Annotated in this window: 56 protein-coding genes (1 of these 56 only partly in view); 23 read left to right on the top strand and 33 right to left on the bottom strand. The window is 72.3% G+C overall.

Going from position 1 to position 54,808, the window contains the following annotated elements; translation table 11 throughout:
* Positions 1-40: the beginning of a LysR family transcriptional regulator gene (locus AB0C12_RS29725; RefSeq protein WP_360553140.1), read on the bottom strand. 827 nt of this gene lie to the left of the window's left edge; only the first 40 of its 867 coding nucleotides appear in the window; its start codon is at positions 38-40; its stop codon lies off the left edge, out of view.
* 68 nt (positions 41-108) lie between these two features.
* Between AB0C12_RS29725 and AB0C12_RS29720 the strand changes: the two genes are divergently transcribed.
* The gene (locus tag AB0C12_RS29720; RefSeq protein ID WP_360553139.1) at positions 109-606 is read left to right on the top strand and encodes a hypothetical protein; all 498 of its coding nucleotides are present in this window, start codon (positions 109-111) and stop codon (positions 604-606) included.
* Here AB0C12_RS29720 and AB0C12_RS29715 read toward each other — a convergent pair whose 3' ends face one another.
* Positions 607-1,200, bottom strand: coding sequence for a helix-turn-helix domain-containing protein (locus AB0C12_RS29715; RefSeq protein ID WP_360553138.1), 594 nt, complete (start codon positions 1,198-1,200; stop codon positions 607-609). It lies immediately after the preceding gene.
* A 68-nt stretch (positions 1,201-1,268) separates the two neighbouring features.
* Here AB0C12_RS29715 and AB0C12_RS29710 point away from each other — a divergent pair, with 68 nt between their 5' ends.
* Positions 1,269-1,889: an NAD(P)-binding oxidoreductase gene (locus AB0C12_RS29710; protein ID WP_360553137.1), complete on the top strand. Its 621-nt coding sequence runs from the start codon at positions 1,269-1,271 to the stop codon at positions 1,887-1,889.
* A gap of 518 nt (positions 1,890-2,407) precedes the next feature.
* Here AB0C12_RS29710 and AB0C12_RS29705 read toward each other — a convergent pair.
* The 5 genes from AB0C12_RS29705 to AB0C12_RS29685 form a co-directional block, all read right to left on the bottom strand.
* Entirely contained in the window at positions 2,408-3,667 is a 1,260-nt protein-coding gene (locus AB0C12_RS29705; protein ID WP_360553136.1) for an adenylosuccinate synthetase, read from the bottom strand.
* Positions 3,664-4,632, bottom strand: a complete 969-nt coding sequence (locus AB0C12_RS29700; protein WP_360553135.1) for a hypothetical protein — start codon at positions 4,630-4,632, stop codon at positions 3,664-3,666. The genes AB0C12_RS29705 and AB0C12_RS29700 overlap by 4 nt, the downstream gene beginning before the upstream one ends.
* A gap of 17 nt (positions 4,633-4,649) precedes the next feature.
* A complete protein-coding gene (locus tag AB0C12_RS29695) occupies positions 4,650-5,663 on the bottom strand; it encodes a molecular chaperone DnaJ (RefSeq protein WP_360553134.1) in 1,014 nt (337 codons plus the stop codon).
* A complete protein-coding gene (locus AB0C12_RS29690) occupies positions 5,660-6,412 on the bottom strand; it encodes an NUDIX domain-containing protein (RefSeq protein ID WP_360553133.1) in 753 nt (250 codons plus the stop codon). Before AB0C12_RS29690 ends, AB0C12_RS29695 begins: the two co-directional genes overlap by 4 nt.
* 254 nt (positions 6,413-6,666) lie before the next feature.
* Entirely contained in the window at positions 6,667-6,957 is a 291-nt protein-coding gene (locus AB0C12_RS29685) for a DUF1540 domain-containing protein (RefSeq protein WP_360553132.1), read from the bottom strand.
* Between the two features lie 215 nt (positions 6,958-7,172).
* Between AB0C12_RS29685 and AB0C12_RS29680 the strand changes: the two genes are divergently transcribed.
* Positions 7,173-8,300, top strand: coding sequence for a cellulase family glycosylhydrolase (locus tag AB0C12_RS29680; RefSeq protein ID WP_360553131.1), 1,128 nt, complete (start codon positions 7,173-7,175; stop codon positions 8,298-8,300).
* A 13-nt stretch (positions 8,301-8,313) separates the two neighbouring features.
* Positions 8,314-8,865 (top strand): hypothetical protein, encoded by a 552-nt coding sequence (locus tag AB0C12_RS29675; protein WP_360553130.1) that lies wholly within the window; start codon positions 8,314-8,316, stop codon positions 8,863-8,865.
* 76 nt (positions 8,866-8,941) lie between these two features.
* On the opposite strand, the gene AB0C12_RS29670 is transcribed toward AB0C12_RS29675, so the two are convergent.
* The 3 genes from AB0C12_RS29670 to AB0C12_RS29660 all read right to left on the bottom strand — a co-directional run bounded on the left by AB0C12_RS29670 (position 8,942) and on the right by AB0C12_RS29660 (position 12,341).
* Positions 8,942-10,885 (bottom strand): IPT/TIG domain-containing protein, encoded by a 1,944-nt coding sequence (locus AB0C12_RS29670; RefSeq protein ID WP_360553129.1) that lies wholly within the window; start codon positions 10,883-10,885, stop codon positions 8,942-8,944.
* A gap of 329 nt (positions 10,886-11,214) precedes the next feature.
* Positions 11,215-11,937, bottom strand: a complete 723-nt coding sequence (locus AB0C12_RS29665) for a hypothetical protein (RefSeq protein ID WP_360553128.1) — start codon at positions 11,935-11,937, stop codon at positions 11,215-11,217.
* 203 nt (positions 11,938-12,140) lie between these two features.
* Positions 12,141-12,341 carry a hypothetical protein gene (locus AB0C12_RS29660; RefSeq protein ID WP_360553127.1) on the bottom strand — a complete coding sequence of 67 codons (201 nt, stop codon included), beginning with the start codon at positions 12,339-12,341 and terminating at the stop codon, positions 12,141-12,143.
* Between AB0C12_RS29660 and AB0C12_RS29655 the strand changes: the two genes are divergently transcribed.
* On the top strand, positions 12,340-13,173 hold the full coding sequence (locus AB0C12_RS29655) for a patatin-like phospholipase family protein (protein ID WP_360553126.1): 834 nt from the start codon (positions 12,340-12,342) through the stop codon (positions 13,171-13,173). The genes AB0C12_RS29660 and AB0C12_RS29655 overlap by 2 nt on opposite strands.
* Here the strand turns inward: AB0C12_RS29655 and AB0C12_RS29650 are convergent.
* A complete protein-coding gene (locus tag AB0C12_RS29650) occupies positions 13,170-13,796 on the bottom strand; it encodes a hypothetical protein (RefSeq protein ID WP_360553125.1) in 627 nt (208 codons plus the stop codon). The two genes, AB0C12_RS29655 and AB0C12_RS29650, sit on opposite strands and share 4 nt — an antisense overlap.
* A gap of 114 nt (positions 13,797-13,910) precedes the next feature.
* On the opposite strand from AB0C12_RS29650, the gene AB0C12_RS29645 reads away from it, so the two are divergent.
* From AB0C12_RS29645 to AB0C12_RS29625, 5 genes are read left to right on the top strand one after another with little or no spacing between them, the layout of a single operon-like run.
* The gene (locus AB0C12_RS29645; protein ID WP_360553124.1) at positions 13,911-14,417 is read left to right on the top strand and encodes a SigE family RNA polymerase sigma factor; all 507 of its coding nucleotides are present in this window, start codon (positions 13,911-13,913) and stop codon (positions 14,415-14,417) included.
* Positions 14,414-15,184, top strand: a complete 771-nt coding sequence (locus AB0C12_RS29640; RefSeq protein WP_360553123.1) for a hypothetical protein — start codon at positions 14,414-14,416, stop codon at positions 15,182-15,184. The genes AB0C12_RS29645 and AB0C12_RS29640 overlap by 4 nt, the downstream gene beginning before the upstream one ends.
* A gap of 39 nt (positions 15,185-15,223) precedes the next feature.
* Entirely contained in the window at positions 15,224-15,823 is a 600-nt protein-coding gene (locus AB0C12_RS29635) for a sulfite oxidase-like oxidoreductase (protein ID WP_360553122.1), read from the top strand.
* Complete coding sequence (locus AB0C12_RS29630; RefSeq protein ID WP_360553121.1) at positions 15,793-16,542, top strand: ferredoxin reductase; 750 nt, start codon at positions 15,793-15,795, stop codon at positions 16,540-16,542. The genes AB0C12_RS29635 and AB0C12_RS29630 overlap by 31 nt, the downstream gene beginning before the upstream one ends.
* Complete coding sequence (locus AB0C12_RS29625) at positions 16,539-16,826, top strand: DUF6510 family protein (RefSeq protein WP_360553120.1); 288 nt, start codon at positions 16,539-16,541, stop codon at positions 16,824-16,826. Before AB0C12_RS29630 ends, AB0C12_RS29625 begins: the two co-directional genes overlap by 4 nt.
* A gap of 114 nt (positions 16,827-16,940) precedes the next feature.
* Here the strand turns inward: AB0C12_RS29625 and AB0C12_RS29620 are convergent, their stop codons facing one another.
* Positions 16,941-17,339, bottom strand: a complete 399-nt coding sequence (locus AB0C12_RS29620; RefSeq protein WP_360553119.1) for a hypothetical protein — start codon at positions 17,337-17,339, stop codon at positions 16,941-16,943.
* A gap of 239 nt (positions 17,340-17,578) precedes the next feature.
* Between AB0C12_RS29620 and AB0C12_RS29615 the strand changes: the two genes are divergently transcribed.
* Positions 17,579-18,382 carry an SGNH/GDSL hydrolase family protein gene (locus AB0C12_RS29615; protein ID WP_360553118.1) on the top strand — a complete coding sequence of 268 codons (804 nt, stop codon included), beginning with the start codon at positions 17,579-17,581 and terminating at the stop codon, positions 18,380-18,382.
* Between the two features lie 107 nt (positions 18,383-18,489).
* Here the strand turns inward: AB0C12_RS29615 and AB0C12_RS29610 are convergent, their stop codons facing one another.
* From AB0C12_RS29610 to AB0C12_RS29595, 4 genes are all read right to left on the bottom strand, one after another.
* On the bottom strand, positions 18,490-19,272 hold the full coding sequence (locus AB0C12_RS29610; RefSeq protein ID WP_360553117.1) for a DinB family protein: 783 nt from the start codon (positions 19,270-19,272) through the stop codon (positions 18,490-18,492).
* A gap of 76 nt (positions 19,273-19,348) precedes the next feature.
* Positions 19,349-20,536, bottom strand: a complete 1,188-nt coding sequence (tuf, locus tag AB0C12_RS29605; protein WP_360553116.1) for an elongation factor Tu — start codon at positions 20,534-20,536, stop codon at positions 19,349-19,351.
* A gap of 282 nt (positions 20,537-20,818) precedes the next feature.
* Positions 20,819-21,601, bottom strand: a complete 783-nt coding sequence (locus AB0C12_RS29600; protein ID WP_360553115.1) for a L,D-transpeptidase family protein — start codon at positions 21,599-21,601, stop codon at positions 20,819-20,821.
* 19 nt (positions 21,602-21,620) lie between these two features.
* Positions 21,621-23,492 (bottom strand): protein kinase, encoded by a 1,872-nt coding sequence (locus tag AB0C12_RS29595; protein ID WP_360553114.1) that lies wholly within the window; start codon positions 23,490-23,492, stop codon positions 21,621-21,623.
* A 342-nt stretch (positions 23,493-23,834) separates the two neighbouring features.
* On the opposite strand from AB0C12_RS29595, the gene AB0C12_RS29590 reads away from it, so the two are divergent.
* Positions 23,835-25,925 (top strand): response regulator, encoded by a 2,091-nt coding sequence (locus AB0C12_RS29590; RefSeq protein WP_360553113.1) that lies wholly within the window; start codon positions 23,835-23,837, stop codon positions 25,923-25,925.
* Here AB0C12_RS29590 and AB0C12_RS29585 read toward each other — a convergent pair.
* Genes AB0C12_RS29585 through AB0C12_RS29575 form a run of 3 tightly spaced genes read right to left on the bottom strand, consistent with a single transcriptional unit; the run spans position 25,910 to position 27,953 of the window.
* The gene (locus AB0C12_RS29585; protein ID WP_360553112.1) at positions 25,910-26,077 is read right to left on the bottom strand and encodes a hypothetical protein; all 168 of its coding nucleotides are present in this window, start codon (positions 26,075-26,077) and stop codon (positions 25,910-25,912) included. The genes AB0C12_RS29590 and AB0C12_RS29585 overlap by 16 nt on opposite strands.
* Positions 26,077-27,018, bottom strand: coding sequence for a glycoside hydrolase family 88 protein (locus tag AB0C12_RS29580; RefSeq protein ID WP_360553111.1), 942 nt, complete (start codon positions 27,016-27,018; stop codon positions 26,077-26,079). The genes AB0C12_RS29585 and AB0C12_RS29580 overlap by 1 nt, the downstream gene beginning before the upstream one ends.
* A complete protein-coding gene (locus tag AB0C12_RS29575; protein ID WP_360553110.1) occupies positions 27,015-27,953 on the bottom strand; it encodes a ribose-phosphate pyrophosphokinase in 939 nt (312 codons plus the stop codon). Before AB0C12_RS29575 ends, AB0C12_RS29580 begins: the two co-directional genes overlap by 4 nt.
* Before the next feature lie 99 nt (positions 27,954-28,052).
* Between AB0C12_RS29575 and AB0C12_RS29570 the strand changes: the two genes are divergently transcribed.
* Positions 28,053-28,880 carry an ATP-binding cassette domain-containing protein gene (locus AB0C12_RS29570; RefSeq protein ID WP_360553109.1) on the top strand — a complete coding sequence of 276 codons (828 nt, stop codon included), beginning with the start codon at positions 28,053-28,055 and terminating at the stop codon, positions 28,878-28,880.
* Here the strand turns inward: AB0C12_RS29570 and AB0C12_RS29565 are convergent.
* Both AB0C12_RS29565 and AB0C12_RS29560 read right to left on the bottom strand, forming a co-directional pair.
* Positions 28,877-29,350 (bottom strand): OsmC family protein, encoded by a 474-nt coding sequence (locus tag AB0C12_RS29565; protein WP_360553108.1) that lies wholly within the window; start codon positions 29,348-29,350, stop codon positions 28,877-28,879. The two genes, AB0C12_RS29570 and AB0C12_RS29565, sit on opposite strands and share 4 nt — an antisense overlap.
* A gap of 10 nt (positions 29,351-29,360) precedes the next feature.
* Positions 29,361-29,969: a hypothetical protein gene (locus AB0C12_RS29560; RefSeq protein WP_360553107.1), complete on the bottom strand. Its 609-nt coding sequence runs from the start codon at positions 29,967-29,969 to the stop codon at positions 29,361-29,363.
* A gap of 77 nt (positions 29,970-30,046) precedes the next feature.
* Here AB0C12_RS29560 and AB0C12_RS29555 point away from each other — a divergent pair, with 77 nt between their 5' ends.
* Together AB0C12_RS29555 and AB0C12_RS29550 are read left to right on the top strand one after the other, a co-directional pair.
* The gene (locus AB0C12_RS29555) at positions 30,047-30,766 is read left to right on the top strand and encodes an MBL fold metallo-hydrolase (protein WP_360553106.1); all 720 of its coding nucleotides are present in this window, start codon (positions 30,047-30,049) and stop codon (positions 30,764-30,766) included.
* A 204-nt stretch (positions 30,767-30,970) separates the two neighbouring features.
* The gene (locus AB0C12_RS29550) at positions 30,971-31,771 is read left to right on the top strand and encodes a DUF6082 family protein (protein WP_360553105.1); all 801 of its coding nucleotides are present in this window, start codon (positions 30,971-30,973) and stop codon (positions 31,769-31,771) included.
* A gap of 3 nt (positions 31,772-31,774) precedes the next feature.
* On the opposite strand, the gene AB0C12_RS29545 is transcribed toward AB0C12_RS29550, so the two are convergent.
* Positions 31,775-32,011, bottom strand: a complete 237-nt coding sequence (locus AB0C12_RS29545) for a hypothetical protein (RefSeq protein WP_360553104.1) — start codon at positions 32,009-32,011, stop codon at positions 31,775-31,777.
* Between the two features lie 335 nt (positions 32,012-32,346).
* Between AB0C12_RS29545 and AB0C12_RS29540 the strand changes: the two genes are divergently transcribed.
* Positions 32,347-33,003, top strand: a complete 657-nt coding sequence (locus AB0C12_RS29540) for a hypothetical protein (protein WP_360553103.1) — start codon at positions 32,347-32,349, stop codon at positions 33,001-33,003.
* 11 nt (positions 33,004-33,014) lie between these two features.
* On the opposite strand, the gene AB0C12_RS29535 is transcribed toward AB0C12_RS29540, so the two are convergent.
* Positions 33,015-33,392: a VOC family protein gene (locus tag AB0C12_RS29535; RefSeq protein WP_360553102.1), complete on the bottom strand. Its 378-nt coding sequence runs from the start codon at positions 33,390-33,392 to the stop codon at positions 33,015-33,017.
* 70 nt (positions 33,393-33,462) lie between these two features.
* Between AB0C12_RS29535 and nadE the strand changes: the two genes are divergently transcribed.
* Entirely contained in the window at positions 33,463-34,311 is an 849-nt protein-coding gene (nadE, locus tag AB0C12_RS29530; protein ID WP_360553101.1) for an ammonia-dependent NAD(+) synthetase, read from the top strand.
* Here the strand turns inward: nadE and AB0C12_RS29525 are convergent, their stop codons facing one another.
* Positions 34,312-36,549, bottom strand: a complete 2,238-nt coding sequence (locus AB0C12_RS29525) for a tetratricopeptide repeat protein (RefSeq protein WP_360553100.1) — start codon at positions 36,547-36,549, stop codon at positions 34,312-34,314.
* Between the two features lie 170 nt (positions 36,550-36,719).
* Here AB0C12_RS29525 and AB0C12_RS29520 point away from each other — a divergent pair, with 170 nt between their 5' ends.
* Together AB0C12_RS29520 and AB0C12_RS29515 are read left to right on the top strand one after the other, a co-directional pair.
* Positions 36,720-37,055 (top strand): carboxymuconolactone decarboxylase family protein, encoded by a 336-nt coding sequence (locus AB0C12_RS29520; protein ID WP_360553099.1) that lies wholly within the window; start codon positions 36,720-36,722, stop codon positions 37,053-37,055.
* A gap of 23 nt (positions 37,056-37,078) precedes the next feature.
* On the top strand, positions 37,079-37,516 hold the full coding sequence (locus tag AB0C12_RS29515) for a DUF1801 domain-containing protein (protein WP_360553098.1): 438 nt from the start codon (positions 37,079-37,081) through the stop codon (positions 37,514-37,516).
* Here the strand turns inward: AB0C12_RS29515 and AB0C12_RS29510 are convergent.
* Both AB0C12_RS29510 and AB0C12_RS29505 read right to left on the bottom strand, forming a co-directional pair.
* Positions 37,509-37,871 (bottom strand): VOC family protein, encoded by a 363-nt coding sequence (locus tag AB0C12_RS29510; RefSeq protein ID WP_360553097.1) that lies wholly within the window; start codon positions 37,869-37,871, stop codon positions 37,509-37,511. The genes AB0C12_RS29515 and AB0C12_RS29510 overlap by 8 nt on opposite strands.
* 7 nt (positions 37,872-37,878) lie before the next feature.
* On the bottom strand, positions 37,879-39,066 hold the full coding sequence (locus AB0C12_RS29505) for an erythromycin esterase family protein (protein WP_360553096.1): 1,188 nt from the start codon (positions 39,064-39,066) through the stop codon (positions 37,879-37,881).
* A gap of 45 nt (positions 39,067-39,111) precedes the next feature.
* Here AB0C12_RS29505 and AB0C12_RS29500 point away from each other — a divergent pair, with 45 nt between their 5' ends.
* A complete protein-coding gene (locus tag AB0C12_RS29500) occupies positions 39,112-39,804 on the top strand; it encodes a TioE family transcriptional regulator (protein ID WP_360553095.1) in 693 nt (230 codons plus the stop codon).
* Between the two features lie 6 nt (positions 39,805-39,810).
* On the opposite strand, the gene AB0C12_RS29495 is transcribed toward AB0C12_RS29500, so the two are convergent.
* From AB0C12_RS29495 to AB0C12_RS29475, 5 genes are read right to left on the bottom strand one after another with little or no spacing between them, the layout of a single operon-like run.
* Positions 39,811-40,461, bottom strand: a complete 651-nt coding sequence (locus AB0C12_RS29495; RefSeq protein WP_360553094.1) for an ATP-binding cassette domain-containing protein — start codon at positions 40,459-40,461, stop codon at positions 39,811-39,813.
* A complete protein-coding gene (locus AB0C12_RS29490) occupies positions 40,458-43,487 on the bottom strand; it encodes an FtsX-like permease family protein (protein WP_360553093.1) in 3,030 nt (1,009 codons plus the stop codon). Before AB0C12_RS29490 ends, AB0C12_RS29495 begins: the two co-directional genes overlap by 4 nt.
* Positions 43,484-46,498, bottom strand: coding sequence for an FtsX-like permease family protein (locus AB0C12_RS29485; RefSeq protein WP_360553092.1), 3,015 nt, complete (start codon positions 46,496-46,498; stop codon positions 43,484-43,486). The genes AB0C12_RS29490 and AB0C12_RS29485 overlap by 4 nt, the downstream gene beginning before the upstream one ends.
* Positions 46,499-46,541: 43 nt before the next feature.
* Positions 46,542-47,549: a magnesium transporter CorA family protein gene (locus AB0C12_RS29480; RefSeq protein WP_360553091.1), complete on the bottom strand. Its 1,008-nt coding sequence runs from the start codon at positions 47,547-47,549 to the stop codon at positions 46,542-46,544.
* 36 nt (positions 47,550-47,585) lie between these two features.
* Complete coding sequence (locus tag AB0C12_RS29475; RefSeq protein WP_360553090.1) at positions 47,586-48,374, bottom strand: polysaccharide lyase family 7 protein; 789 nt, start codon at positions 48,372-48,374, stop codon at positions 47,586-47,588.
* A 161-nt stretch (positions 48,375-48,535) separates the two neighbouring features.
* Between AB0C12_RS29475 and AB0C12_RS29470 the strand changes: the two genes are divergently transcribed.
* Both AB0C12_RS29470 and AB0C12_RS29465 read left to right on the top strand, forming a co-directional pair.
* Positions 48,536-49,552: an LLM class flavin-dependent oxidoreductase gene (locus AB0C12_RS29470; protein ID WP_360553089.1), complete on the top strand. Its 1,017-nt coding sequence runs from the start codon at positions 48,536-48,538 to the stop codon at positions 49,550-49,552.
* Complete coding sequence (locus AB0C12_RS29465; protein WP_360553088.1) at positions 49,549-50,640, top strand: helix-turn-helix domain-containing protein; 1,092 nt, start codon at positions 49,549-49,551, stop codon at positions 50,638-50,640. Before AB0C12_RS29470 ends, AB0C12_RS29465 begins: the two co-directional genes overlap by 4 nt.
* Here the strand turns inward: AB0C12_RS29465 and AB0C12_RS29460 are convergent.
* Together AB0C12_RS29460 and AB0C12_RS29455 are read right to left on the bottom strand one after the other, a co-directional pair.
* The gene (locus AB0C12_RS29460) at positions 50,619-52,187 is read right to left on the bottom strand and encodes a TROVE domain-containing protein (RefSeq protein ID WP_360553087.1); all 1,569 of its coding nucleotides are present in this window, start codon (positions 52,185-52,187) and stop codon (positions 50,619-50,621) included. The genes AB0C12_RS29465 and AB0C12_RS29460 overlap by 22 nt on opposite strands.
* Before the next feature lie 372 nt (positions 52,188-52,559).
* Positions 52,560-53,123 carry a CGNR zinc finger domain-containing protein gene (locus tag AB0C12_RS29455; RefSeq protein WP_360553086.1) on the bottom strand — a complete coding sequence of 188 codons (564 nt, stop codon included), beginning with the start codon at positions 53,121-53,123 and terminating at the stop codon, positions 52,560-52,562.
* An 85-nt stretch (positions 53,124-53,208) separates the two neighbouring features.
* Between AB0C12_RS29455 and AB0C12_RS29450 the strand changes: the two genes are divergently transcribed.
* Positions 53,209-54,198, top strand: coding sequence for a DMT family transporter (locus AB0C12_RS29450; RefSeq protein ID WP_360553085.1), 990 nt, complete (start codon positions 53,209-53,211; stop codon positions 54,196-54,198).
* Positions 54,199-54,808 lie beyond the last annotated feature (610 nt).

The following is a 54,808-nucleotide window of genomic DNA, read 5'->3' as shown; positions in this document are numbered from 1 at the left end:
AAGAGGCCAGGGCATCGCTCGACACCGCCCGCTCATTCATAACCGTGAACTATAGCTGCGCCGATATCGATAGTTCTACTCTAGCGTGCAGGCGCTCAGGCTGAGGTCATGACGACACATCATCTCCGGCTCGGCGTGGACATCGGCCGGGTCATCATCGGCGGCGGCGCCCCGGGCGGCCACGACACCCAGTTCTTCAGCGGAGACACCGCCCGGATGCTCGCGACGCCGGCCGTGCCCGCGGCGATCGACACGCTGGCCCGGCTGGCCCCGCTCTTCGAGCAGGTGTGGCTGGTCTCCAAGTGCGGCGAACGCGTCCAGCGCCACACCCGCCAGTGGCTCGACCACCACGACTTCGCCGCCCGCACCGGCATTCCCGGCGACCACCTGCGCTTCTGCCTGAAGCGGCCGGACAAGGCGGTCCACTGTGCCCGGCTGGGGATCACCCACTTCGTCGACGACAAGCTCGACGTGCACCAGGCGCTGCGCGTTGTCGTGCCGCACCGCTACCTCTTCGGGCCCCAGCGCACCCCGCCGCCCGACTGGGTCGAGCACACCCCGACCTGGGCGGCGGCCGAGGCGGCGATCCGGCGCAGCCTGGGATGACTACCCGCCGCGCAGACCCGCGATCACCGTACGGGCGAACGACCGCGCGGCTGCGTCGTCGTCACGGCGGTCCGCCCAGCCCATGTGCCCGAGGAAGGCGTGCTGCATGCAGGCTCCGGCCAGCAGGGCCGCGGCCGCGTACAGGTCGGCGTCGGCTCGGACGCGGCCCGCTTGCGCCTCCGCGCGCAGGTATCGCGCGATGGCCTCGTTGACCTTGTGCGGTCCCTGGCCGTGCTTGCGCAACCCGTCGGTGTGGGCGGCGAGGATGGTCCGATCGGAGAAGATCGACGCGAGCATCGGGAAGTTGTCGGTGTAGAACACGATCGCGGCGCCGGCCACCGCGGCCAGCCGGTCCTCGAGGTCGTCGGGACTGTCGCCGGCCGGCCGGTCCAGCGCCACGGACAGCTCGGTGTAGCCGGTGGAGCGTTCCTGCAGGACGGCGAGCATCAGCTCGATCTTGTCGGCGAAATGCTTGTAGAGCGTCGCCTCGGAGAAGCCGGCGGCCGCCGCGATCTGGCGGGTGGTCACGTTGGCCAGGCCACGCTCGCGCATCACGCCGGCCGCCGCGTCCAGGATGACGTCTCGGGTGCCCACCCTTGACAGGTTAGTGAACGCTCACCACCCTGGCCAGGTAGTGAGCGTTTACTAACCGAGGAGGCAGCATGAAGATCACTGTGTTCGGGGCAACCGGTGGCACCGGGGTCGAGCTGGTGCGCCAAGCGCTGGAGGCAGGACACACCGTCACGGCGGTGGTCCGCTCGGCCGCGGACTTCCCGGCCGGCGTGGAGGTCGTCCGGGCCGACGTCATGAACCCGGCGGCGATCGAGCCCGCCGTGGCCGGCCGCGACATCGTCATCTCCGCGCTCGGTCACCGGCCGGGCGCCGACGAACCCGTGTGCGCGCCGGCCGCGGAGTCGATCATTCAGGCGATGCGGGCGGCCGGGGTCCGGCGGCTGGTCATGGTGACCGCGGCGGGCCACATCAAGGACCCCCACGACGGCTTCGTCACGGCCCGGATCGTCAAGCCCCTCTTGTGGCGTTTCCTGCGCGCCGCGTGGACCGATTTCGTGGCCACCGACCGGATCGTCGCGGCGAGCGGTCTTGACTGGACAATCATGCGTCCGCCCCGGCTGACCGACGGCGGGTCGAAGCCGTACCGCACGGCGCTCGACCACACCGTGCGCGGCGGCAGCTCGATCTCGCGCCCGGACCTGGCGACGGCGACCCTGGCCGCGGCGACGGACCCGGCCACGGTCGGGCACGCCGTCGCGCTCGGCTACTGACCGCGGCCTCCAGGCCATACGGCACACGCCCGCGGTGACCGGCTCCCGGTGGGCGCGCCAGGCCGCGCGGACAGCTCAGGCCACCCGGACAGCTCGACCACGCGGGACAGCGCAAGCCACGCGGACAGCTCAAACCACACGACAGCGCAAGCCGCGCGGACAGCTCAAGCCAGGCTGACAGCTCAAGCCAGGCGGTCTGCCCATGCAGCGCGGACAGCTCAAACCACACGACAGCGCAAGCCACGCGGACAGCTCAAACCACACGACAGCGCAAGCCACGCGGACAGCTCAAACCACACGACAGCGCAACCCGCGCGGACAGCTCAAGCCACGCGGACAGCTCAGCCACGCGGACAGCTCAAGCTAGGCGGTCTGCCCATGCAGCGCGGACAGCTCAACCACACGACAGCTCAAGCCACGCGGACAGCGCAAGCCGCGCGGACAGCGCAAGCCGCGCGGACAGGGCAAGCCACGCGGACAGCGCAAGCCATGCGGACAGCTCAAGCCGCGCGGACAGCTCAAGCCGCGCGGGCCGCGCGCCCGAGGCGACCCGCGAACGGCCAGCGCTTGTCCGTGCTCCTGGGGCCGTGTGACTCCAAGGTCACCGGCGCGCCCAGGAGGTCAGCGATCGCGGCCGGCCAGTCCGTGGGGCGGTGCAGGTCGCCGGGGCGGGCCCGGTCCAGCAACGCGGTCAGCGCCGCCTGGTGGCCCAGATCGCGGGCCGGGCCGGGCGCGATCCGCTCCCAGCGGGCGCCGTCCAGGTCGTACGACGTGCAGATGCGCAGGCCGGGGGCCCGGGGCGGCGCGTCGAGGTGGGTGACGGCGAGCGAGTCGACGCCGCCGGCCACCTCGACCGCGTACCGGTGGGCGACCGCGTCGAAGTGGCCGACCCGGAACGCGCCCTGCCACTCTCCCACGCCGTTGTGCGCCTCGGGCAGGTCGAGCGGCGCCTCGGTCACGAACGGCCCGGCGCCGTGCCGGGTCGTGTACGTCCGCACCACCCCCAGCCGCTCGAACGACGGACACAGCGCCGCCACGTTGTCGAACGTCGTGGTGGACCACGTCGTGTACGGGTGCCAGCCCCGCCACTCGTCCAGCAGCACCCCCTGCGCCCCCTCGAAGACGCACCGCCCCCGGGCCAGCAGCCGGTCGAGGTGCTCGGAGTCCACGATGGACACAGCACGACCGAAGGCCAGGAAGGCGTCCATGACGTCCTCCAACGGCGGCACGTCGTCGAAGGCGCCCCGCTCGTCGCGGACTGCGGCCAGCTCGTCGCGGACGGCGGCCAGTCGGGTGCGCAGCCGTGCGGGCGACAACACGTCCGCTACCCGTGGGGCGTCCGGGTGGCTGAGGGCGTACTCCATGGTCTGTCCGATGCCCATGCCGCACGAACCGTGCCGGGCCCGGCCGCGGCGCCTCTCGCGGGCCTGGTTGGCCGCCCGGTGCCACGGCGTCGCGAGCAGCGCGTCGCCGTCGACGGTGAGCAGGTGGAACGGGTTGCCCAGCGCGGCCGCCTCGGCGGCCAGCGCCAGCGGGTCGACGACCACGAAACGCGACAGGTGGGTGGGCACGCCGTGCAGCGTGCCCGCCCCGAACTGCGCGAACGTGTGGTGCCGCCCGGCGGGGGTGACCACGTTGTGGGCGGCCTGCGCTCCCCCGTTGAACCTGATCACCGCGGTGACCGGGCCCGAAGCGCAGAGCGCGTCCACCACCGTGCCCTTGCCCGCGTCGCCGTAGCCGAGATCGACCACGGCGACGTGGCCCGCCGGGCCGTTCACAGCCGTTCGTTCCCGCCCGGCGTTGCCGCGCCGCCCGTCTCCAGCGGGGAACGAACGACCGTGCCGCGGCCCGCGCCCAGCGGGGCCAGGGCCTTACCCACCGACGGGCCGGCCGGCGAGCCCACCTCGACCAGGTCGGCCAGACCGGCGTCGAGGTCGATGGACTCCTCGCCGAGGCCGACGGTCAGCGCGATCGTCTCGCAGACCGCGTCGAGGTCGTCGAGCTCGATGACGTGCTGGCCGAGCAGCTTGCGCCAGTAGCCGAGGATCTCCGCGTCGCCGCCCCAGCCGGCCGCGGTCGGCATGATGTAGTAGACGTCGAAGCTGCGCCGCAGTTCGGCGAGCATCGCCTCGGTGCTGATCGGCTCGCGCAGCTTGTCGCCGATGAAGCGCTGCACCTCCTTGGGCTTGATCTGCGGGTAGGCCATCTCGTCGCCGATGATGAACAGGTAGCCGCGGCGGCCCCGCTTGGCGACCGAGTCCAGGTCGGTGTGCCGGGCCATGAAGTACATGGCCAGCTCGTACGACTCGCGTCGCTGGCCGCCGCCGCCGCCCTCGAGCACGATGCGGGCCAGGTCCTCGTCCATCCGGTTGTCCGACTCGAACTGCCCGATCTGCAACGGCACCCGGTCGCAGGTGGCGTCGCCGATGGCCCCGAACATGACGTGCGGGTCGGTGGCGTACCCCTTGCGGGTCAGCAGGCCGAGCAGCTGCGGCAGCTTGGTCTGCAGCACCCGCGGCACGGTGCCCATCGAGCCGGTCACGTCGAACAGGACGGCGATGGGCGTGCTGTGTGGGTGTTCGTCGCTGTCGCGGCTCTCCCGCTTGCCGACGTTCATCGGGTCCAGCGCCGGGTGGGCCTTGCGGGCCCCGCTGTCGCTGTAGGCGAAGGCGCTCGTGCCGGTCGCGGCCCGGTAGCCGGCGGCGGCGGAGTAGACATCGGTGGACCAGCGTCCGCTTCCCATTTTGTTCCTCCTGTGAGTCAGGCCGGCATCGCGAAGGGGCGAAAACGGCGGGGGCCGTACAGGTCGTCGAGGAGCTCGTCGAACTCCCGGAGCAGGCGCCAGGCGTCCTGGGGGCGCATGCGGGGCTTGTCGTAGCGGCAGCCGCGGGCGAAGCGCCGCAGCGCGACCGGCGGGTCGTGGATGAGCCGCAGCATCAGGCCGGTCGCCATGAAGATGTCGGTGGCGGCGGTGGCCGGCTGCTTGCCGGTCACCTCGGGTGGATAGGCGGCGCGGTGCTTCGCCACCAGCGCCGGGACCGTCGTGCCGGCCGGCACCGAGTAGCACCAGTCGACCAGGACCAGGCCGTGCTCGGCCGGGTGGATGAGCACGTGCTCCGGCAGGACCGCGCCGTGCACCAGGCCGGCGCGGTGGGCCCAGCCGAGGCCGGTGAGCAGCCGCCGCCACATCCAGGCGACGTCCCGCGGGTCGAGGCCGGCCGGGTAGGCGGCGTGCACCTCGGACAGCGGGACGAAGCCGCGCTGCCGGGCGATGACGTTGGCGGTGCGGCGGACGCGCGCCGCGTCCTCGTGGGTGAAACTCTCCAGCAGCCGCGGCGCGTAGGCGCGGAACTTCGGATCGCCGTCGGCCGCCAGCGTGGTCAGCGCGGCCGCCTCGGCCCGCATCAGGTCGTTGTCACCGGGCCGGTGCGGCAGCTTGAGCAGCGCGGCGTCACCGTCGACCGCGTGCAGCCGCGCGATGTCCCCGGTCGCGACCACCCCGCCGACCCGGTAGGTGGCGCGCTTCGTGGTCAGCGGCCGGCCGTCGCGCTCACTCCACAAAGTGGTCAACCGGGCGAGGGCCGCCGTCGCGGCCGGGCTGCGACCCGCGGGTGCGACATCGGGATGCACAACCTTGACCAGGATCCGGTACGCGTGCCCGGCATCAACAACCGCAGCACCGGGGCCGGAGTCCGCCGGTCGGGCACAGGCGGCGACGAGATCGGCGAACGTCCCCGCCCGGCCGATGGCCGCCACCGCCTCGTCGAACGTCACCGCACACCGTCCTCACGGGTCGGCCGCAGCAGCGCCGGGTGCAGCAGGTGCGCGTCGCCGGCCCGGTACAGGCGCGGCTTGGGACCGCCACGCTCCCCGGCCCGGCCGGCCGTCTCGCCGGTGCTCTCCACGAACCCGGGCACCGACAGGACCTTGCGGTGGAAGTTGCCGGCGTGCAGCTCCTCGCCCCAGACCGCCGCGTAGACCGCGCGCAGCTCGGCGATGGTGAACTCGTCACCGACGAAGGCGGTGGCCAGCGGGGTGTACTCCAGCTTGGCGCGGGCCCGGTCGAGCCCGTCGGCCAGGATCGCCGCGTGGTCGAAGGCCAGCTCCCCGGCCTCGTCGACCGGCACCCAGAACGCGCCCGCGGCGTCACCGCCGGCCCGTGGATCGGGCAGGCTCGGCGCGAAAGCCAGGTAGGCCACCGAAACGACCCGCATGCGGGGGTCGCGACCCGGGTCGCCGTAGCTGCGCAGCTGCTCGAGATGCACCCGGTCGAGCACGCCCTCGCCGGGACGCAGCCCGGTCTCCTCGGCGAGCTCGCGCAGCGCAGCCGCATCGAGCGTCTCCTCCTGCACGAAGCCACCGGGTAGCGCCCGCCAACCGGCGAACGGATGCCCGCCCCGCTCGACGAGCAGCACGTGCAGCCGCCCGTCCCGGATGGTCAGCGCGACGACATCAACTGTGACCGCGACCGGCGCGAACGCGCCCGGGTCGTAGCTGTCGAGAAAATCCCGCTCGTCGCTCATCGTCACCCTCGTTGTTCTCAGACTGAGTAAGACTCGATCTGAGAACAACCTAGCGCAGCACCATGCCCGGGGTCAACCACTCACGCAGAATGAAGGGTGTGCGGATCCGTTCAGGTGCCGCCAGGCACCTGGATCCGCGCGCCCGGCCTCGGCGGGAGCGACGGTCAGCACCATGCACGAACCTACGACCGGAATTGCTTTTGCCCGCAAAAAGGCCGCCACCGACGAAACGGTGACGGCCTTGGGTGGCTCAATTACCGTGCTTCGAATGTCAGGCAGTCGGCACGGTCCACGCCGGCCCCCACCATGATCGACGGCGCGTGGCACTCGAGCTCGGTGTTGTGCACGCACTCGCTGCGCTTACATGCGCCGACCTGGGCTTCCGCCTGGCCCATGCCGCCCTTGTCGGCGGTGTCGATGAACGTGTCGCACTCCGAACTGGCCCGGCCGATGGTGATCGCGAAGGCCGTGCAGCCGTCGTGGTTGTATCCGCATCCGCTGACCGTGCAGGTCTGCACGCGCGGCATGGCCATCATCTGAGTCATGTGAGGCCTCCCTTTCTCCCTGCCGACCATAAACCATCGGATGCCATTCCGCCGGTCGGCGACAAAGGTATTCGTGGGGATTTCACAAATAAGGACGACCATTCTTTAGGTAAGGCAATCCTGGCTCACCGCGGGTTGGGCGACTCGGCCCCGGCCGCCCACCGGGCCTGTCAGAATAGGGCAAAACGCCCCGACCGTCCCGGAGGTCCGCGCCGATGGCCGACGAACGACCGCCCCGCAAGCGGCTGTGGCTGGGGGCCGGGGCAGCGGCGATCGCGCTCGCGGCCACCGCCGTGGGCCTGGCCCAGGATCCCCGGGACCCGGTCCCGTCGGCATCGACCGGGCCGTCCGTCTCCGCACCGCCCGTCTCCGCACCGTCCGCTTCCGCGGCCCCCGGCGCCCGATCGGCCCGGGCGCTGATCGCGCTGCCGCGCGCGGACGGCACCTGGCCGGGCGCGAACGGGATGTCCGGCGTCAACGGCGACCCACTGTTCGACACGGCGCACGTCAACGCGTTCTGCATCGCGCGGGGCCGGGCGTGCCGGGTCGCGCAGACCTACACGGACCGGACCTCGTGGGCGGCGATGACCGCGGGCTCGGGCTGGACGTTCGACCTGTTCTCCGACTTCGACGGCATGCTGGTGGTGTCCCAGGGTCTGGTGCCGATCGGCGCGAGCGCCGACCTGGCGGCCTGCGCGGCCGGCGAGCACGACCAGGACTGGAAGAACTTCGGCTCGCTGATGACCCGGTACGGCCGCGGCGACTCCGTGGTGCGCCTCGGCTGGGAGTTCAACGAGAAGACGTCGCCGTGGCGCGCCGACGACCCGAAGACCTGGATCGCCTGTTACCGCCGGGCCGCGACGAACATCCGCGCGACGAACCCGGACGTGCTGCTGGACTGGACGATCAACGCGCACGGCACCCCGGCGGGGACGTGCGGCGGGGTGAGCACCAACTGCTACCCGGGTGACGAGTACGTGGACATCATCGGCATCGACAACTACGACCACTACCCGTGGTCGCCCACCAAGGCGGTGTTCGACCAGGCCGCGACGGACCCGGAGGGGCTGACCTGGCTGTACGACTTCGCCCGGCAGCACGGCAAGCCGTTCTCGGTGGGCGAGTGGGGTGTGGTGCCGACCGGTGACGCCGGCCAGGAGAACCCGTCGTTCGTGACCTGGATGCACGAGTGGTTCGCGGCACACGCGTCGAACCTGGCGTACGAGGCGTACTTCTCGGACTGCGGGGACGGCGGTGTGCAGTCGAGCCTGTTCCGTACGGACGCGGCCTGCGTGAAGAACCCGAAGTCAGCGGCGGTCTACCGATCGCTGTTCCGGAGCTAGACAGGACACTCTCATGCGCATCACCCGTCGCAAGGCCGTGATCGGCGCGGCCGGACTGCTGTCACTCGTGGGCCTGGGCGCGGTGATCGCCGCGCAGACCGACGAGGATCCCGGAGCCACCACCGTGACCGGCCCGGCTCCCACCACGACGCGACCCTCGGAAGGGGTCAACGAGCGGGTGGCGGCCATCAGATCCGCGGCGGCCAAGAAGGGTCCCGGCGTCCTGCGACCGTTGCCGTCGGTGAGCGCACCGGGCGAGGTCACGACGACGACCTCGGAGCAGGACGGGGGCACGCTCAAGGTGGTGTCCGCGCGGGGGGACCTCACCGGCTACCGGGAGCTGGGCTGGGTGGCCGATCCGGGCGAGCAGGTCGGCGCGGTCCGGTGCAGCGACACCATCAGGCTCAGCGTGGACGCCAAGCCCGTGCGGCATCCGACGCTGCTGATCTGCTGGCGGACCAGCGAGCGGAAGAGCGTCTACACGCTGGCCGTCAAGGCGAAGGGCAAACCGTCGGCGAAGGACAGCGCGGCCGCGGTCGACCGACAATGGCAGCGGCTGGGCTGAATGCCGACGATGGCCCGGAGCTTTCGCTCCGGGCCATCGCTTTGAGCACTGTCTGTTGAGGGTCAGGTGGTACGGATCAGTACGGAGCCACCGTGAAGGTGGAACCACTGGTCAGGATCGACGAGCTGATGGTCACCACCGGGTTCGCCGCGGCAGCCGCACTCGCGGTCAGACCACTGTTCACCACGGTGATGGTGTAGACGCCCTCCGGCACCTCGGCACCCACCGACTGCGCACCGGTCGCGGCAACCAGCTTGTCCTCCAGGTTGAGCGAGCAGAGCAGCGCGGTGTCACTGAGCACCAGGGCCGCCTCGCACTCCGCGATCGGCGGGTTGTCCTTCTCGGTCGGCGTCGTGTCGGTGGCGTCGTACACGCCGTCGACGAGGTAGACGTGCGCCTCGCTGTTGCCGGAGGGCTCGCCCGCCTCGGCGAAGTCCAGGTCCAGGAAGCCCGCACCGGTGACGTAGATGTCACGGGTGGTGTCGCTCGGGGCGGTGTTCGGCTGGACCGTGATGCCGTAGGAGTACACGAACGCGGCGGACCGGATGATGGTGCCCGCCGCGGTGGTCACGCTGAGCGCCACCGTTCCCGGAGCGTGCGCCGTGGTCACACCCGTGAAGGCGGTGCTGCTGGTCCGCTTGATGTTCTTCAGCGGGGAACCACCGAGGCTGGCCGTGATGGCGTCGGCTCCGGCCGGGAAACCCGTACCAGTGACGGTGATCAGCGTGCCACCCTGAGCCGGGCCGCCGTCCAGGGCGATCGGGTCGGCGTCCACCGTGAACTGCGCCGCGACCGTGTACGTGCCGGCGTTGGAGAGCAGGATGCTGTCAGCCGCCGTGCCGTTGTACACGCAGACGTTGTAGGCGGTGGTCGTTGCGCCACCGGCCAGCACCACGGAGGTCGGGACGACGACCGAGCCGATGGTGTCGGTGATCCGCTTCGGAGTGGTGCCCGCGAAGTTGCTGCCGGTCGCCGTGTAGGTCGAGGGGCAGGCCGCGACGGAGAACGTCACGCCGGGAGAGGTGACGCCGCTCAGGATCGGGCTGGCCGACGTGAGCGTGATCGTCTTGGCCGTGGCCGTGGCGCCCACGTTCGGGCTGGTGGTGACGTCCGGCAGGGTGACGGAGTACTTGCCCTTGCCGACGGCCAGCAGTGCGCTGGTCTCGTCCGTGGCTCCGTTGTAGAGGCAGACGTTGTACTCGGCCGGGGCCAGTACGCCGCTGGGCACCGTGAAGGTGACCGTGGTGCCACTGCGCGTCGCGGGTCCGGCCAGGGTGGCCGCGGCACCGGTGTCCTCGTAGGTCGTGTCGCAGGCGGTGGTGGAGAAGTTCACACCCAGCGCGGTCGCGCTGAGGTCACCGAAGGCAGCCGCCGTCGTCGTGAGGGTGTTACCACCGGCGTTCGGGCCGGTGGTCCCGCTCAGCGTCACCTCGGGAGCGCCCGGGGTGTAGGTGGTGGAGCTCCCGCCGATCAGCGCGCTGCTGCCGACCGTGTTGCCCTTGTAGACACACACGTAGTACGTGTTGGGGGCCACCGCGCCGGCGGGCACGGTGATCGACGCCACCGAGTCGGTCCGGGTGGTGGTCGCCAGGATCTTGGTGGCGTCCGGCGTCGCGTACGTCGCCGGGCAGGTGGCCGTCGAGAACAGCACGGCCGGCGTGGTGGTGCCGGTGAGGTACGGCGCCGTGCCCGTGGCGGTGATGACGTTGCCGCCACCGGCCGGGCCGGTGAGCGGGCTCAGCACCGGGACGTCGGCGATGACGGTGTAGTCCGCCTGGCCGATCGCCGTCGAGGTGCTCAGCAGCGTCCCGGACGCGAGGCCGTAGATGCAGATCCGGTAGGTGGTGCCGAGCACCACGCCGGACGGAATGACGACGCTGACGGTGTTGGCGTCCGACTTCGTGGCGGTCGCCGCGAGGTTGCTGGCGCTCGCCGTACCGTACGCCGCACAGGCGCCGGTGCCGGTCTGCAACCGGGCCCCGACGGTGGTCATCGTGCTGACGTAGCCGGTCAGGGCCACCGCTACCGTGTTACCGCCGCCGACAGGCCCTGAGCTCGGTGTGGCGGTAGCGGCCGGAGCCGCCGACGCTGCGTGGATGGTGCTCAACAGGAGGGCGGCAACCGCTCCTGTTACGAACCCGGCACGCGCCAGCCGGGGTCGTGTGGTGGATAGGGACTTGCTCATGCGAGGTCCTCCTACGGTCACGAGGGACCGCATCGCTGGATTGGGTGGGCCCGTGCGCTCGGATGAACCATCGTCGTCGGGCCGTCTCGCTGGGAAGCGTAGCGAAATGTAATCAATTGGATGCACAGAGTGATGAAGACCGTTGGATGCACGCTCCGGCCCGGTCATCCGAGGGCTTGCCACTCCCGATCGATGGCCGCCACGCTCTCCTGCTCGGACGGATCCCCGTCCAGGTCGACGGCCACCGTGTAGACGCTCTTCTCCGCGCTGACCCGCCAGCAGATCAGCAGGTTCTGCTTCGTCTCGGCCTTGGCCCCGGCGTGCACCTTGATGTTCTGACTGCAGGAGGCATTCCCGACCGGCCTGCCCACGTCGGCCACCAGGGACAGCTCGCGCTGACCGGTCAGATCCGCGCGGGCGGACACGATCCGCAGGGTCGCGCGGTCCTTGCTGAGCGATCCGGTGTTCACGACCTTCGCCTCGGCCGCGGCGACGCTGTCACCCTCCGCCCGCACCGGCTTCTTCAACGGCACACCGTCCTTGGCGGCCGCCGCCCGGGCCTCGGCGATCTCCTTGGCGACCGCCTTCGCGTCGGCAGAGGCCGAGGGAGAGGCCGATGCCGTTGAGGACGCAGGGGCCGCAGGGGAAGCAGGAGCCTCCGGCGAGACCGACTCCGCCGGCGTCCCAGCCGGCGTCACCGGCACCAGCGCCGCCGCGTCCCGGGTCGTCGCCTTGCCGTCGTCCACCACCTGGGCGGTCACCAGAGCCGACCCGGCACCGAGGACCGCCAGTCCGGCCACGGCGATGAGGACCTGCTTGCGGCGCCGGTTGCGCGACGCGGTCACCTCGTCGCGGCCGTGGTCCTGGTCGTCCCATTCGTTACGCATGCTGTCGTCCTCCGCAGGTCTCGACTGGGTCGGCCCACGGTCTCGCGGGCCAGGCCCCGAGCCCTCATCGTCCCATCCGAACGGACATACCGGTCTAAAACCAGCAACTTCGCCGAGCTTTCCGGGCGCGCTTGCGGTAGCGCGGCCGGGACCGCCGGATGTGCCGGTCGTACCCACCGCCGACACCATGAACGTGGCCAGCGTCAGCTGCTCAAGCACGCCGGGCCCCCGCCGCTGAGCCGCTTGGCCGCGATCACCGCGTCCAGCAACGCCGGCGGTACCGCGATCCAGCCCAGCCGCAGCCCCGGCGCGAGCGTCCTGCTCGCCGTTCCGACGTAGGTCACCAGGTCCGGCGCGAGGCCGGCGGTGGCACAAACCCGGTGCCGGTAGTAGAGAGGGCGCATGGAGAAACGCGCATTGGTGCTCGGCGGTGGTGGCGTCACCGGCGTCGCGTGGGAGATCGGACTACTGCACGGGCTGGCCGAGCAGGGCGTCGACCTCAGCTCCGCCGACCTGTTCGTCGGCACGTCCGCCGGCTCGGTCGTGGCGGCCCAGCTCACCAGCGGCACCGGTATCGACGCTCTGTACGAGCGCGAGCTGGCCGACACCACCGGTGACACCGACGCGGTCATCGGGTCCCGGGTGCTGCTCGGCTTCGTGTTGGCCGCGCTCTGGCCCGGTGACCGGGCCCGCGGCCGGGCGCGGCTGGGCCGGGCCGCCCTCAAGGCCCGCACGGTGCCCGAGTCGGCCCGGCGCACGGCCATCGCCGCGCGGGTCGAGCGCGACGACTGGCCGGCCGCCCGGTTGCTCATCCCCGCGGTCGAGGCGCGGACCGGCGCGGTCAAGGTCTTCGACAGCGCGAGCGGTGCCTCACTGATCGACGCGGTCGCCGCCAGTTGTGCCGTGCCGCTGGTGTGGCCGCCGATGACCGTCGGCGACCGCCGTTACGTCGACGGCGGCGTGCGGTCGGTCGCCAACGTCGACCTCGCCCGCGGCTACCAGCGGGTGGTGGTGATCGCCCCGCTCACGGCGGCCGCCCGGCGCGCGGACCGGCCCGCCGCGCAGGCCGCGGCCCTGGGACCGGGGGTGCGTACCGCGGTCGTCAGCCCGACCGACGCGGCGCTGACGGCGATCGGCCGCAACCCGCTCGACCCCTCGCGGCGCGCGCCCGCGGCGCGGGCCGGACGCGCGCAGGCCGCCGAGGTGATCGAGCGGGTCCGGGCCGCCTGGGACTAACCCACTCCGACGCTGTTGTGACCGGCCGGCAGGGCGCGGCCCTTGCTGTCGTACGCCTTCAGGTCGCTGACCATGCCCGCCGCCGGGTCGAACCAGAAGAACTTGACCGTGTTGTCCGCGCTCCACGCGGCCTGCCGGGCGGTGACGGTACGGCCACCGATCCGCGCGGTGATCTTCGCGGCGGCCCCCGCGTAGTAGCCGAACGACGGCGACGGCCGGCCGTCGACCTCCATGCCGCCCTGCACGGCGTGGAAGCCGGGCGCCCGGTCCGATCCGTCGGTCTCGTTGGCGACGACGATCCCGGTGACCTTGCCGTCACCGCGCCGCAGCCCGGCCATCACGCCGAACCGCGTACCGGGCAGGGCCTTCTCCTCGATCGCCACCGCGTAGATCACCCAGGCGCCGTCCTTCGCGCGGTATCCGGCGTCGACCACCTCACCGAGCTGCCGCTCGGCGGGCCGCGGCGCGGGGTCCGGAGCAGCAGCCGAGGCCGATGCGGCGGTGACCGGCCTCGGCGCGGGCTTGCGCTGCGAGGCACCGGCGGCCACGGCTCCGGTCACCACCAGGGCGGCGGCGGTGCCGGTGACGGCAACGGCGAGGATCGATCGGCGGGACAGTCCCATTGCGCGACTCCATCAGGATGTGCGGATGGTGCATGACGCAGACCGAGACGGCCCGCCGCGGGTAGAGGTTGCTGCAACCTTTCCGGGCCCTGACCCGTCTTGGCCGTCGTGGGAGTGAGAGGCGACGATGAATTCGTCGAGTTCGCGCAGGCGAACTCGGCCCGGCTGCAACGCGCCGCGTACCTGTTGACCGGTGACCGGCATCAGGCCGAGGACGCGGCCCAGGCCGCCCTGGTCCGGGTGTACGCGGCCTGGGGCCGGGTCCGCCGCAAGGACCCGTACGCGTACGCCCGCACGGTCCTGGCCAACCTCGTCACGGACCAGTGGCGCCGCCCGATCCGTGAGTACGCGACCGAGGAGCTCCCCGAACGACCGTTGCCGCGGGACCTGGCCGACGACGTGACCCGGCGCCGCTGGCTGATCGGTGCGTTGCAGACGCTGTCACCCCGCGAACGCACCGTGGTCGTGCTGCGGCACTTCTTCGACGCCACCGAGGTCGACGTGGCTCGCGAGCTCAACCTGTCCCTCGGCACGGTCAAAAGCCTCAACTCGCGGGCGCTGGCCAAGCTGCGGGTCTCCATCCCGGCCCCCCGGCGCGCGGAAAGCGGAGTACGCCCATGAACAACCTCGACGATCTGAGAGACGCCATGCACTCCACGCCGGACTTCGAACCCAAGTCGCTCGACCTCGCCGCCGTGATGACCGCCGGTGGCCGGTTGCGTCGCCGGCGCCGGGCCACGGTGGGCGCCGCCTCCGGGGTGGCGGTGCTGGTCCTGCTCGTGGGCGGTTTCCAGCTGGTCCGCCCGGAGGCGTCGCAGCCGGGGGTCGCCGCGGCCGGTCAGCCGTCGAGTGCCGCGCCGGCCAGGACCGCTGAGCCGTCGGCCACCGCGGTCCAGGAGGATCCGGACGAACCGATCACCGGGGAGGCGTTCGGCGACGTCGTCGACACCCGGATGAAGGTCGACGGGCTGGACCGGCTGCTGTGGATGCAACGGGTCGACGAGCCCGTCCTGCCCGACACCACCATCGGGATCGCCACCGGCTGGCGCACCACCGCGGGTCAGCTGGTCGTCGACGTCGTCAACAACGAGGTGGAGGGCTCGGACCGGGCACCGGGCTTCCACGCCCTGGAGATGGCCATGGTCGTCAACGACAAGCCGACTCCCGCCTTCGGCTACTACGTCGGTGATGCGGCGAAGATCACCGTGACCGCGGACGGCCGGACGGTCCGGGCAGAACAGACCACCTGGAGCGAGGACCGGTCGATCGTGCTGTTCTGGTTCCCCCTGAACAAGGTCAAACCGACCAGCAAGGTCGGTAAGGCGACCGCCTACGACGACAACGGCCGCAAGCTGCCGGCCGGCAACGCCACCTTCGGCGTGGGGTAAGCCTGTCCTCGTTCATGATCATCGGGTTTACTGCTGTACATGAGCATCATCTCCCCCGGGTTCGGCGGGCGGCGCCGCTCCTCGCAGCCCGACCTGCCGCCCGGGCAGTACCTCACCCATGACTTCCCGGTGCTCTCGGCCGGACCGACGCCTCGGATCCCGCTCGACCGCTGGCAGTTCACGGTCACCGACGAGACCGGCGCCAAGCACAGCTGGTCCTGGGCGGAGTTCCAGGCCCTGCCGGCCGAGGACGTCACGGTCGACATCCACTGCGTCACCAAGTGGTCCAAGCTCGGCACCACCTGGCGGGGCGTCTCGATCGACACTCTCTTCGAGAACATCGAGACCACCGCCGACTACACGATGGTGCACGGCTACGGCGGCTACACGACCAACGTGCCGCTGGAGGACCTGCTCGACGGCAAGGCCTGGGTGGCGTACCAGTTCGACGGCGAGCCGCTCGCGCCCGAGCACGGTGGCCCGGCCCGGCTGGTGGTCCCGCACCTGTACTTCTGGAAATCGGCCAAGTGGGTCAACGGCATCGAGATGCTCCAGCAGGACGAGCCGGGCTTCTGGGAAGAGGCCGGCTACCACATGTACGGAGACCCATGGCGCGAACAGCGTTACCAGGGCGACTGACCTGGCGAGCCGCCATCGTCGAGGCGGCTCGTCAGGAGACACCGTCCGCGCGGACTCTGGTGCTGCGGGTGCCGGACTGGCCGGGGCACCTGCCCGGCCAGCACGTCGACGTGCGGCTGACCGCCCCGGACGGCTACTCGGCCCAGCGCAGCTACTCCATCGCCTCGGCCTGGCCGGACGGCGGCACGGTCGAGCTGACCGTGCAGCGCGTGGAGGACGGCGAGGTCTCGTCCTATCTGGCCGAGGACCTGCAGGTGGGCCAGCCGCTGGAGCTGCGCGGCCCGGTCGGCGGCTGGTTCGTGTGGCGCAACGCTCCCCCGCCGGTGCTGCTGCTGGCCGGCGGCTCGGGCGTCGTACCGCTGATGGCGATGATCCGGGCCCGCGGCGACGTACGCGGCCGGCAACCGTTCCGGCTGATCTACTCGGTCCGCACCCCGCAGGACGCCCTGTACGCCGATGAGCTGGCCCGCCGGGTCCGCGACGATCCGGGGCTGGACGTCCGTTTTGTCTACACCCGCAAGACCCCCGACGGCTGGCCCGATCCACCGGGCCGGCTCACCGTGGCGACGATCAACACGTACGGCTGGCCGCCGGACTTCGCGCCGGACGTGTTCGTCTGCGGCCCGACGTCGTTCGTGGAGGCGGCGGCCGACATCCTCGTCGCGCTGGGGCACGACCCGAAGAAGATCCGCACGGAACGATTCGGAGGGACGTCATGACCGAGCACGAGCTGGACGGCAACGCGATGGCCGGGGATCTGCGCGAGGTCTTCGCGGTCGATGTGACCACGGCGGTGGCCACCTGCGGCGGGTGCGGGGAGCCGAGTGTCGTCGCGCGGCTGCGGGTGTGGGGGCCGGCGCCCGGCCTGGTGGCCCGCTGCCCGTCCTGCGACGACGTGGTGCTGCGGCTGGTCCGCGGCCCGGAGCGGGCCTGGCTGGACCTGCGTGGCGCGGTCAGCCTCCAGGTCCCGATGCCGCCGCTCGGCGCACCGGCCGAGCACTGACCGGCGCGCCCGGTCCCGATGCCCGGCCGGGCTGGCCGGCGCCGGCCGCGTTGTGGCCGACCAGGTGAACGGGCAGACCTTGCCCGGCCCACCGGCCGGAGGCTGATCCGGCGGTCAGTCCCGGAAGGTGCGGCGGAGGCGCTCGGCCAGTCCGAGGGGCCGGGGTGCGGTGGCGATCCGGTCGGTGCGCGGCGGTCCGCCGGACGGTGTCGTGGGGCGGGACCGGCCGATCGGCTGGTCGTAGTCGGCGGCGGCGATCGCGTCGATGATCTGCTCGTCGGTGAAGTTCTCCGAGCCGGGGATGGACGACACGAAGCCGACCAGGACGCCGTTGCGCATCACCTGGGCCTCGAGCCCGGCCGTGCCGTCGTTGTCCCAGACCGCCTCGCGCCCGTCGGGCAGGACGACCCGGATGCCGTACTGGGTGATGCCGGCGTGCGGCAGCTTCACATGGGCGAAGACGTTACGTCCGCGCAGTGTCTCGACGACCCTCCGGGCCCGTTGCTCATCCATGCGGCGACGCTAGCCCGGATAGCTGAGCGCACGCTGAAGACCGACTGTGGCACCGGTGAAAAATCATCGCTCTGCGCGCACGGACAATGACCGCCTGACATAGATGCAGGTCACATCGACGGATGTTACTACGAGGTAACAGGAAAGTCACTGTGTTTCTTTCCTCGGGACCTTGACTTACTGTTCGGTAACCGGAGCGCTCCGGCCCCCAGTCCCCCGCGGATCCGGAGGCCACCCCGATGAGCAGACGTACCACCGTCCTCGCCTGCCTCGTCATGTCCACCCTGCTGAGCATCGTCGCGGCGACACCCGCCGCGGCCGCCACACCCCGATCCGAGTGGGACTACGTCGCGCTCGGCGACTCCTACTCCTCCGGCGTCGGCGCGTCCGGCCAGACCGGACTCTGCCTGCGCAGCGCCAACGGTTACCCCGGCCTGTGGAACGCGGCCAACGACCCGAAGTCGTACCGCTCGGTCGCCTGCGGCGGGGCCACCACGCAGACCCTGCGGTCCACCCAGCTGTGGCCGCTGACCAGTGGCACCGACCTGGTGACGCTGACCATCGGCGGCAACGACGTCGGCTTCGCGTCGACCGTCATCACCTGCACCCTGTCCAGCGACAGCAAGTGCGCGGCGACAGTCGCGTCGGCGATGCAGGTCCTGCGCACCGAGATGACCGCCAAGCTCGACGGCACGTACGCCGACATCCGCCGCAAGGCCCCCAACGCCCGGGTGGTCGTCCTCGGCTACCCGATCCTGTTCGACGATACCGTGGCCAACTGCGGGATCGGCGGCATGAGCATCGCCAAGCGCAAGTCGATCAACGGCGGCGCCGCCGAGCTCAACAAGCTGATCGCCGACCGGGCCGCCGCAGCCGGCTTCACCTGGTCGGACGTGACCGACGAGTTCGCCGGCCACGGGATCTGCGCCCCCGCCCCGTGGCTGAACGGCCTCACGGTGATCCCCGCGACCAACTCGTTCCACCCGAACGCCGCGGGCTACCGCAGCGGCTATCTCCCGGCCCTCAACGCGGCCTTGAACTGACCCTCCCTGAACCGGCCCGCCGGAACCGGCCCGTCCTGACCTGACACGCTTTGAACCGACCCGCACCGCAAATGGACGGCCCGGCAGTCAACCTGCCGGGCCGTCGGCTATCGAGCTTCCAGCACAGCCAGATCCCTCGTGGCGAAGCGGTAGTGCTCGATCTCCTCTTCGAACACGACAGCCAGACATTCAGCCACCGCGCGGACCTCGTCGGGATAGCCCGGAGCCGGTGGCCGGGTGCAGGGCCGGCCCAGGTCGGCGTCGGTCAGGCCGTGCAGGATGCCGGCGAGCACGGCCAGCCGGTCCGCCCGCGCGGCCAGGACCTCGGCCCAGGTCGGCTCGGCCGTGAGGTCGATGCCCAGGGCGGCCGCGTCCGCCGCCGCGTAGGCGGTCTGCGGAAGACCGATCCGGTGGTACGGCAGCTCCTCGTCGAGAATCGTGCGGCCGGCCCAGGAGTCGGTGATGAAGACGAGGTGGCGCAGCGTCTCGGCGAAGGACCACTCGCCGTCCACCCGCTCGTCACGGACCGGCCCGGGCAGGGCCTCCGCCCGGGCGACGGCCGCCGACCACAGCCCGGTGACCGTGTCGGCCATGGCCCGGAAGCCGTCGGCGTCCTGGATCTCCCGCAGCTGCACCCGTTCCGGATGCCCGCGGTCGAGCTCGGCCGCCACGAAGCTGGTGACGTCGACGCCGTTGACGCGCAGACCGTCGACGTGACCTGACAGGTCGACGCCGACCAGCCAGGAGTCGACGACCTTGACGCCGGTGAGATCGCAGTCGACCACCGTGACGCCGGTCAGATCAGCGACCTCGACGCGGGTGCCACGGAACCGGGCGGTGTCCCGGTGCGCGCCGGCGGACCAGCGGTGGGGACCGAACTGTGCAGCCATCCCGCCATCCTGCCGCACCCGTCGACGGTCTGCGCACGCAGCGAACGGGGCCACCCGCGGGTGGCCCCGTCCCCGTTCAGTCCAGCAGTTCCTTGACCGTGCCCGCGGCGACGGTGTGGCCGCCTTCGCGGACCGCGAAGCCGAGACCGACGTCCATCGCCACCTCCTTGCCCAGGTGCACCGTCAGGTCGACCGTGTCACCCGGCATGACCATCGGCAGCTCGCCGAGGTCGATCGCGCCGGACACGTCCGTGGTGCGAAAGAAGAACTGCGGGCGGTAGTTCGCCACGAACGGCGTGTGCCGGCCACCCTCCTCCTTCGTCAGCGCGTACATGGTCGCCGTGAAGCTCTTGTGCGGCTTGACGCTGCCCGGCAGCGCCACGACCTGGCCGCGCTGCACCTGGTCGCGCTTGATCCCGCGGAGCAGGATCGCCGCGTTGTCACCGGCCTGCGCGGTCGGCAGGCTCTTGCCGAACGTCTCGAGCCCGGTCGCGACCGTGCTGAGCGTCTCACCGAGACCGACGACCTCGACCGGGTCGCCGACGCGCAGCGTGCCGCGCTCGATCTTGCCGGTGACCACGGTGCCGCGGCCGCTGATGGTGAGCACGTTCTCGATCGGCATCAGGAACGGCTCCCCCAGCTCCCGCTCGGGCACCGGCACGTACGCGTCCACGGCGTCGAGCAGCTCCACGATGGACCGGGTCCACCGCGGGTCGCCCTCGAGGGCCTTCAGCGCGCTCACGCGCACCACCGGGACCTCGTCGCCGGGGAAGCCGTACTCGCCGAGCAGCTCACGCACCTCCAGCTCGACCAGGTCGAGCAGCTCCTCGTCGGCGACCGCGTCGCTCTTGTTGAGCGCCACGACCAGGTACGGCACCCCGACCCGCTGGGCCAGCAGCACGTGCTCGCGGGTCTGCGGCATGGCGCCGTCCTGCGCCGAGACGACGAGGATCGCGCCGTCCACCTGCGCCGCCCCCGTGATCATGTTCTTCACGTAGTCGGCGTGCCCCGGCATGTCGACGTGGGCATAGTGCCGGGCCGCGGTCTCGTACTCGACGTGGGAGATGTTGATGGTGATGCCGCGCAGCGCCTCCTCCGGCGCCTTGTCGATGCCCTCGAAGGCGACGAACCGGTTGGCGGCCGGGTCGCGGTCGGCGAGGACCTTCGTGATGGCGGCGGTCAGGGTCGTCTTGCCGTGGTCGACGTGACCCATCGTGCCGATGTTCAGGTGTGGCTTGGTCCGGACGAACTGGCTCTTGGCCATGATGATGCTGTCCTCACTTGGCCTTTCGCATGGGTTTTCCGCTGCGGATCGGCTGAGTTGCGAGAAACGATCGGGTCGAAGGTGGAACGCGAGCCTTGCCCAGGGACGCGCGCCAGAACCGCGCAGCTACCCTTCCCCGGGTTCTGCTGCGGCTTGGGGAAGGGTCAGCTTCGCGTATCGCACGCGGGAGCGGCCAGCGGGGAGAACCCCGCGGGCAGCTGCAGACCGGGTGCGAACATGCGGATCACGGTAGGCGGTAACGCCGGAACCGGCGACCTTATTTCACACCTTGCCGAGGTCGGCCGTCGGCGCCATCACGATGCGCGGCAACTGGGCCGGATCGAGCCACTGGAGCACCCGGACCACGTCGCTGCGGCTCAGCGACACGCAACCGGCCGTCGAGCCGGCGCCCTTGACGTGCAGGAAGATCGCCGAGCCGCGCTTGACGTTGGCCGGCTTGCTGGTGACGTACTGGCCGTGGGTCGCGTCCCAGGTGATCGAGGTGGGCGCCGGGCGGTTGTAGTCGATGACGGCCGCGAACTCGTACTGCGTGGGGTACGCGGCCAGCCGTTCGGCCTCGCCCGTACGCCAGGTGCGCTGGGCCGACGCCGACGGCTGGAACATGTTGTAGGTCTTGGGGTCCTTGTTGTCGCCGACCCAGTAGTCGTTGGTGTCGGCCCGGGTCCACGGCATCTTGGTGCTGGGGCCGTTCTTCAACCCGAAGGTCTGGGTGATCCGGAAGGTGCCCATCGGTGTGGTGCCGGAGTCCTGGATCCGCTGCCCCGCCCAGGCCCAGCCGGCATAACCGTTGCGCGCCGCCATCGCCGGGAACTTCGCCGTCCAGGTCTTGCCGTCGGCGCCCAGCTGGTACGTGTACACCGTCGAGTACGAGGAGCCGCGCGACTTGCCGACCACGACGACCACCTGCCGGGAGTCGGCGACCTTGGCCAGCTTGGTCGGGTGGTACGGCGGGACCGCGGCGGCGTCGGCGGACATCGCCCGCACCACGCCGAGACCGGACACGACAGCGCCGAGCACGATCCCGGCCGCGAGCAACCTACGCATAGTTCACGGACGATACCGCTCACCAGTCGAAGGCGCTGCCCCTCGCGACCTTGGCCCCGCCGTACCGGCTCTCGCCGAAGGTCCACGACATGATCACCTGATAGCGGCGGCCCTTGACCGGCTCGATCGTCAGGGGCCCGCAGACCCGGGTCGGCTGGGCCTTGGTGAAGGTCAGGCCGGTGCAGACCTTCGGGGTGCCGACCGTACGGCCGGAGCTGAGGTCCTGCAGAGCGACGGCGATCCGGCCCTCGCCCGGGGTGGGGGCGGTCAGCAGCGCCTGGATCCGTACCCGGCTGCCCAGCGCGTGGCAGGGGCTGACCACCAGCGGGGTGAAACCGGCCATGCCGAACTCGCGCTTGCAGGTGTACGGGCCGTACGGCTGGGCCTCCTTGACCCGGGGTTTCGGCGTGGTCCTGCGGGTGGCCGCCGGCCGGGCCGGGGTCAGCGCCTGCGCGGCGACCGCGGCGCTGGTGGGCCGGCGCCGCTGGGCGACGGGCTCGTGGGAGGCGCTGGTCCGGGCGGCCGGGGCCGAGCGGGATGCGGCGACCGGGCCCGACGGCCGGCCCGCCGGCAGCATCGGCTCGGCCGTCGCGGCTCCGGCCTGCTGGCCCGGGGTACGGACGAGGTGCCAGGCCGTGGTGGCGACGCCGGAGGCCAGCATCGCGGCCGAGACCACCGCGATGGTCGCCCAGGGCCGGCCCCAGCGCCAGCTCGCCGGCTGGTTGCGGCGCCGCGGCACCGGCAGTCGCACGCCGGCCAGCGACGGGTGGACCGGCTTCGGCACCTCCGGGCCGGCGGCGCGCGGCTTTCGCTCCTCCCCGGCGCGCGGCTTCCGCTCATCCCCGCCGGGAGCGGGCCGGGGTGACGCAGATTCATCCCCGGCGCGGGCGAGCGCAGACTCGTCCGCGGCGCGGGCCGACCGGGACGACGCAGACTCGTCCGCGGCGAGGACGAGCCGGGACGAGACGGGCTCGGCGGCGGGCCGCTCGGGCCGCGGCAGCGCGGGAGCGTCCCCCGCCGCGCGGGCCACGGCACTCAGCTCGGCGATCAGCTCGCCGGCGGTCGGGCGGAGCCGGGGCTTCTGCTCCAGGCAACCGGTGATGATCTGCCAGAGCGGATCGGGGATGCCCGGCAACCGCTGCGGGTGGCCCTCCAGGTGCAGCCGCATCAGGTCGTGGACGGTGTCGCTGTCGTACGGCGGCCGCCCGCACACCATCTCGTAGAGCAGCACCCCGAGGGCGTAGATGTCGGCCGCGGGGCTGACCGTGGCGCTGTGGAACGCCTCCGGCGCCATGTAGTGCGGGGTGCCGACGACGGCGTGGGTGGTGGTGAGGCTCGGGGTGTTGAGGACCCGGGCGATGCCGAAGTCGGTGAGGCGGGTGTCGAGCTCGCCGTCCGTACGGTGCAGCAGGATGTTGTCGGGTTTGAGGTCGCGATGGATGATGCCGAGCTCGTGCGCCTCGGCCAGCGCGGCCGCCACCTGCGCGGCGAGGCGGGCCGCCTCGCCGGGCTTCAGGGTGTGCTGCTCGCGCAGGTATTCACGCAGGCTGCCGCCGGGGACCAGGTCCATCACCAGGCCCAGCGACTCGCCGACGCTGAACAGGTCCCGGACCCGCACCACGTTGCGGTGGCGCAGCATCAGCAGGATCGTGCGCTCCTGCACGAAGCGGGTGACCAGCTTGGGCTGCCGGAGCAGGCTCTCGTGCAGCAGCTTGACCGCGACCGGCTCGCCGGAGGCCCGGTCGACCCCCCGCCAGACCGTGCCCGTCGCGCCCTGCCCGATGGGACGGACGAGGATGTACGAACTGCCGACGCACCGCCCGCTGAGATCGAGGGTCGACGCGCCGTCCGAATCCGGGCGTACGCCGCTGCTCGTGGGATCCTGATCCACCTGTGGTCGTGTCCTTCCGCCGCTGCGGTGCTCTGCCAACCTTCGCTGTACCGAGGCCTTCGCTGACCAGGCGGAATGATGGTGTTTGTCCGGATCAAAAGGCAAATGCATGCGTCGGAGTTCGCATCCTGGGTAGTTGTGCGGGGTCGCCCGTCACCCCGGTGGCACCGCGTCGTTCCAGCCCATCGAGACCTCGTGAACAGCGAAAACTCCGCGGACGGCCGACGCTGGGACCCGCCGGGCGGGTGTGACGGGTGGGAACATCCTCGGCCGGACGGTTGCTTTGCCGGGAAACGACCACGACGCCCCGCGCTATTGCAGATAGTGAACGACATGGGTGTCATGGCTTATCCCCTCCGATACGCGCTGGCCGATCTGGCCCTGGCGCTCAGCCGCGCCTCCCAGGATGCGGCGACCGTGTGCGCGACCGCGGCCCAGGCCGCGGCCGACATGCTCGGCGACGGCGCCGGCGTCCAGCTGTTGCGCGACGACGGCCGGTACGACGCGATCACGTTCCACCATCCCGACGACGAGCTGAACGGGCCGTACGCCCGACTGCTCGACCGGGAGGGTGAACTGCCCGACGACGACTTCTCCACGGGGCTGGCCGCCAGCCGCCGGCCCGTGGTGCTGGCCGCCGAGGGCACCGAACCGCTGAGCGAGCTGCCCCGGCCCCGGCACCAGGCGTACGTGGACCCGGGCGGCCAGCCGCCGGCCGTGCACTCGGCCGTGCTGTGCCCGGTGATCGTGGACAACACCTACGCCGGCTACCTGGTGCTGGTCCGCGCCACCCCGGGCTCCGGCTACTCCGAGGCCGAGGTCGAGCTGGCCCGCGACATCGCCGGCGAGCTGTCCCTGGCGCTGTCGTCGGCCCGGGCCATGGAGCGGCTGCGGGCCAGCGAGGAACGCTACCGCCGGGTGCTGGAGACCATCCCCGAGGGCGTGCTCCAGCTCGACGCGGACGGCGTGGCCACGTACGCCAACGAGCCGATCGGCGTCGTCCTCGGCCTGCCCCGGGCCCAGCTGGTCGGGGTCTCGCTGCGCGGCTTCCTGGACGAACGCGGCCAGGCCGAGCTGATGCGCCGGCTGGCCGAGTGCCGGGCCGGGCGGTCCACGGTCGGCGGCGCCCGGCTGATGCGCGCCGACGGCTCACAGCGCAGTGTGCGGATGAGCATGATGCCGCTGACCGACGAGCACGGCCAGCACCTCGGCGTGCTGTGCATGATCACCGACACCACCGACCACATCGACACCAAGGGGCTCAAGCGCCAGCTCGACCACCTGCGCCGGCTGGACAGCATGAGCCAGCTCATCGGCGGCATCTCGCACGATTTCAACAACCTGATGACCGTCGTGCAGGGCTCCGCCGACATGATCGCGACGACCACGGCCGAGGGCTCGCCGCAGCACCAGATGGCCAAGGACATCATGGACGCGGTCAGCACCGGCCGGACGCTGACCCATCAGCTGCTGGCGTTCGGGCGCACCGAGGGCAACCGGCCCGAGGTCATCCCGATCCCCGACCTGCTGACCGACGTGCAGAGCCTGTTCAGCCGGACCCTGGGCGAGCGGATCGGCCTCGACCTGGCCTTCGGGCCGGACGTCTGGCCGGTCCGGGCCGAGCGCGGCCCGCTCGAGCAGGCGCTGGTCAACCTGGCCGCGAACGCCCGCGACGCGATGCTGCACGGCGGCATGCTGCGGGTGGCGGCGACCAACGAGGTGGTGGCGCCGGGGCAGCTCGCCGAGGGTGCGCCGACCGGCCGGCTGGTGCACATGGTCATCCAGGACACCGGTACGGGCATGTCCGACGAGACCCGCCGGCGGGCGCTGGAGCCGTTCTTCACCACCCGGCCCACCGCGGCCGGACTGGGCCTGGCCACCGCCGCGGGCGTCGTGCAGAGCATCGGCGGCCACATCTCGCTGGAGTCGCAGCCCCGAATGGGCACCACCGTGCACCTCTACCTGCCCGCGGCCGAGGAACGGCCCGCCCCGGCGGTGGACCGGCAGAGCACCCCGTCGGTGATCGGCCGGGTGCTGATCGTCGAGGACCAGCCCGAGGTGGCCCAGCTGGTGCAGCGGCTGATCGCGCCGGCCGGCTACGAGATCACCGTGGCCACCGACGCGCTGACGGCGGTGACCCAGGTGGCCGCGGGCGCGCACCCGGACCTGCTGATCACCGACGTGGTGATGCCGGCGATGACCGGGCCGGAGCTGGCCGCGGCGCTGCGGACGCACCACCCGGACCTGCCGGTGCTCTACATGTCCGGTTACACGGCGGCGTCGCTGGGCCCGCAGCTGCACCTGGACGCGAACAGCATGCTGGTGGAGAAGCCGTTCACCCGCTCGACGCTGCTGGGGGCGATCCGCTCGCTCTGCGGGCCGCAGCCGGTCCCGCAGGCGGCCGCACCGGCCGTCCCTCAGCCCGGGGCCTGACCACCGCGGCTGAGACCGAGCAGGACCGAGGCGAGCACGAGGACGCCCAGGCCGAGCCAGACCCAGGCGGGCGAGGCCCAGTGCTGGTTGGCCAGGTAGCCGGCGATCAGGCCGGCCCCGGCGCCGAGCAGCAGCAGACCCGCGCCACGCATCAGCTGCCCCCCGGCCGGGCCGGGCCGACCGCACAGGCGGCCAGCAGGTGGAACGCCTGCGCCTCGGCGGACCAGCCGGCCCGGTCGAACGACGGCGAACCGCACGCGCCGCGGACGATGCCGTACCGGTCGACCTCGCGGGTGGCCGCGGCCAGCAGGTCCCGGCCGGTCGCGGCGTAGGCCTCCGGCAGCCAGCCGTCGGCCGCGCCCACCGCCGCCGCGTAGGAGAACATCTGCGCCGCGTTGGTCTCCCGGAACGTCGCCGGGTCGTCCAGCACGTCGTGGAACAGCCCGTCCGGCCGGCGCAGCGCCAGGCAGGCGTCCAGCACCTCCCGGGCGTGCGCGGCCAGCTCGTCGCGTTGCGGCAGCCCGGGCACCAGCCGCAGGGTGCGCGCGATACCGGCGACCACCCAGCCGTTGCCGCCGCCCCAGTGGTCGGCGCGGCGGAGCGTTCCGGTCTCCTCCGACCAGATCGCCGCGTACAGCCCGTCCCGGCACAGCCGCCGGCGATGCCCCTCCAGCTGGGCCACGGCCAGGTCGCCCCGGCCGGAGAGCGCCAGGAAGGGCAGCACCATGTAGACCGTGTCGGCCCACATCTCGCGGGCGCCGAGCATGTGGAACAGCGTGCCGTCGGCGGCCCGCGGTGCGTCGTCGGTCAGCCAGGCGAGCTGGCGCCGGGCCGCGACGGCGAAAAGCTCTCCCCCGGTACGGCGGTGAGCGGCCAGCACGGCCTCCCCGCAGGCCGCCCCGTTGACCACCCCCGGCTCGTCCACGTCACCGAGCCGTCCGTCCGCCGCCTGCCGGGCCACCGCCGCCTCGGCCAGCAGCAGCGCGAGGTCGTCCCGCCCCAGGTCCAGGGCGGCCTGCGCGGCGACACCCTGCTCCCACGACTGGCGCTGCACGGCCAGCAACGCGGACAGCACCGCCTCCAGGCGACTCATGCGAACAAGGCGCTGACCGACTCGCCGTTGTGGATCCGGCGCATCGCCTCGGCCAGCGCCGGGGCCACGGACAGCACGGTCAGCTTGTCGGTGTGGTGGTCCTTGGGGATGGGCACCGTGTTGGTGCAGACGATCTCCTCGATGTCCTTCTCGGCCGACAGCCGGGCCACCGCGTCCGCGGCGAACAACCCGTGCGTGCAGGCCACCCGGACGCTGCGGACGTTGCGCTCGCGCAGCCGGGCCAGCAGCTCGAAGACGGTGCTGCCCTTGGCGATCTCGTCGTCCAGCACGATCACGTCCCGGTCGGCCACCTCGCCGATCACCGAGCTGATCACCACCTTGTCGTCGGCGAAACGCTGCTTGGCGCCGGCCGCGACCTCGATGCCGAGCAGCCGGGCGAACGCCGCGGCCTCCTTGGCGTTGCCGAGGTCCGGGGAGACCACGACGGTGTTGCTCAGGTCGTAGCCCCGGAAGTGGTGGGCCAGCTCGCGCAGGGCGTGCAGGTGGTCCACCGGGACGCTGAAGAAGCCGTGGACCTGCGGAGAGTGCAAGGTCATGGCCAGGATGCGGTGTGCGCCGGCGGTCTGCAACAGGTCCGCGACGAGCCGGCCACCGATCGAGATGCGCGGCGCGTCCTTCTTGTCGCTGCGGGCGTACGCGTAGTGCGGCAGCACCACGGTGATCCGCCCGGCGGAGGCCCCGCGGGCGGCGTCGAGCATGAAGAGCAGCTCGACCAGGTTCTCCTGGACGGGCGGCACGAGCGGCTGGATGAGGAAGACGTCCCGTTCCCGGCAGTTGCCCTGCAGTTGCACCTCTATGCAGTCGTTGGCGAACCGGGAGGTCTTGGTGGGTAGCAGCGGCACGCCCAGGTGATCACAGATCTCGGCTGCCAGCTCCGGGTGGGCACTCCCGGTGAAAACCGCGATGTCACGCACGGGCACCACCCTAAGCGCTGCGGCGCCGACACCACGGAGCGACCTGCTCGGCGCGCGCGTGGGTACCTCCGACGAGCGGATCTTCGCTAGCGTGGGCCCATGAACGGACTAGCCGTGGCCTGCCGCCGGGTGGTGCACATCTACCGTGCCGAGGCCGGTGACGTGGTCGCGCTGGCGGGCGTCGACCTGTCCATCGCGCCCGGTGAGACCCTCGCCCTGGTCGGGCCCTCGGGATCGGGCAAGTCGACGCTGATCGCCCTGCTCGCGGGGCTCATGCGCCCGTCGGCCGGCCGGATCAACATCGGCACGTACGACATGGGCAAGCTCTCCGACGCCGAGATCTCCCGGCTGCGCGGCACCGAGGTGGGGGTGGTGTTGCAGGGGGCGGCGCGCAACCTGCTGCCGTACGCGTCGCTGCACCGCAACATCTGGCTGGCCCAGCGCCGCGCCGCGCACACCCGCGGCATCGAGCTCGATGACCCGGACCGCATCCTCGACCTGGTCGGGCTGCCCGGGCAGGGCCGGGCGAGGATCGCCGAGCTGACCCCGGGCGCCCGGCAGCGGGCCGCCCTGGCGGTCGGCATCGCGGCCGGTCCGGGCCTGCTGCTGGTGGACGAGCCGACCAGCCGGCTGGACACGGCGGGCCGCAACGAGGTGCTGGCGGCGATGGAGACGGTCAACGCCGAACGGCAGACGACGATCGTGGTGGTCACCCACGACAACGAGGTGGGCGCGCGGCTGGGCCGGGCGGTGACGATCCGCGACGGCCGGGTCGGCGCGGAGGGCCGCGACGGCCAGGACTTCGCGGTGGTGGCCGGGGACGGCACGGTGCAGCTGCCCCCGGAGGTCCTGGGCAACTATCCGCCGGGCACGCTCTTCACGGTCGACCACGAGAACGGCACGGTCACGCTGGTCCCGGGCGGCTAGCTCCCGTCCTCCCGCTCCGGGACGGTCCGCACGGTCGGGTTGATCCTGATCGTGGAGTTCAGCGAGTTGGCGATGTAGCACTCGTGGTGGGCCTGCTCGACCAGCGCGAGCACCAGCTTCTCGTCGGTACCGGGGGCCACGTCGATCACCGGCGCGAGTTCGATGAGCTCGATCCGCGCCCGGCGCAGATCCTCGCTGAGATGCCCGACCGCCTCGTCGGTGTAGCTCACCACGTCCACGTGCCGGCGTGCGGCCAGCGACAGGAAGGACAGCAGCTGGCAGGAGCCGGCCGCCATGACGACAAGCTGCTCGGGATTCAGCAGGGCGGCGTCACCCCGGAAATGCGGATCAGCACTGAGCCGCAGGGAGTCATCGGCCGCGGCGGCGGTGTGGGCACGTGAGTAGAAACGGTAGCCCGCGCCGGTCGAGCCGTCCCACGCCAGCCGGGCGGTGTGCACCAACTTCTCCATGCACCCCAAGTTAGCGGGGAGAGCGCCGGCCGCCGTGCGAGGCGACCAGGGCGTCGGCCACGAGGGCGGCGTCCGCGTCGGCGATCTCTCCCGGATACTCCGGCAGGAGGTCGTCCCAGACGACCAGCCACGAGCCGTACAGCTGGGCCTGGCCCTCCGGCCGGGCGAAGAACCAGACGTGCAGGTGGGCGCCGCCGTCGCCGATGCGGTAGACGTGGGCCCGCGAGATGTGCGGCAGGGCCTGTACGTGGCGGACGATCCGGGTGGTCAGCAGCCCCAGCTCGGCGGCCATCTCGTCGGGCAGGTCGGCCATGTCGTAGTGGTCGCGGGGGTACAGCATCAGGACCAGCGGCACGCCGACCCCGGGGATCCGGGCCAGCCGCCAGTGCTCGTTGAACCAGATCCCCTCGTCCCGGTGGCGGCAGTCGTTGCAGTCCGACGGGTCCTCGCCGTGGCGTGGGGGCTCGGGCAGCACCGGCGGGCGCAGCGGGGAGACACGCAGCCCGTCCGGCTCGAACGGGCTGATGTCCCACCCCGTCATGCGGGCCAGCGGCAGCCGGCGCTCGGCGTCAGCGACGCTGACGGCGCGGTCGTAGAACTCATCGGGTCGCAAAGCCATGCCGCGAACCCTAGTGGGCCTGAGCGCCCGGCCGCCCGCCCCTGATCGACGATGTACGTTGTGGACGGAGGACGCGAATGGTGAACGCGCTGCGGCATCTCGCCGGCCGGGTGTGGCTGTACCCGCACGACCCGGATCCCGCCAAGGTGCAGGGTTGTGTGGCGGTGATCGCCGACGACGCGGGGAGCCTGCTGGTCGACGCCGGCAACAGCCCGGCCGTGGCCCGACGCGTGCGCGAGGCCGTCGCGACCGCCGGTCTCCCCCTCCCACGCCGGCTGATCTACACCCACCACCACTGGGATCATGTCTGGGGCGCCTGCGCGTGGCCCGAGGTCGAGGTCGTCGGCCACCGCGCCGGGGCACGCATGCTGCGGACCGACGCCGGCCGGCCGTGGAGCGAGGCGTACGTGCGGGAGCTGGCCGCCGCCGACAAGCGGATGATCCCGAGCTGCACGGCCCGCAGCGCGGCGATGTCGGGGCTCTGGGACGGCTTCAGCGTCATCCCGCCGCACGTCGAGTTCGATGACACGCTCACGCTGCCCGGCGGCGTCGAGGTGCGGCACGTCGGCGGCGGCCACGCCGAGGATTCCACCGTGGTGGCCGTGCCGGACTCCGGCGTGTTGTTGCTGGGCGACTCGTTCTATCCGCCGCCTCTGCACCTGCGGCAGCCGGAGGACGGGCTCGACGTCGCCTTGATCCGCCACCTACTCACCGACTACCCACCCACCCGCTACTCGTGGTACGTCGACAGCCATGACGATCCGAGACCGAGCACGACCTTGCATCGCATGCTGTGAGCGTCGGTATCGACGCGTGAGATCACCTTCACAACGTCCGGACCAATACTGCGAAAAGGCGCCTCGCAGGACCGGACAGCGGGTATTGGACTTGCTGTTGATGCCCTTTCAACTCGAGGTGGCGAATTCGTTTCACGTGCCGCATCATGTGAATGGAGAAACAGCGTCAGCCGCCTCGGATGCGAGGCGCCGGAGGACGAGATCATGGCAGAGGTCGATCGCTCAAGCGCCGGCGCCAGGCCACTCCGCGCGACTCGAATCATCAAGTGGTGTCTGGCCGTCACGGTTCTCACCGGCGTGACGCTCCTAGCCGGGGTCGGAGTGGCAGCACTGCTCGGCCAGCAGGGCGATGCGACCTTCTGGAACAAGCTCAGCAATGTCGGGCAGGCATTCGGCGTGCTGAGCTCGCTCATCAGCGGCCTGGCTCTTGCCTACCTGGTCGTCACGAGCCGCGTGCAATTCCGCGAACTGCGGGCCGGCCGCGACGACCTCGAGCGGCAGCATCAGCTGTTGTTGCGCAGTCACGCCGAGTTGCAGCGAACGGCTGAGGCCGGTCGCGGCCAACTCCATCTCGACATACTCAAGCTCGCCATCGACGATCCGCAGCTCGCCGAGGTGTGGCCGCCTTTCCAGCCGGGGCTGACCACGACACAGAACCGCCAGTACCTCTACGCCAACATCATCTATCAGTTCCAGCAGACCTGGATGAGGGTGGGCGGCCACAGCGATGAGGACGTGCTCGGCACGATGCGCTACCTCTTCACCAGCCCCATCATCCGGGACTACTGGCGAGCGTCCGCACGAGCGCGGATGTCCCTGGTACCCGGCACCGACGAGTACCGACTCGCGCAGAAGGTCGACGAGCTGTGGCACGAGTACGAGGCGGTCATAGCCGCACGCCGGGATCCAACCCACGGATCGGTGAAAGATCTGCGCCCGACCGGCGGGAACGGCGACGGCCGGGACCGAGCCGATGACGACCCGCACGCCCCTGAGGCCGCCTGAGCCTCAATTGAGTGGGATGTCCTTGCGGGCCGCGACCAGGGTGGCGCGACTCACCATCACGATGCGTTCGTATCCGGCGACCGCCGCGTCCGAGGGAAGCTCTCCCGCGAGCTCGGTGGTCATGTCCGTCCCGATGACCGCGAAATTGCCGTCACTCAGTTCGAAGATGTCCGGGCAAGTACCGTTGGTGGCACTGCCTCGTTCGCTCGGCGGTACGCCGAGCCGGCGAATGATTTCCACTTGCCTCGCCCTTTCCAGACACAGAATAAGAACTCCCGATTGCCGCGGCGACCAATTCCGGGAGTGACTTGCCGGCAACAGCGTGTGCTCAACGTGCCGTAGCGGAACGTCACGAGAACCAGGGCACGCTAGCACAATAGATCGATCTGGCCGAGATGCACGGCAGCGGCGAAAAGTTTGCTCGAAAGAGGCCTGCCTCTCGTAGTCGATAGCGCCCATCGGCAGCAATGTCCGCAGTAATGCCGCATCCGCATGACGGTCCACGACGTGCATTCCGCGCCACCGCGCGAGCCGTTCGCCACCGCCGCTTGCGCGCCTCGGGTTTGCTGGGACGTATGGACGAGGATCTCGCCCGGCTCGCCGCCGACCTCCGCGAACGTGAGCTGCTCGCCTCCCGCCGGGCCGGCATCACCGCCGCGATCACCCGGCTGACCTCGGACGTCGACGCCCTGCGCCGCCGGCACGCGATCGAGCAGCGGGACGTGGACCGCCTGGAGAACCTCTCGCTGACCCGGCTGCTGGCCGACCTGCGCGGCTCCCGCGAGCAGGCCCTGGACCGGGAAAGGGCCGAGGCAGAAGCCGCGTACTACCGGGTGGCCCAGGCCCAGGACCAGCTCGACACCCTCCGGACCCAGCTCGCCCAGATCGAGGCACGGCTGATGGCCACCTCGACGGCTCCCGGCACGTACGCGGCGCTGCTCGCCGAGAAGGAGCGACAGCTGCGGACGAGCGGCACCGGCCCGGCCGGCCGGCTGAACGAGCTGGCCGAGGAACGCGGCCGGCTGTGCGCCGAGCTCAAGGAGCTGACCGAGGCCGAGTCCGCGGCCCGGGCCGCCGCGCAGGCCCTGACCGAGGCGAACGAGCTGCTCGGGTCGGCCGACAGCTGGTCCACCGCCGACACGTTCCTCGGCGGGGGCGGGCTGACCAGCATCATGAAGCACAACCGGCTGGCGACCCTCGACCGCGAACGGGCCGCCCTGTTGCAGCCCTGATCCGGACGAGGTCAGCCGTTCGCCCGCGGCGCCACGGCCTGCAGCGCCCAGCTGTTGCCGTCGGGGTCCTTGAAGTGGACGAAGTTGCCCCACGGTTGCACGTCGACGTCACTGGCCTCGACGCCCGCGTCCAGCAGCTGCCGGCGGGCGGCGTCGGCGTCGGGCACCACCACCTGGATCTCCTGGGTGCCCGGCACCTTCTCGGTGATGCCGTCGCCGAGCGCGATCGAACACGCCGAGCCGGGCGGGGTGAGCTGCACGAACCGCAGGCCCTCGTGCACCCGGTGGTCGTGGTCGGCGTTGAAGCCGATCCGCTGGTAGAACGCTTTGGCCCGGTCGACGTCGGTCACCGGTACGGGAATGAGCTCGATCTTCCACGTTGATGTCATGAGGACATCCTGCCCACCATTGCGGTCACTTCCTGACCGCAGCGGATCTTCGGTTCAGTACAGTGCGGGCATGGCGAACCTACGGCAGCAGATCCTGGCCGAGCTCGGGGTCAGACCGGTGATCGAGCCCGCCCAGGAGATCCGGCAGCGGGTCGGCTTCCTCAAGGACTATCTGCGCTCGACTCCGGGCGAGGGCTTCGTGCTGGGGATCAGCGGCGGGCAGGACAGCACGCTCGCGGGCCGGTTGTGCCAGTTGGCCACCGAGCAGCTGCGGGCCGAGGGGCGGACGGCCACGTTCGTCGCGGTGCGGCTGCCGCACGGCGTGCAGGCCGACGAGCATGACGCGCTGATCGCCCTGGAGTTCATCCGGCCCGACCGGTCGGTCACGGTGAACGTGCGGCCCGGCGCGGAGGCCGTCGCGGCCGAGGCCGCGCTCGGGCTGAAGGAGCTGCCGGGTGCCGAGCCGCGGCTGCGGGACTTCGTCCGCGGCAACATCAAGGCCCGGGAACGGATGGTGATCCAGTACGCGATCGCCGGGCAGCTGAACCTGCTCGTCGTGGGCACCGACCACGCCGCGGAGGCGGTCACCGGTTTCTTCACCAAGTACGGCGACGGCGGCGTCGACATCACGCCGCTGACCGGCCTGAGCAAACGCCAGGGCGCGGCCCTGCTGCGGGAGCTCGGCGCCCCGGCCAGCGTCTGGGAGAAGGTGCCGACTGCCGACCTCGAGGACGACCGCCCGGCCCGGCCCGACGAGGAGGCGCTGGGCCTGACCTACCACCAGATCGACGACTACCTCGAGGGCGCCGACGTCGCTCCGGACGTGGCCGCGAGGATCGAGGCGATCTACCAGGCGACCCGCCACAAGCGGGCACTGCCCGTGACACCCCTCGACGACTGGTGGCGCCCGGCCGTCTGATCAGCGCAACGTTTCCCGGGCGGTACGGGCCAGCTCCTCGTCGTACGGGCGGCCCAGCTCACCGGCCAGCGCGATGATCCGGTCCAGCGCCGTCACGGCCTCCTCGACACGTCCCAGCGCCCGGCAGGTCTCCGCGTACGCATGAAGGCAGTCGATCTCCACCTGCACCTCGGCGAGCGGTTCGAGCAGCTCGAACGACCGCCGGTGATGGTCGAGCGCCTCCTCGGGCCGGCCCATGACCCGCAGCGCCACACCGAGAGCGTTGTGGCACCACGCCTGGTTGTGCCGGAGGTTGTGCTCCTCCGCGAGCCGCAGCGCGTCGTGCAGCGCCCGTAGTGACTCCGCCGGGTCGTGCCCGGCCGGCGCAATGCCGAGCGTGACCAGTCCGGTGATCCGGCCGGGTCCGTCCGCCAGGGCGACCGAGGCCCGCGCGAGCTCGACGGCTTCGCGGTGCCGCCCGAGCTTCGCGGCCACCCAGCCCTCGACGGCCATTGCCTGCGCCTGCCCGGCGCGGTGCCCGAGCTTCTCGAACAGCTCCCGGGCCCGCCGGAGTTGCGCCTGCGCCGCTTCGAGGTCCCCGGAGTCCCGGCGCGCGAACCCGATGCGCAGCGCCAGGCCGGCCGCGAGGTCGTCGTCCGGCCCGGACTGCTCCGCCAGCTCGTACGCGGCGAGCGCCTCGGTGAGGCGTCCGGCGGCGGCCCGCGCGTAGCCGAGGTCGGCCAGCAGAGCGGCCCGTTGCTGGTGGCGGCCGAGTCTCGCGGCGGCGGCCGCAGCGGCTTCGAGCATGCGTACCTGGTCGTCGGTCCCGCGGTGCCGGAAGAACCAGACCCGCAGGGCCTGTGGTAACTCAGCCACCACCTCGTCCAGGCCGAGCCGTACGGCCGCGTCGAAGGCGGCGACCAGGTTGACGTACTCGGCTTCGAACCAGGCCATCGCCTTGGCCGGGTCGCCCGGTGCCGGTTCGCGGCGGTGCGGCGCGGGCAGGGTCCGGTCGTGGGCGACCGCCTGGGCCAAATAGTGCCGCAGGACCCGGCGCTGGGCGGCCCCGGCCTGCGGCTCCTCCGCTGCCGCGAGGTCGGCCGCGTACTGCCGGATCAAGTCGTGCATCCGATACCGCCCGGGCGCGGGCTCCTGGATCAGGTGGGCGTCGATCAGCTCCTCCAGCACCGCGCCGACCCGGTCAGGTGGCAGGTCGGTGAGCGCGCCGGCCACCGCCGCGTCGAAGTCGGCGCCGGGCAGCAGGCCCAGCAGCCGGAACATCCGCCGCTGGACCGCGTCGAGCTGGTGCAACGACATGCCGAACGCGGAGTCGAAGCGGCCGGCGGTGTCGCGCAGCCGCTCGGCCAGCACCGACACTGTCCATCCGGGACGATGTCGTAGCCGCGCGCCCGCCATCCGCAGCGCCAGCGGGAGCCCGCCGCACTGCTGCAGAACCTGGTTGATCCCGGCCTCCTCCGTGAGCGCGAGCCCGGCCGCCCGGCCGAACAGCTCCGCCGCGTCACCAGCGGCCAGCGGTTCCAGTGACACCGGCGGCACCCCGTCCAGGTCGACCAGCCGGTGGCGGCTGGTGATCAACACCCTCGACCGGCCCGCGCCCGGCAGCAGCGGGCGTACCTGCTCGGCGTCGACCGCGTTGTCGAGCACGACCAGCGCCCGCCGGCGGGACAGCTCCGAGCGCCAGAGCGCCGCGCGTTCGGCGGCGCCCGCCGGCGGATGGCTGACGTCCAGCGCGTTCAGCAGCCGGCCCAGGGCGGCCGGCGGATCCAGCGGCTGCTGACCCGGGGTGAAACCCTGCAGGTCGAGGTAGAGACCGCCGTCCGGGTAGGTGGCGGCGAGCCGATGGGCCACGTGCACGGCCAGGCTGGTCTTGCCGACGCCGGCCATGCCGTCGACCACAACCGCACCCACGGTACGGAGCAGCTCCTCGACCAGGGCACACTCCGTCTCGCGCCCGGTGAAGTCGAACAGGTCGGCCGGCAGATCGTTGCGGCGTGGCACGGGCGCCGCACCCGCCTTCGCCGCCTCCGCCCACACCGCGCGCAGCGGCCGGGGATCGCGGCCCACGACCCGGCACAGCGCCACGACGGTGTCCCACGGCGGCACGAGACGGCCGGTCAGATACCGCGACAGGGACGAGCTGCTCAGCCCCGACCGGGCGGCCAGAGCGCGCAGGCTGAGCCCGCTCAGCTCCTTGATCCGGGCGAGCTGGACCACCAGTTGTTCCTGGGGGCTGGACACCTGAAACACCGTACCGTCCCGCCCCGCGGCCCCGGATCAGCGACGCGTTTCCGCAGCTCACGTCGCACCGGGGTGTCCCACGGTGTCCCACGCGCCGGGCGCTGCCCGGCCTGCCGATGCTCGGATGGCTCCTGTCGGGAACGCCGACGACGGAGACGGAAGGAGACCCGATGCCGACCGAGCGCATGCCGAACCCGGCGGTCCTGCTCCCCGCGGCGATGACGGCCCTGACGGCCGTCGACGCGGCCGTCGCCCGGGCCGGGCTGGACGGCAAGCTGCTGGCGCTGAGCCGGCTGCGGGCCAGCCAGATCAACGGCTGCGGCCCCGGCGTGGCCGAGGGAGTGCACCGGGCCCAGCGGTACGGGGCGAGCACAGCACAACTGCACGCAGTCGCCGCCTGGCGGGCGACCACCTGGTTCAGCGACGAGGAACGCGCCGCCCTGGCGCTGACCGAGGCGGTGACCCGGCTCACCGTGCCGACCCGCCAGCAGGCCGGCCCGCGATGACCGGACACCGAGAGGAAACTGACATGCCGACCACCACGAAGACCACCGGCGTTTTCACCGACGAGGAGCGCGGCGCGATGAAGGAGCGCGCCAAGGAGCTCCGGGCGAGCACCAAGCGGGGGGCCAAGGCCGACACCGAGGGCCCGGTGCTGGAGAAGATCGCCGAGATGGCGGAGTCCGACCGCGCCCTCGCCGAGCGGTTGCACGTGCTGATCAAGGCCGCCGCGCCGGCCCTCACCGCGAAGCTCTGGTACGGGATGCCGGCCTACGCCCGCGACGGCAAGGTGGTCTGCTTCTTCCAGAGCGCGGCGAAGTTCAAGACCCGGTACGCGGTGCTCGGCTTCAGCGACGAGGCCCGGCTCGACGACGGCACACTGTGGCCGACCTACTTCGCCCTGACCGAGCTGACGCCCGACACCGAGGCCCGGGTCGACGCCCTCGTGCGCCAGGCCGTCAGCTGAGAGCGGGTCGCGGCCCCTTGCTCATGTCCAGCAGGCACAGCGTGTTCCCGAACGGGTCCTCCAGCACGGCGCACCAGCCGATGGCCACCTCGAACGGCGGCTCCCGCACGGTGCACCCGGCCTGCCGGCCCGTCAGCACGGCCTGGGCCACGTCGTCCACCAGGTAGTGCACGCCGCGGTCGTCCGGCAGCTCCATCGTGTGCAGGACGACCTCGGCGTCGGTCTCCGGCAGGCCCATCCCGACCGACGTCTCGTCGCGCCACAGCGGCGTCAGGCCCCACACGCGGGTGTAGAACTCCACCGCCGGAGTCAGCTCGGGCACCCGCACCATCACGCAGTCAATCTTCCGCAGCATGGGTCCATCATCCGATGCTGCTGAGGAAGACGATGGCGTCGATCTGGTCGATCGTCGCCGGGTCCAGGGAGAGGTACGTGTGGTCGCGCGGCACCCGCGGCGTCAGTTCGCGGTCCAGGGCCGCGGCGAGACGGCCGGGATCGATGACGGCGCGGGCGTACGGCAGGGTCGACAGCACACCTTCGAGAGTGTCGGGCGGCGGGACGTCGGAGCCGCGGGTGCCGAAGGTCGTGGCGGCGAAGGCGTACTCGCCGTCGAGGCGGGTGGCGGCGATGGCCCCCGCGCTCCACCATCGCAGGGGCAGGCCGGCGAAGTGCAGGAAGCTCTGGTCGCGTTGCAGGTGCCGGAGGCCGGCGAAGGCCAGCGTGGGCCCGCGCCGCCGTTCCCGGCAGACGACGGCCGCCAGGTTGCCGGCCATGATCGTGTCGCGCAGGCCCATCAGCGTGTTGACTCGGGTGGGTGCGGGGTCGGCCATCCCGGCGTGGTAGCGCAACAGTCCGGCCGCCGTACGGCCGTGCAGGTCAGCCCTCCACCAGTCGTCGGCCGACGTGGCGGCTGTCAGGTGAGGAGCGTGGGTGCTGAGCAGCACGCGCAGGTCGTCGACGATCAGGCGCAGCTCCCGGGCCTCGGGGCTGCGGCCGACCGACCGGGCCGGGTCCATGGTGGCGGCCGGGTCGGACCAGCGCCCGTCCGCCCCCAGCAGGCCGTCCAGGTGCTCGCGGCTCCAGGGCAGGTCGAGATGGCCCGCGAGGTAGTCGTAGAGGGCGGTCACGGCGGGACCGGGGCCGGCCGGTCCGGTGACCTCCAGGGGACCGTCGAAGCCGTAGAAGCGCAGCCGCTCGGGCCGGGACCGCTCCTTGTTGTAGGCGCGCATCCAGCGCAGGAGCTCGCGGTTGGCCGGTGAGGCACCGAAGCCGTGGCTGAAACCCCGGCTCAGCGCCGTGTCCAGGGAGCCGGTGCCGTCCGTGACGTACGCGTCGGCGGCCAGGCCGGCCAGGCAGTCGCTCTCGATGGTGATCGAGCGGTAGCCCTCGTGGGTGACCAGGTGGCGGAAGAGCTCGTTGCGCAGCTCCGGGAAGGCTTCGACGCCGTGGGTGGGCTCACCGAGGGCGAGCAGGCGGGTGCCGGGACGCACCAGCGCGGTGAGAGCTTCAGCGGTGAAGGGCCGGGCGGCGTCCCGGATCGAGGTCGTCATGCCCATCAACAGTATCGTTGAACTTTTTGTGTAAACTTCGCCGGAATGCGGCTTCGACCCATCGACCTGGCCCGGGAGCACGGCCTGTCCACCCAGGCGGTGCGCAACTACGAGGAAGCGGGCATCCTCCCGCCGGCCGGGCGCTCACCGTCGGGTTACCGCGTCTACGTCCCACGCCACGCCGCGGCGTTGCGGACCTTCCTCGCTCTGATCCCCGCCCACGGCCACGCGACCGCCACCGCGATCATGCGGGCGGTGAACGAGAGCGCGGTCGAGGAAGCGCTGCGCCTGATCGACGGCAGCCACGCGCAGCTGGCCGAGGACCGCCGCACGCTGGAAGCGGTGGACCTCGCCTTGAGCGGCCTGGCCCCACCGGCCGCACCGGCGCCGGGTGAGACGTTCATCGGTCCGCTCGCGCACCGGCTCGGCATCCGGCCGGCCACGTTACGCAAGTGGCAGCGCGCCGGCCTGATCACGCCCCGCCGCGATCCGCACACCGGCTACCGCGTCTACACCGCCGCCGACGTACGGGACGTGCTGCTGGCCCACCAGCTGCGCCGCGGCGGGCACGGGCTGGCCCGGATCGCCCAGGTGCTGGAGCAGGTACGGACGGCGGGCGGACCCGAGCCCCTGCAAGCGACGATGAGCGAGTGGCGGGCACGGCTGACGGCCCGCGGCAGAGCGATGCTGTCCGGCGCGGCCGCGCTCGACGCGTACCTGAGGACACCCGGCAGCTGAGCCGGCTCAGCGCACCAAGGTCGCCTCGCCGTCGGCCAGGTGCAGTTCGTGGTCGCAGGCGGCGGCCGCCTCCGGGTCGTGGGTGGCGAAGACCACCGCCGCGCCCCGCACCGCCTCAGCGCGCAGCAGCTCGATCACCTTCTGCCGGTTGGCCGCGTCCAGCTCGCTGGTCACCTCGTCGGCCAGCAGCACGTCGCCGCGCAGGGCCAGCCCGCGGGCGATCGCGGCGCGCTGCTGCTGGCCCCCGGACAGCTCGTCGACGAGCTGGTCGGCCTGCCCGGCCAGGCCGACGCGTTCGAGGGACTCCGCCGTGCCGCGCCGCGCGTCGGCCGGGGTGCCACCGGTCGCGATCACGGCGACCGCGATGTTCTCGGCCGCGGTGAGGATCGCGGCCAGCCCGTTCTCCTGTGGGATCAGCACCACGCCGAGCGCGACGCCCTGATCACGGTCCTTGAGCTCACCGCCGTCGACCAGCACCCGGCCGGCGGCCGGCGGCAGCAGGCCGGCCATCGCCGCCAGCAGCGTGGTCTTGCCCGCCCCGGACGGACCGGTCACGGCCAGGATCTCGCCGGGGCGCACCGTCACGGTCACGTCCCGCAGCACCGGCACCCCGTCGCCGTACGCGACCTGCGCCGCGTCCACCGTCAGCGTCCTCATCGGCCCTCTCCCTCGTTCACCCCGGCGGCACGCACCCGGCGCCGCAGGTCCCGGCCGGTCAGCAGGGCCACCCCGGCCAGCACGATCAGCATCGCCAGCCCGGCCGCGGCCAGCACCAGCGGCCGGGGCCAGTCGGCGAACGGCAACGGCGCCGGCTTGATCCCGGCCAACGGCAGGGTCCAGCCGGTCAGTCCCCAGCCGGCCAGGGCGATGCCCAGGCCGGCGAGCACGGCGATGACTGCCAGGATCGGGTACGTCCACAGTGTCGCCTGCCCCGCCGCCCGCCGGTTGAGCCCCTGGGCACGCAACGCGGACAGGTCCTGCACCCGCCGCGCCCGGTCCACGGCCGCGGCCAGGATCAGGGCCCCGGCCCCCAGCAGGGTCGCCAGGCACCCGGCGAGCACGTAGAACCACAGCGCCAGCGCGGGTCCCTGCTCATCGAGCTGGGCGCGCACCACTGACGCCCGGGTGTCGGCGGTGACGACCAGACCCTGCGCGGCCAGCCGGTCGAGGGTGTCGGCCGGCGCGGCCGCGGACAGCCAGACCTCGGGCAGCGTCGTGGTGGTCGCGGCGGTGGCGTAGCGGTCCAGGTATTCCAGGTCGGACACCGTCGCGCGCCGGCCGAGCCGGGGCACGGCGGGCAGGTCGGCGATCCGGGTGACCGGCACCAGCTGCCCGTCCAGGCCGGTGATCGTGTCGTCGGTGCTGCGCCCGGCCCCGGCCACCGGCAGCGGCGAGGGCGTGTCCGCCGGCTGGATCCAGGCGCCGTCGGGCAGCCCGCCCGGCGCGTCGAGATCGACCTGGAGGCCCGCGGGGACAGCGGTGAGCGTCCCGAACCGCGGCATCCGCCAGCGCTTCACGTCGGCGAGCTCGGCGGCCGGCAACGCCGCCCGGACCGGGTTGATGCTGCCCAGTCCGGTCAGGATCAGCCGGCACCGGACCCCGTTCGTCCCGCCGATGACGGTGATCTGGAGGCCGTCGACCCGGCAGCCCGCCCGGCACACCGGCACCCGTTGCCCGTACGTGTAGGGGCCGTCCTGGAGCTGGCCGAACGCGACGTTGGCCGAGCCCAGGCCGGTCACCGAGGTGACGGTGACCGTCAGCCGCAACGGCGGGCTGTCCTCGAGCCCGCTGGCGGTGACGCTGACGTTGAGGTCCCGGCCGGGGATGACGATCGGCTCGGGGGCGGCCGGGCGCAACGCCCGGGCCACCTCGGCGGCGTCGGGCCCGCCGGCCCAGTTGGCCACGGTGGCCAGCCGGGTGCTGTCCACGGCGAGACCGGGCGGCTCGCCGACGCCGCTGCCCGGGGTGCGGGCGACGGCCATCGCGAACGCGCCTTCCGGGTCGACTGCCCGTACGGCGGTGAGGAGCTGCTGCGGGGTGCCGGGTTCCACGGTCAGGACCCGGTCGGCGCCGGTGCCCAGGGTCGCCTGCACGGCCCGGTCGCGGGCGCCCACGTCGGCGGCGCAGGCCGCGTAACCGGCGACGGCCACGGCCGCGACCAGCATCGCGAACAAGCCCCGGGCGCCGGAGCGGCGGGACAGTTGCAGGCCGGCCAGCGCCACACCGAGCCGGCCGCGGCGCAGCGCGCGAACCGCGAAACGGGTGACGACCGGAAGCAGGGCCCGGCCCACCACCAGGGCGAAGGCGAAGACGATCAGGGCCGGCGCGAACAGGCCGGCCCCGGTCGGGTCGCCGGACAGGTTGAGCTGGACCCCGGTGATGATCGCCAGCAGGGCCACCGTCAGGTCCAGGACGGGCGGGCGGCGGCCGGTGACGGGCAGCCGGCGCAGCAACGCCGAGACCGGGCTGAGCAGCTGCCGGCGCTGGGCCAGCAGGGCGGCCAGGACGGCGGCGAGCGCGGCCAGCGGGGCGTACCGCAGCGAGGAGAAGGCCGGGGCGACGCCCACCCCGGGGAACCGCGCGGCCGCGATGGCGTTCACCAGCAGCTGCCCGGCCAGGCAACCGACCAACGCGCCGAGCACGATGGCGACCAGGCTCTCGCCGGTGGCCAGCCACCAGCGTTCCCACCAGCGCGCGCCGCGCAGCGCCACGACGGCCAGCTCGGGGCGGCGGCCCTCGGTGCCGTACCCGACCGCCAGGAAGATGACGAAGCAGGAGAGCAGGACCAGGGGTACGGCGATGACCGGCACGATCACCCGGGCCGCGGCGCGACCGGCCTCGATCCGCGCGAGCAGGTCCGGGATGCCGGTCTCGGTCAGGATCGGCGCCCCGATCTTGATGGTCATGTCCCGCAGCCCGTCCAGCGCGGCCTGGACCCCGGCGAGCTTGTCGACGTCCAGGGCGTCCGGCCCGGCGGCACTGTCGATGGAGAGCTGCGTCTTGCCGTGGTCCATCGTGGACAGCGTGGCGGAGTCGGCGAACACCGGCTCCCCCGCGCGCGGTCCGGGATCCGCGGCGAAATAGCCGTGCGTGCCCCAGTACACCGCCGTGGGGTCGGGCACCCGGTACGTGCCCACCACGGTCACCCGCTTGGGCTGCCCCTTCGGCTCGAAGCGCGGGGTCCGCGGATCCTGGCTGAACTCCGCGTACGTCAGCTCGATGGCGTCACCGGGCGCCAGTGACCGCCGCCGCGCGGTCTGCTCGCCGATGACCACCTCGCCCTCACCGATGAGGCACCGCCCGGCCACGATGCTCAGGTGGCTGCAGACGTCCTGCCGGTAGACGAACCGGGACCGCAGCTTCACGTCCGGCTCGATGCCCAGCGTCGGATACTCGGCCGAGAAGACGTTGCTGAAGCCCGGGAACGCGACCAGAGCCGGGCCCACATTGGTGAAGCTGAGGCTGTCACCCTCCCCGGACCGCGCATCCTCGATCTTGCTGACCTGCAGGCTGCGTTCCCGGGGCAAGGAGGTCTCGACCTGACCGGCGGCGACGGCCCGGTCGGCGGCCTGCACGTACGCCGGCGCGGCGACCGCGGCGGCGACGCTGACCATGGCGAGCAGCGCGAGGGTGAGGGCCTGGCCACGCCGGCTCCACACCATCGCCAGGACCAGGGCCATCATCGGCTGCTCCCGTGCAGGTCACGAACCAGCGGGCGGACGGCGAGCCAGCTGGTCACGCCGAGGGTGAGCAGTGCGAGCAGCCCGGCCGCGAGCAGGGCGCCCGGCGCGAGCGCGCCCGGCGGTGGAATCAACGTCCAGTCGTCGGTGAACGGCCGCACGGTGACCCCCACGGCTGGGCGGGCCACGGCCGCCGCCAGTAGACCGGCCAGCAGACCCGCGACCACCAGGGCGGCGCTGCCGGCGTACCCGATGGTGACGGCCGTGCGCAGCGGCAGACCTTGCAGCCGCAGCGCGGACAGCTGATCGAGCTGCGGGCCGCGTTCGACGGCCGCGGCCACCGCGACGGCCGCCGCGGCGAGCAGCAGGCCGACCATCGCGGCCAGCATGGCGAAGGTCGCGCCGACAGCGGTGCCCTGGTCCTCCAGCCGGCCGGCCTGCTCGGCCACCGTGGCGTCGTCGAGCACGGTCAGGCCGCCGGCCCGCAGCGCCGTGAGCACCGACTGCGGCGCGTCCGAAGCCAGCCAGACCTGGTACGTGCCACCGAGATCCGAGTCGGCCGCGATCCGCCGGGCGGTGTCGAGGTCCACCAGCACCCCGGCCCCGCCGACCACCGGGAGCACCGGCGCGGTGCCGGCCACCCGGACCCGGACGGGCGAACCGCCGAACGCGTAGACGACCGCGTCGCTGAACTGCCAGGCCGGTGGCTGCGGCCCGGCCATCACGACCGGCAGCGGCAATGCGGCGTCCACGGCGAACACCCGGTTGCCGGGTGGCGAGTTGCTGCCGGTCTCGTTGCGGTCCATCCGCAGGGTGAGCGTGCCCGCCGTGGCGAAGACGTCCATCGCCGCGGCCGAGAAGTCGGGGCGCCACCGCCGCGGGTCACCCAGCGCGGCCTTGTCCAGGACCTCGGCGGACGGCTCCTGCTGGGAGAGGCCGCGGATGGTCACCGCGGCACTGCTGGACGGCAGGCCGAGCCGGCCGTCACTACCGGCCGGCGACGACAGCTGCCAGCGGACCAGCCGGCATCCCGGCGCCGCGGTGCAGCCGCTGACCCGGGCGCGGGCCCGGTGCTCACCCGGGGCGACCGGTCCGAAGTCGACGGTACGGCTCACGCCGGTCGCCTCGTGCTGCAGAACGGCGGTGACCACGACCGGCTGGCTGTCGGCGTTGCGTACCCGCAGGGTCAGCCGGCTGCCGGTGACCATCACGGCGGGCGGCAACGGGGTGGCGCGGGTCGCCGCACTCAGGGCGTCCGGCGGGCCGTACTCTCCGCGCCACGCGGCGATCGCGGCGAGCCGGGAGCTGTCGACGGCCACGACCGGCGGGATGCTGTCGCGGTTGATCACCACGGCCATCGCCTGGGTGCCACCCGGGTCGGCGGCCCGGACCGCGTGCTGCAGGGCGGTGCGGTTGGTGGCCTGCACGGTGAGCACCCGGGGGGCGCCCAGCTCGACCGCACTGCGCTGGGTGCGCGCCTCGCGGCCGGCCGACCAGCTGCCCGCCGTACCGGTGAAGACCGCGACCGCCACCGCGATCAGGGCGAAGACCCGGTGGGCGCCGGGCCGGCGGGCGGTCTGCGCGGCCACCAGGCCGAGCCGCAGCCGGCCGGCGCGCAGGGCGGCACTGCCGCCGCGATCGGCGATCCGGCCGAACAACCGGGCCAGCAGCAGCGCCACCGCGAGGGCGACCAGCGCGGGCGCGACCAGCGCCAGGCCGCCGGTGCTGCGCCCGGCCCGGACCTGGTACGCGGCACCGACCGCCACAGCGATGAGCACGAGGTCGATGACGTCGGCCCGCCAGTCCCGGCGGCCGGCGGAGACCCGGCTCAGCAGTTGTCCGACCGGCAGCCGCAGCACGGCCGCCTCCACCGCGAACAGCACGAGCAGGCCGCCCGCGACGACCAGGCCCACCGCCGCGGCGGAGAGGCCGAACGCCCCCAGCCGGTCGGTGGGGCCGAGCACCGGGCCGGCCAGCAGCCGGGCGGCGAGGAAGCCCAGCGGCGCCCCGATCAGCGCACCCGCCAGCAGCGGCACCACGTGCTGGCCCAGGGCCAGCCACAGCATGCCGCGCCGGGTGCTGCCGCGCAGCTTCAGCAGGGCGGCGTCACCGCGCCGCTCGCGGCCGGTGTAGCGGCCGGCCAGCCCGATCGCGAACAGGCCGAGCACCAGCACCTGGCAGAGCGCGACGGCGACGGCCTCGCGGATCGTGCGCCGGTCCCCGGCGATCGTGCGCAGCAGCTCCGCGGTCGGGTTGACCAGGCGCAGCCCGGCCGCGTCGAAGTCCGCCTCCGCCCCGCGGACGACAGCGGCCAGGTTGTAGCCGTCGTCCCCGCGGATCAGCGCCTGCGGCACACCCACGTCGTAGGTCAGGGTGGGATCGGCGAGCCCGTCCGCGGTGAAGGTCCCGACCGGGGTGAACGCCGGCTCCAGACCGCCGTTGGCCCGGAACAGCTTGTTGCTCCAGTACTCGCCGGCCGGATCAGTCACCACGTAGCGCGAGACGATCCGCAGCTCGATCGGCACCGTGTCCTGCGAGGCGCGCAGCACCAGCTTGCCGCCGGGCGCCAGGCCGAGCTGCTCGGCGGTGTCCTGACTGATGGCCACCTCACCCGGGGCCGCCGGGCACGGCCCGGTGAGGAAGACGTGGGTGCAGAACTCCTCGCGGTAGCTGATCGACATCGTCGGGCTGGCGTCACCGCGGTCGGCGGTCAGCGCCACCGTCATGCCGAGCACCGGCCGCAGGTCGGCGATCGGCAGCAGCCGGTCGACGGTGGCCCGGAAGGTGTCGAGCGCGGGCTGCGGCGCGCCGTCGGTCTCGGCGTTCTGCCGCACGGAGAGCATGCGCTGGCCCGCCGGAGCCGCGGCGACGTCACCGTCGGCGGCGCGGGAGGAAGCGGCGATCGCGTACCAGGGGCCGGCGGCCGCCACGGCGGCGATCAGGGCGGTGAGGATCAGGACGGTCAGGACCTGCGCGGTACGGGCGCGGACAGCTCCGAGCACCAGCGCGACCATCGAGCCCTCCCCCGTTGAAGATCCACGGGCAGGGTACGCGATGTCACAACCACCCGCGCCGCTTCAGATACAGATACAGTCCCGCCGCCGACCCGACGATCATTCCCAGGCTCAGCAGGAAGCCCCAGAACTTCTCGTAACCCCAGTACGGCACGTTCTGTCCGAAGAAGCCGGTCAGGGCCGTCGGCACGGCGATGATCGCGGCCCAGGCGGCGAGTTTGCGGGTCACGTCGTTGAGCGCGTTGCTCTGCTCGTTGAGGTCCGCCTCGAGCAGTCCGTTGATCCGGTCCCGGGCGCTGTCGATGGTCTCGATGGCCCGCCGCGCGTGGTCGTCGACGTCGCGGTAGTACGGCTCCAGGTGCTCGACGACCATCCCGGTGTCGGCCCGCATGACGTCGGCGATGAGCCCGGCCATCGGCGCGACCGGCCGGCGCAACGCCGCCAGCGTCTTGCGCAGCGCGAAGCCGTACATCCGCACGCTGCGCGGTGCGCCGCCCTCCTCCAGCATGTCGTCCTCGGTCTTGTCCATCGCCTCGTCGAGGAGGCGGGCGGCCGCGAAGTGGCCGTCCACGATGACGTCGAGCAGGCCGTAGACGAGAAAGCCGACACCGCCCTCCGGCGCCAGCCCCGCGTCGGCGTCCCAGCGGCGGATCAGCGGCGTGAGGTCGCTCTGCGACTTGCGGACGGTGATCAGCGCCCGCTCGGTGATGAAGGAACTGATCTCGGTCTTGTGCATCGCCGGACCGGGAGCCGCGGTGTCGACGTGCACGGCGTAGACGTTCATGAACAGGTGACCCGGATAGCGGTCGACCTTGGGCCGCTGGTGGTCGTGCACGGCGTCCTCGACGGCCAGCGGGTGCAGCCGGAACTCGGCCGCGACGGCCAGCAGGTCGTTCTCGTCCGGGTCGAACAGGTCCAGCCACAGCACCGCCTTGGGGTGCGCCTGCAGCTGGTCGGCGATCTCGTGCGGGTCGAAACCCTCGGCCACCACCTCCCCGGCCTCGTACAGCCGGGTGTAGGTGGGGCAGCTCGGCGCTGGTGTGTCCGTCACAACCGATCACTATGCCCCGAGCTGCCCCGGGCACAATCAGCCGTGCGTCACAGTCAGCGTGTAGAACTTCACCTTGGCCCCGTTCGAGGTGCTGTCGGACGAGGACTGGTTGTACGAGCCGGCCTTGAAATACATCCCGTACGGGTTGAACGACGACGGGATGGCGTAGCTCGTGGTGGTGCCGTTGATGGTCAGGTTGACCCGGTTACCGCCGGACACCGCGATGGTGTAGTCCCACCGGGTGCCGAGCGGGACGTTGCCGACCTTGCGTACGTCCTGACCGCCGGCCGGCGAGATCTCCGTACCGAAGTAGATGTCGCCGTTGGGCCGGTAGTACAGCTCGACCAGGGGCTTGGTCGACGGGCCGCCCGAGCCGAGGTGGATCTGGCCGACGCACACGTTCTTGGTCACGTGCGGGATGCGCAGGTTGGCGGTGAGCTTGTGCGAGCCGGCCAGCCGCCAGTCGGCCGCGCTGCCGTTGGCGTTCATCTCGCGCAGCTCGGAGCGGGCGTACTTGGAGTTGGGGGTGGTCACGCCCTTCTCCGGGGCCCAGAACGTCATCGACCCGTCGGTCTTGTCGGTGAAGAAGTACGCCGGGTTGGTGTAGCCGTTGGCCCCCTTGAGCTGCGACGGGGGGATGGTGGTGGGTGAGCCCGGCGAACCGGAGGGCAGCTGCAGGCTCCAGACACCGAGGTTGAAGTTGCCGCCGGGGGCGACCGCCGGGTTGAGCGCGGCAGCGTCGGCGCCGGTGATACCGAGGACACCGAACGTGCCCGCCACGGCGGCGGAGGTCAGGACGGCGAGGAGCGTGGAACGGCGCTTCATGCGGGGGACCTTCCTTGCGGAACGGAGGCGCCGGTGGGGACGACCTTAATAGGTAAGACGCTGAACAATAAACATTGTCATCGATGTAAAGTCAATGGGCGCTTGGCGAATGCGGCCGTACGCAGCAAGATCAGGTGAGTCGCCTGCCGAGGAGAAGCGCCGTGCCCGTTCCGTCGGCCCCGCTGCGCAAGCTGGGCTTCCTGACCATCGGCCTGTTCGACGGCGACGATCCGCGCGCCGGCCACGAGTCGACCCTGGAGATCATCGAGCTGGGCGAGCGGCTGGGCTTCGACAGCGCCTGGGTCCGCCACCGGCACCTGCAGTACGGCATCTCCTCCCCGGTCGCCGTGCTGGCCGCCGCCACCCAGCGCACCACCCGGATCGAGCTCGGCACCGCGGTCATCCCGCTGGGCTGGGAGAACCCGCTGCGGCTGGCCGAGGACCTGGCCACGGTCGACATCCTGTCCGGCGGCCGGCTCAACCCGGGCCTCAGCGTCGGGCCGCCGATGCACTACGAGCAGGTCAAAGGTGCGCTCTACCCGGACACCGCGGACGCCGAGGACTTCAGCTACGAGCGCGTACGCCGGCTGCTCGGCTTCATCCGGGGCGAACCGGCCACCGACTTCAGCGGCGTCGAGGGCTTCGAGGTGTTCTCCGACCGGGTCCAGCCGCACGCCGCGGGCCTGGCCCGGCGCCTCTGGTACGGCGGTGCGAGCCTGCGCTCGGCCCGCTGGGCCGGCGAGAACGGCATGAACTTTCTGACCAGCAGCGTGGTGAAGGCGGAGGAGTCGACAGACTTCGCCGAGATCCAGCTGTCGCACATCCGCGAGTTCCGCGCCCACCACCCCGACGGCGACCGCGCCCGGGTCTCGCAGGGCCTGGTGGTCATCCCGACCGACAACGCGACCGCCGACCAGCGGGCCCGATACCAGGAGTACGCCCGCAAGCGCACCCCGCGCACCGCCACGCCGCAGGGACCGGCCCGGATGATGTTCGCTCCGGACCTGGTCGGCCCGGCCGCCGAGATCGCCGAACGGCTCTACGCGCACCCGGCGTTCCGGGAGATCGACGAGGTGGCGTTCGCCCTGCCGTTCACCTTCGGTCACGATGACTACGTGCAGATCCTCACCGACATCGCGGGTGCCCTCGGGCCGGCCCTGGGCTGGCACCGGGCATGACGTCACCGGACCACGACCGGGCGCTGGCCGCCGCCCGCGCCGAATACACCGAGCGCGGCTACCACGATGCCGACTTCGACCTGATCGCCGAGCGGGCCGGGCTGACCCGCGCCGCGCTCCGGTCGCACTTCCCTGGGCAGGCCCTGTATCTCGCGGTCCTGGCCGGCATCGCCGAGCAGGCGCCGGAGCCGCCGTACCCGCCGACCGCCCGCACCGCGAAGGCGGCCCTGGGCGACTTCGCCCGGGCCCGGCTGACCCGGCTCCCGCTGGCCACCGAGAAGCAACGGCTCGGCCTGCTCCCGGAGGTCCTCGCCGGCGAGACCCGCCAGGCCTACGCCCAGTTGAACAACCTGGCCGCGATCGTGCTGGGGCTCGCGCTGGAGAATCTGCCGCCGGGCGCGCCGCGGATGGTCCGGGTCGCCGAGGCCGCCCTGACGGCCCTGCACGGCGCCGGCCGGCTCGCCGCGGTGGCACCGGGCTTCGGCGAGCCCTTCGCGATGGTCACGGTCTGCGAGATGCTCGCCGGCCTGGAACTGGACGACGACTGGGGCCCGCCGCACCTGCCCTACGTGCCCGCGGCCGAGACGGTCGACGAGCCGTGGTCACCCCCGGCGCTGCCGGACGCCCTGCGCGCCGAGCCGGCCCGGCTGGACCGCGACGGCGTGATCGCGGTGCTGGGAATGCACCGCCTCGGCGCGATCGAGGAAGCGGTCCGGGCCGCACCGGCCGGGGCGCAGGTGACCGTCGCGCTGGTCACCGGCACCCCTGAGGTGTCCCCGCTCGCGCGCCTGGTCGTCGCCGAGCTGCGGGCGGACCTGCGTGCCGCGTTCCCGGCTTCGGCCCGGCCGAGCCTGCAGATCGTGCACGACGACACCGGTGCTCTCGCGGCCGCCGCGGGACTGCCGGCCCGCGACGACGCTCGCACCGCCGCCACGGCACTGCCGTCCGGCAGCGACGGCGCTCTCGCCCCTGTCGCGGGACAGCCGGCCCGTAGCGACGAGACCGAGTTCGCGGTCCGGGTCGCTGCGGGCCGGATCGTGGCCCGCGCCGACGGCTACGGCGCCTGCTACGCCGCCGCCACCGGCTGATCCAGCTGCCCACCGTCGTCATTCCGGTGGGCGAAGGGCCACTGCGCGCGGACGCCGGCCTCGATCAGCGGGATCATCGAGAACGCGGCGTCGGACAGGCCACCGAAGGTGAACCTGTTCCCGGCCACCGGGGTGTGCCCGGCCCGGTAGCCGGCCAGGTTCCACGTGTACACCGGCACCCGCGCCGGCACCGCGGCCGCGACATCACGAGCGCCGTGCCAGTGCGCCTGCTCGTCGGTCAGGATCACCACCCGGTCATGCTCGGCGTAGTGCTGCCGGACCGCCCGCTCGGTGTCCGTGCCCCGGCCGAGGAAGTAGCCGTCCGCCTTGAACCGGCGCACCGCGGCCAGCACCGACTCGCCGGCCACCCGCGGGAACACCCTGGTGTCGTCGGAGAACGACACCACAGTCGCGTCCCCGGCCCGCGCGCTCAACGCGAGACCGAAGACCGTGGCGGCGTCCCAGCAGCGCAGCGTGCCGTCCCGGCTGAAGCCGCTGGTCATCGACCCCGAGGTGTCGATCAGGATCAGGGTCCGTGCGCCCAGGGCCGGCACGTTCGCCAGCGCCTGCTGCAGGCCCTGCTCCAACGGGTACGCCCACCGCAGGCTCGGCGCCGCGTTGAACGCCGACAGGAACCGCATCGGCAGCGCCCGGGACCGCGCGACCTCAGCAGGGTCGGCGAGCCGGGCAGCCACCGTGGCGGCCACGGCGTCGCTCACGCCGGCCTGGTCGAAGTTGCGCAGGTTCCGCAGCAATGCCAGGTAACCCATGCTCGGAATGATCGACTCCCAGGCCGCCGCGTCCATGGCCGTCTGCCGCCACCCGGCCAGCGCCTCCCACGTCATCCCGGCCGCGTGCAGCACCACGGGGTCGGTGACCCCACGGCGCTGCTCCACCGGCAGGGCCATCAGCCCGGCCCGGGCGGTGAGCAGGGTCAGCGCGGACGGTACGGGATTGTCCCGCTTGTGCCGCCGGTCCAGGGCATGCCGGAACAGCTCACCCTGCCGCTCGTCCTTCGCCGTCGGGTGGGTGAGCTCGATGACGTCGCCGAAGCGCACCGGACGGCCGTCGGTGTCGTACTTGAGCAGGCTGCGCTCGTGGTAGAGCCGTACCACCGCGTCGGCGATGCCCCGCTTGACCGGCTTGGGCAGCGACCGGCCGTACCGGCCCAGCCAGTACGCGAGCGCCTCGCCCGGCTCGTCCGGCCGCTGCAGGGCGCTGTCCACGATGGACCGCGAGCCGGGGATGCCGGCGGCGGCCTGCGCGCGGGCGCCTTCCAGGGCGGCGACGACCGCGGCGGACCGCACCATCGCCGCGGACCGCAGCCACCGCACGAACCCGGCGAACCACTGCGGATCGGCCACGGCCACCTCGGCCACGAGGGAACGGAATCGCAGGTCGCGCTCGTCGGCGCCCTCGTAGAAGGTGTCCTCACCGACCATGAGCGAGACACCGAGCAGGAACAGCTCGGCGCGCGGCTCCCGCGGGAAACCGGGTGCGCCCTGCGCCGTCTGCACCGGCTTCGCCGGTCGGTTGAACTTGGCCATCACGTCCCCCTGACGTCGGGCCGGAGAAGCGACCAGCCGGCCCGCCCGAGTTCGAGGTCGGCGACGGACTTTTCCGCCGCTCCCGTCGAGCTGACGGCCCGAGGGCCACGAGGATTCGAACCCCGCACGGAGCCTGAAGTAGCCGTTGCCTGCGCACCGGGCGGGCCCGCTGGTCGCGCCCCCCGAGATCAGATCGGCGACGGAGACTGGCCCTTGCGGGCCTAGGTGACCTGGGCCGCTGGTCGAACCGTCCGAGGACGGTAGCGGGATTCGAACCCGCGTCTCCCCGTTATGAGCGGAAGTAGCCGTCGCCTGCGCACCGGGAGGTGCGCACTGAAAGTAGGCGCTGCCCGCGATCACCGGCAACCGAATTCATGACGACCGGCCCGTCCCCGAGCGCCGCTCCCGGAAGGCGATCATGTTCATCCGGTTGCCGCAGCGCACGCTGCAGAACCGCTTGAGACCGTTGCGGGAGAGATCGAGCAGCAGGCCGGTGCAGTCGTCGGCCGCGCAGACCCGCAACCGGCGCATCTCGTTCATCCGGATCACGTCGATGAGGGCCAGGGCGGCCTCGGCCCGGATGCGTTCCGCGAGCGGCGCGTCGGGCGAGGTCGCGTGCAGATGCCAGTCCAGCGCATCGTGCCGGGTGAGAAACGGCAGGGCGTTCGCGTCGCGCAGCATCCCGTTGACGGACTCGACGGCGTCGTCGCGTTCGAGGGTCCACGCCCGCCGGAGCTGGTCGCGGGCCTGCCGCACCTCACGCAGCTCCGCCTCGTCATGGTCGAGGCGCCCGGTGTAGGCGAAGCGGGTCAGCAGCTCGGCGAGCTGATCAACGGTCACGAGCTCGTCGTCACCACTGCGCGACGCCCCGGCCGCGGTGTTGCCGAGGGCCACGACGAAGGCCAGCGACTCCTCCGTGTCAGGGGCAAAAAGCAATTTGACTCCTCACTCACACCGGCCTAGCGTCAGGACCGTAAGCCAATTTAGCCCATGACGAACAGACCGAGCCCGGGGAGCTGTCATGAAAACGCCGTCGATGTCCACGGGCCTCATCGCCGCCCTGATCTCCTGCGTCTCATTCAGCACGTCCGGCGCCTTCATCAAGCCCATGCTGGAGGCGGGCTGGTCACCGGTCGCGGCCGTCACCGCCCGGGCGCTCACCGCGGGCCTGGTCCTGCTGCCGTTCGTGCTCTTCTCGCTGCGCGGCCGATGGGCGGCACTGTGGCGGGCACGCCGGCGGGTGCTGGGCATGGGCCTGGTCGGCGTGGCCTTCACCCAGGCCGCCTACTTCGCCGCCATCCAGCGCATCCCGGTGGCAACGGCCCTGCTGATCGAATACCTGGCGCCGCTGCTGCTGGTCGCGTTCGCCTGGGCGACCACCCGGCGCATGCCCCGGGCCACGGTCCTGCTGGGCTCGGTGCTCGCGGTCGGCGGCCTGGTCCTGGTGATCGGCCCCGGCGCCCTGCAAGCGGTCGACCCGATCGGCCTGGCCATCGCCTTCAGCGCGGCGATCGGCTGCGCGGCGTACTTCGTCATCGCCGCCCGCCCGGCCGACGGCCTGCCCCCGGTCGCCCTGGCCGGCTCAGGCCTGCTGCTGGCCGGCGTCGTCCTGGCGCTGATCAGCACAACCGGCCTGCTGCCGTTCACGGCAACCTACGGCGACCTGTCACTGTTCGACACCACCGTGCCGTGGTGGGCGCCGCTGCTGGTGGTCGCGGTCATCGGCACGGCCGTGGCGTACGCGTCGGGAATCGCCGCCTCGGCCATCCTCGGCTCCCGGCTGGCGTCGTTCATCGGGCTGCTCGAGGTGGTGTCGGCGTCCATGTTCGCGTGGCTGCTGCTGGGCGAAAAGCTGACACCGCTGCAGTTCGTGGGCGGGGCGCTGATCCTGGGCGGCATCGCGGCGGTCCGGATGGAAAGCTCGACGTCGTCGGAGGTTGCCGACCTGCCCGACGCCGCGGGCCTGCCGGACGTTGCCGGAGCACCGGCCGCTGCTGAGGCACGCGCGTAGGTCGGCGGTCGCTGCGCTTCAGCTGGTGCATCGCCAGGTCTGCGCGGCGCGCCGGGCTGCTGGACGCCACCGCTGCCAGACGCGCGGGCGATGTTGCCGGTCGCCGCTTGCGGTGGGCCAGACGCTGCAGGCTCATCGAATGACGCGCAGCCCGTCGGCTCCTAGGTTTCACGGCCGGCGGGTGGGGCGGGAGGCGCTGGCTGCAGCCGAGGCGCAACGCTGCGCCGCGGGTGGCCGCAGGCCCAAGCATGATGCCGCTCTGCGGCTGGGCCCGGAGGTCCAGGCGCGAGGCCGCTCCGCGGCTGACCCGAGGCCCGGGTGCCATACCGCTCGGCGGGCGGCCGTAGGACCGGGTGCGATGCCGCTTTGCCGCTGGGACGCAGGTTCAGGCGAGGCGCCGCTCTGCGGCTGGCCGCAGGAATGGGTGCAATGCCGCTCTGCGGCTGGGCCAGGAGGTCCAAGCACGAGGCCGCTCCGCGGCTGACCCCAGACCCAGGTGCCATACCGCTCGGCGGCGGCCGTAGGACCGGGTGCGATGCCGCTTTGCCGCTGGGACGCAGGTTCAGGCGAGGCGCCGCTCTGCGGCTGGCCGCAGGAATGGGTGCAATGC

Origin of the sequence: Actinoplanes sp. NPDC048967 (genome assembly GCF_040649415.1) — a bacterium.
Classification (GTDB): Bacteria; Actinomycetota; Actinomycetes; order Mycobacteriales; family Micromonosporaceae; genus Actinoplanes.
Note: the sequence above shows the minus strand (reverse complement) of the source record. Positions and strands in the feature narration are given on the sequence as shown.

Coding starts and splice junctions, on each gene's coding strand:
- AB0C12_RS29495 (WP_360553094.1), bottom strand. CDS start 40,461: ATGAGGACGCTGACGGTGGACGCGGCGCAGGTCGCGTACGGCGACGGG.
- nadE (WP_360553101.1), top strand. CDS start 33,463: ATGGCGAACCTACGGCAGCAGATCCTGGCCGAGCTCGGGGTCAGACCG.
- AB0C12_RS29660 (WP_360553127.1), bottom strand. CDS start 12,341: ATGCGCCCTCTCTACTACCGGCACCGGGTTTGTGCCACCGCCGGCCTC.
- AB0C12_RS29460 (WP_360553087.1), bottom strand. CDS start 52,187: ATGGCCAAGTTCAACCGACCGGCGAAGCCGGTGCAGACGGCGCAGGGC.
- AB0C12_RS29540 (WP_360553103.1), top strand. CDS start 32,347: ATGGACGAGGATCTCGCCCGGCTCGCCGCCGACCTCCGCGAACGTGAG.
- AB0C12_RS29620 (WP_360553119.1), bottom strand. CDS start 17,339: ATGGATGAGCAACGGGCCCGGAGGGTCGTCGAGACACTGCGCGGACGT.
- AB0C12_RS29560 (WP_360553107.1), bottom strand. CDS start 29,969: ATGGCTTTGCGACCCGATGAGTTCTACGACCGCGCCGTCAGCGTCGCT.
- AB0C12_RS29600 (WP_360553115.1), bottom strand. CDS start 21,601: ATGCGTAGGTTGCTCGCGGCCGGGATCGTGCTCGGCGCTGTCGTGTCC.
- AB0C12_RS29680 (WP_360553131.1), top strand. CDS start 7,173: ATGGCCGACGAACGACCGCCCCGCAAGCGGCTGTGGCTGGGGGCCGGG.
- AB0C12_RS29465 (WP_360553088.1), top strand. CDS start 49,549: ATGACGTCACCGGACCACGACCGGGCGCTGGCCGCCGCCCGCGCCGAA.
- AB0C12_RS29720 (WP_360553139.1), top strand. CDS start 109: ATGACGACACATCATCTCCGGCTCGGCGTGGACATCGGCCGGGTCATC.
- AB0C12_RS29500 (WP_360553095.1), top strand. CDS start 39,112: ATGCGGCTTCGACCCATCGACCTGGCCCGGGAGCACGGCCTGTCCACC.
- AB0C12_RS29610 (WP_360553117.1), bottom strand. CDS start 19,272: ATGGCTGCACAGTTCGGTCCCCACCGCTGGTCCGCCGGCGCGCACCGG.
- AB0C12_RS29655 (WP_360553126.1), top strand. CDS start 12,340: ATGGAGAAACGCGCATTGGTGCTCGGCGGTGGTGGCGTCACCGGCGTC.
- AB0C12_RS29675 (WP_360553130.1), top strand. CDS start 8,314: ATGCGCATCACCCGTCGCAAGGCCGTGATCGGCGCGGCCGGACTGCTG.
- AB0C12_RS29710 (WP_360553137.1), top strand. CDS start 1,269: ATGAAGATCACTGTGTTCGGGGCAACCGGTGGCACCGGGGTCGAGCTG.
- AB0C12_RS29635 (WP_360553122.1), top strand. CDS start 15,224: ATGAGCATCATCTCCCCCGGGTTCGGCGGGCGGCGCCGCTCCTCGCAG.
- AB0C12_RS29625 (WP_360553120.1), top strand. CDS start 16,539: ATGACCGAGCACGAGCTGGACGGCAACGCGATGGCCGGGGATCTGCGC.
- AB0C12_RS29520 (WP_360553099.1), top strand. CDS start 36,720: ATGCCGACCGAGCGCATGCCGAACCCGGCGGTCCTGCTCCCCGCGGCG.
- AB0C12_RS29565 (WP_360553108.1), bottom strand. CDS start 29,350: ATGGAGAAGTTGGTGCACACCGCCCGGCTGGCGTGGGACGGCTCGACC.
- AB0C12_RS29690 (WP_360553133.1), bottom strand. CDS start 6,412: ATGAGCGACGAGCGGGATTTTCTCGACAGCTACGACCCGGGCGCGTTC.
- AB0C12_RS29590 (WP_360553113.1), top strand. CDS start 23,835: ATGGCTTATCCCCTCCGATACGCGCTGGCCGATCTGGCCCTGGCGCTC.
- AB0C12_RS29665 (WP_360553128.1), bottom strand. CDS start 11,937: ATGCGTAACGAATGGGACGACCAGGACCACGGCCGCGACGAGGTGACC.
- AB0C12_RS29485 (WP_360553092.1), bottom strand. CDS start 46,498: ATGGTCGCGCTGGTGCTCGGAGCTGTCCGCGCCCGTACCGCGCAGGTC.
- AB0C12_RS29475 (WP_360553090.1), bottom strand. CDS start 48,374: ATGAAGCGCCGTTCCACGCTCCTCGCCGTCCTGACCTCCGCCGCCGTG.
- AB0C12_RS29650 (WP_360553125.1), bottom strand. CDS start 13,796: ATGGGACTGTCCCGCCGATCGATCCTCGCCGTTGCCGTCACCGGCACC.
- AB0C12_RS29450 (WP_360553085.1), top strand. CDS start 53,209: ATGAAAACGCCGTCGATGTCCACGGGCCTCATCGCCGCCCTGATCTCC.
- AB0C12_RS29535 (WP_360553102.1), bottom strand. CDS start 33,392: ATGACATCAACGTGGAAGATCGAGCTCATTCCCGTACCGGTGACCGAC.
- AB0C12_RS29700 (WP_360553135.1), bottom strand. CDS start 4,632: ATGGGAAGCGGACGCTGGTCCACCGATGTCTACTCCGCCGCCGCCGGC.
- AB0C12_RS29515 (WP_360553098.1), top strand. CDS start 37,079: ATGCCGACCACCACGAAGACCACCGGCGTTTTCACCGACGAGGAGCGC.
- AB0C12_RS29490 (WP_360553093.1), bottom strand. CDS start 43,487: ATGATGGCCCTGGTCCTGGCGATGGTGTGGAGCCGGCGTGGCCAGGCC.
- AB0C12_RS29640 (WP_360553123.1), top strand. CDS start 14,414: ATGAACAACCTCGACGATCTGAGAGACGCCATGCACTCCACGCCGGAC.
- AB0C12_RS29505 (WP_360553096.1), bottom strand. CDS start 39,066: ATGACGACCTCGATCCGGGACGCCGCCCGGCCCTTCACCGCTGAAGCT.
- AB0C12_RS29685 (WP_360553132.1), bottom strand. CDS start 6,957: ATGACTCAGATGATGGCCATGCCGCGCGTGCAGACCTGCACGGTCAGC.
- AB0C12_RS29510 (WP_360553097.1), bottom strand. CDS start 37,871: ATGCTGCGGAAGATTGACTGCGTGATGGTGCGGGTGCCCGAGCTGACT.
- AB0C12_RS29580 (WP_360553111.1), bottom strand. CDS start 27,018: ATGAGTCGCCTGGAGGCGGTGCTGTCCGCGTTGCTGGCCGTGCAGCGC.
- AB0C12_RS29570 (WP_360553109.1), top strand. CDS start 28,053: ATGAACGGACTAGCCGTGGCCTGCCGCCGGGTGGTGCACATCTACCGT.
- AB0C12_RS29615 (WP_360553118.1), top strand. CDS start 17,579: ATGAGCAGACGTACCACCGTCCTCGCCTGCCTCGTCATGTCCACCCTG.
- AB0C12_RS29550 (WP_360553105.1), top strand. CDS start 30,971: ATGGCAGAGGTCGATCGCTCAAGCGCCGGCGCCAGGCCACTCCGCGCG.
- tuf (WP_360553116.1), bottom strand. CDS start 20,536: ATGGCCAAGAGCCAGTTCGTCCGGACCAAGCCACACCTGAACATCGGC.
- AB0C12_RS29585 (WP_360553112.1), bottom strand. CDS start 26,077: ATGCGTGGCGCGGGTCTGCTGCTGCTCGGCGCCGGGGCCGGCCTGATC.
- AB0C12_RS29630 (WP_360553121.1), top strand. CDS start 15,793: ATGGCGCGAACAGCGTTACCAGGGCGACTGACCTGGCGAGCCGCCATC.
- AB0C12_RS29555 (WP_360553106.1), top strand. CDS start 30,047: ATGGTGAACGCGCTGCGGCATCTCGCCGGCCGGGTGTGGCTGTACCCG.